This is a genomic window from Lysobacter sp. BMK333-48F3 (assembly GCF_019733395.1).
Classification (GTDB): Bacteria; Pseudomonadota; Gammaproteobacteria; order Xanthomonadales; family Xanthomonadaceae; genus Lysobacter.
The window spans coordinates 4,011,093-4,068,763 of record NZ_JAIHOO010000001.1; the positions used below are offsets into that span (position 1 = coordinate 4,011,093).

Annotated in this window: 44 protein-coding genes (1 of these 44 only partly in view); 28 read left to right on the plus strand and 16 right to left on the minus strand. The window is 69.5% G+C overall.

The window, feature by feature from the left end; translation table 11 throughout:
* The 8 genes from K4L06_RS17400 to K4L06_RS17435 form a co-directional block, all read left to right on the plus strand.
* Window positions 1–626, plus strand: the 3' portion of a protein-coding gene (locus tag K4L06_RS17400) for a family 20 glycosylhydrolase (protein WP_221672593.1). It extends 1,753 nt beyond the left edge of the window; only the last 626 of its 2,379 coding nucleotides appear in the window; its start codon lies beyond the left edge, outside the window; it ends in the stop codon at window positions 624–626.
* Between the two features lie 156 nt (window positions 627–782).
* Window positions 783–3,683, plus strand: a complete 2,901-nt coding sequence (locus tag K4L06_RS17405; protein ID WP_221672594.1) for a TonB-dependent receptor — start codon at window positions 783–785, stop codon at window positions 3,681–3,683.
* 341 nt (window positions 3,684–4,024) lie between these two features.
* Window positions 4,025–6,682 carry a glycoside hydrolase family 2 protein gene (locus K4L06_RS17410; protein ID WP_255595194.1) on the plus strand — a complete coding sequence of 886 codons (2,658 nt, stop codon included), beginning with the start codon at window positions 4,025–4,027 and terminating at the stop codon, window positions 6,680–6,682.
* A 394-nt stretch (window positions 6,683–7,076) separates the two neighbouring features.
* On the plus strand, window positions 7,077–10,046 hold the full coding sequence (locus K4L06_RS17415; protein WP_343225778.1) for a VIT domain-containing protein: 2,970 nt from the start codon (window positions 7,077–7,079) through the stop codon (window positions 10,044–10,046).
* Window positions 10,047–10,176: 130 nt separating this feature from the next.
* A protein-coding gene (gene prfB / locus K4L06_RS17420; RefSeq protein WP_221672595.1) for a peptide chain release factor 2 occupies window positions 10,177–11,305 on the plus strand; the annotation gives its coding sequence in 2 pieces (ribosomal slippage) (window positions 10,177–10,251 and window positions 10,253–11,305; 1,128 coding nt in all).
* Between the two features lie 182 nt (window positions 11,306–11,487).
* Window positions 11,488–13,002: a lysine--tRNA ligase gene (lysS, locus tag K4L06_RS17425; protein ID WP_221672596.1), complete on the plus strand. Its 1,515-nt coding sequence runs from the start codon at window positions 11,488–11,490 to the stop codon at window positions 13,000–13,002.
* 251 nt (window positions 13,003–13,253) lie between these two features.
* A complete protein-coding gene (locus tag K4L06_RS17430) occupies window positions 13,254–14,312 on the plus strand; it encodes a two-component system response regulator (protein ID WP_087960666.1) in 1,059 nt (352 codons plus the stop codon).
* Between the two features lie 3 nt (window positions 14,313–14,315).
* Entirely contained in the window at window positions 14,316–16,484 is a 2,169-nt protein-coding gene (locus K4L06_RS17435) for an ATP-binding protein (protein ID WP_221672597.1), read from the plus strand.
* Between the two features lie 51 nt (window positions 16,485–16,535).
* On the opposite strand, the gene K4L06_RS17440 is transcribed toward K4L06_RS17435, so the two are convergent.
* Both K4L06_RS17440 and K4L06_RS17445 read right to left on the minus strand, forming a co-directional pair.
* The gene (locus K4L06_RS17440) at window positions 16,536–17,474 is read right to left on the minus strand and encodes a crotonase/enoyl-CoA hydratase family protein (RefSeq protein WP_221672598.1); all 939 of its coding nucleotides are present in this window, start codon (window positions 17,472–17,474) and stop codon (window positions 16,536–16,538) included.
* 198 nt (window positions 17,475–17,672) lie between these two features.
* Window positions 17,673–19,349, minus strand: a complete 1,677-nt coding sequence (locus K4L06_RS17445) for a long-chain fatty acid--CoA ligase (protein WP_221672599.1) — start codon at window positions 19,347–19,349, stop codon at window positions 17,673–17,675.
* Between the two features lie 217 nt (window positions 19,350–19,566).
* On the opposite strand from K4L06_RS17445, the gene K4L06_RS17450 reads away from it, so the two are divergent.
* From K4L06_RS17450 to K4L06_RS17475, 6 genes are all read left to right on the plus strand, one after another.
* Window positions 19,567–20,070: a nuclear transport factor 2 family protein gene (locus K4L06_RS17450; protein ID WP_221672600.1), complete on the plus strand. Its 504-nt coding sequence runs from the start codon at window positions 19,567–19,569 to the stop codon at window positions 20,068–20,070.
* A gap of 104 nt (window positions 20,071–20,174) precedes the next feature.
* Window positions 20,175–21,521 (plus strand): SWIM zinc finger family protein, encoded by a 1,347-nt coding sequence (locus K4L06_RS17455; RefSeq protein ID WP_221672601.1) that lies wholly within the window; start codon window positions 20,175–20,177, stop codon window positions 21,519–21,521.
* Entirely contained in the window at window positions 21,518–23,023 is a 1,506-nt protein-coding gene (locus K4L06_RS17460; protein ID WP_221672602.1) for a DUF5691 domain-containing protein, read from the plus strand. Before K4L06_RS17455 ends, K4L06_RS17460 begins: the two co-directional genes overlap by 4 nt.
* A gap of 101 nt (window positions 23,024–23,124) precedes the next feature.
* Window positions 23,125–24,207 carry an AAA family ATPase gene (locus K4L06_RS17465; protein WP_221672603.1) on the plus strand — a complete coding sequence of 361 codons (1,083 nt, stop codon included), beginning with the start codon at window positions 23,125–23,127 and terminating at the stop codon, window positions 24,205–24,207.
* A 7-nt stretch (window positions 24,208–24,214) separates the two neighbouring features.
* Window positions 24,215–26,650 carry a DUF5682 family protein gene (locus K4L06_RS17470; protein WP_221672604.1) on the plus strand — a complete coding sequence of 812 codons (2,436 nt, stop codon included), beginning with the start codon at window positions 24,215–24,217 and terminating at the stop codon, window positions 26,648–26,650.
* Window positions 26,647–27,900: a VWA domain-containing protein gene (locus K4L06_RS17475; protein ID WP_255595195.1), complete on the plus strand. Its 1,254-nt coding sequence runs from the start codon at window positions 26,647–26,649 to the stop codon at window positions 27,898–27,900. Before K4L06_RS17470 ends, K4L06_RS17475 begins: the two co-directional genes overlap by 4 nt.
* A 453-nt stretch (window positions 27,901–28,353) precedes the next feature.
* On the opposite strand, the gene acnA is transcribed toward K4L06_RS17475, so the two are convergent.
* Window positions 28,354–31,140, minus strand: a complete 2,787-nt coding sequence (gene acnA / locus K4L06_RS17480; protein ID WP_221672605.1) for an aconitate hydratase AcnA — start codon at window positions 31,138–31,140, stop codon at window positions 28,354–28,356.
* A 382-nt stretch (window positions 31,141–31,522) separates the two neighbouring features.
* Between acnA and acnB the strand changes: the two genes are divergently transcribed.
* Window positions 31,523–34,120, plus strand: coding sequence for a bifunctional aconitate hydratase 2/2-methylisocitrate dehydratase (gene acnB / locus K4L06_RS17485; RefSeq protein ID WP_221672606.1), 2,598 nt, complete (start codon window positions 31,523–31,525; stop codon window positions 34,118–34,120).
* Between the two features lie 328 nt (window positions 34,121–34,448).
* Window positions 34,449–34,583 (plus strand): hypothetical protein, encoded by a 135-nt coding sequence (locus K4L06_RS22660; protein ID WP_255595198.1) that lies wholly within the window; start codon window positions 34,449–34,451, stop codon window positions 34,581–34,583.
* An 818-nt stretch (window positions 34,584–35,401) separates the two neighbouring features.
* On the opposite strand, the gene hflD is transcribed toward K4L06_RS22660, so the two are convergent.
* The 4 genes from hflD to K4L06_RS17505 are packed head-to-tail and all read right to left on the minus strand — an operon-like array spanning window position 35,402 to window position 38,175.
* Window positions 35,402–36,010, minus strand: coding sequence for a high frequency lysogenization protein HflD (hflD, locus tag K4L06_RS17490; protein WP_221672607.1), 609 nt, complete (start codon window positions 36,008–36,010; stop codon window positions 35,402–35,404).
* Entirely contained in the window at window positions 36,010–37,146 is a 1,137-nt protein-coding gene (mnmA, locus tag K4L06_RS17495) for a tRNA 2-thiouridine(34) synthase MnmA (RefSeq protein ID WP_221672608.1), read from the minus strand. Before mnmA ends, hflD begins: the two co-directional genes overlap by 1 nt.
* Window positions 37,147–37,151: 5 nt before the next feature.
* Window positions 37,152–37,658, minus strand: a complete 507-nt coding sequence (locus K4L06_RS17500; protein WP_221672609.1) for an NUDIX hydrolase — start codon at window positions 37,656–37,658, stop codon at window positions 37,152–37,154.
* 1 nt (window position 37,659) lies between these two features.
* Window positions 37,660–38,175, minus strand: coding sequence for a YbjN domain-containing protein (locus K4L06_RS17505; protein ID WP_255595199.1), 516 nt, complete (start codon window positions 38,173–38,175; stop codon window positions 37,660–37,662).
* Window positions 38,176–38,324: 149 nt separating this feature from the next.
* On the opposite strand from K4L06_RS17505, the gene clpS reads away from it, so the two are divergent.
* The 5 genes from clpS (at window position 38,325) to K4L06_RS17530 (ending at window position 42,072) form a co-directional block, all read left to right on the plus strand.
* Complete coding sequence (clpS, locus tag K4L06_RS17510; protein ID WP_221672610.1) at window positions 38,325–38,645, plus strand: ATP-dependent Clp protease adapter ClpS; 321 nt, start codon at window positions 38,325–38,327, stop codon at window positions 38,643–38,645.
* Between the two features lie 91 nt (window positions 38,646–38,736).
* A complete protein-coding gene (gene clpA, locus K4L06_RS17515) occupies window positions 38,737–41,019 on the plus strand; it encodes an ATP-dependent Clp protease ATP-binding subunit ClpA (protein WP_221672611.1) in 2,283 nt (760 codons plus the stop codon).
* A 309-nt stretch (window positions 41,020–41,328) separates the two neighbouring features.
* The gene (locus K4L06_RS17520) at window positions 41,329–41,523 is read left to right on the plus strand and encodes a hypothetical protein (protein ID WP_221672612.1); all 195 of its coding nucleotides are present in this window, start codon (window positions 41,329–41,331) and stop codon (window positions 41,521–41,523) included.
* Window positions 41,524–41,628: 105 nt separating this feature from the next.
* Window positions 41,629–41,826 (plus strand): hypothetical protein, encoded by a 198-nt coding sequence (locus K4L06_RS17525; protein ID WP_221672613.1) that lies wholly within the window; start codon window positions 41,629–41,631, stop codon window positions 41,824–41,826.
* A 39-nt stretch (window positions 41,827–41,865) separates the two neighbouring features.
* Window positions 41,866–42,072 (plus strand): hypothetical protein, encoded by a 207-nt coding sequence (locus K4L06_RS17530; RefSeq protein WP_221672614.1) that lies wholly within the window; start codon window positions 41,866–41,868, stop codon window positions 42,070–42,072.
* 152 nt (window positions 42,073–42,224) lie between these two features.
* On the opposite strand, the gene K4L06_RS17535 is transcribed toward K4L06_RS17530, so the two are convergent.
* Complete coding sequence (locus K4L06_RS17535; RefSeq protein WP_221672615.1) at window positions 42,225–42,581, minus strand: hypothetical protein; 357 nt, start codon at window positions 42,579–42,581, stop codon at window positions 42,225–42,227.
* Between the two features lie 106 nt (window positions 42,582–42,687).
* Here K4L06_RS17535 and K4L06_RS17540 point away from each other — a divergent pair, with 106 nt between their 5' ends.
* Window positions 42,688–43,035, plus strand: coding sequence for a hypothetical protein (locus K4L06_RS17540; protein WP_221672616.1), 348 nt, complete (start codon window positions 42,688–42,690; stop codon window positions 43,033–43,035).
* 500 nt (window positions 43,036–43,535) lie between these two features.
* On the opposite strand, the gene infA is transcribed toward K4L06_RS17540, so the two are convergent.
* The 4 genes from infA to trxB all read right to left on the minus strand — a co-directional run bounded on the left by infA (window position 43,536) and on the right by trxB (window position 46,888).
* On the minus strand, window positions 43,536–43,754 hold the full coding sequence (gene infA / locus K4L06_RS17545; protein ID WP_031372296.1) for a translation initiation factor IF-1: 219 nt from the start codon (window positions 43,752–43,754) through the stop codon (window positions 43,536–43,538).
* Between the two features lie 148 nt (window positions 43,755–43,902).
* Entirely contained in the window at window positions 43,903–44,667 is a 765-nt protein-coding gene (gene aat, locus K4L06_RS17550) for a leucyl/phenylalanyl-tRNA--protein transferase (RefSeq protein WP_221672617.1), read from the minus strand.
* Window positions 44,664–45,845 carry a GNAT family N-acetyltransferase gene (locus tag K4L06_RS17555; protein ID WP_221672618.1) on the minus strand — a complete coding sequence of 394 codons (1,182 nt, stop codon included), beginning with the start codon at window positions 45,843–45,845 and terminating at the stop codon, window positions 44,664–44,666. Before K4L06_RS17555 ends, aat begins: the two co-directional genes overlap by 4 nt.
* Window positions 45,846–45,934: 89 nt before the next feature.
* Window positions 45,935–46,888 carry a thioredoxin-disulfide reductase gene (gene trxB, locus K4L06_RS17560; RefSeq protein ID WP_221672619.1) on the minus strand — a complete coding sequence of 318 codons (954 nt, stop codon included), beginning with the start codon at window positions 46,886–46,888 and terminating at the stop codon, window positions 45,935–45,937.
* A 400-nt stretch (window positions 46,889–47,288) separates the two neighbouring features.
* Here trxB and K4L06_RS17565 point away from each other — a divergent pair, with 400 nt between their 5' ends.
* Window positions 47,289–48,359, plus strand: a complete 1,071-nt coding sequence (locus K4L06_RS17565) for an alanine dehydrogenase (RefSeq protein ID WP_221672620.1) — start codon at window positions 47,289–47,291, stop codon at window positions 48,357–48,359.
* A 340-nt stretch (window positions 48,360–48,699) separates the two neighbouring features.
* Window positions 48,700–51,063: a DNA translocase FtsK 4TM domain-containing protein gene (locus K4L06_RS17570; protein ID WP_343225779.1), complete on the plus strand. Its 2,364-nt coding sequence runs from the start codon at window positions 48,700–48,702 to the stop codon at window positions 51,061–51,063.
* Between the two features lie 173 nt (window positions 51,064–51,236).
* Here K4L06_RS17570 and K4L06_RS17575 read toward each other — a convergent pair whose 3' ends face one another.
* A complete protein-coding gene (locus tag K4L06_RS17575; protein WP_221672622.1) occupies window positions 51,237–51,461 on the minus strand; it encodes a DUF6289 family protein in 225 nt (74 codons plus the stop codon).
* Window positions 51,462–51,748: 287 nt separating this feature from the next.
* Between K4L06_RS17575 and lolA the strand changes: the two genes are divergently transcribed.
* Window positions 51,749–52,396 carry an outer membrane lipoprotein chaperone LolA gene (gene lolA, locus K4L06_RS17580; protein ID WP_343225780.1) on the plus strand — a complete coding sequence of 216 codons (648 nt, stop codon included), beginning with the start codon at window positions 51,749–51,751 and terminating at the stop codon, window positions 52,394–52,396.
* 37 nt (window positions 52,397–52,433) lie between these two features.
* Here the strand turns inward: lolA and K4L06_RS17585 are convergent, their stop codons facing one another.
* Window positions 52,434–52,922: a GNAT family N-acetyltransferase gene (locus K4L06_RS17585; protein ID WP_221672624.1), complete on the minus strand. Its 489-nt coding sequence runs from the start codon at window positions 52,920–52,922 to the stop codon at window positions 52,434–52,436.
* Between the two features lie 514 nt (window positions 52,923–53,436).
* Between K4L06_RS17585 and K4L06_RS17590 the strand changes: the two genes are divergently transcribed.
* On the plus strand, window positions 53,437–54,429 hold the full coding sequence (locus K4L06_RS17590; RefSeq protein ID WP_221672625.1) for a hypothetical protein: 993 nt from the start codon (window positions 53,437–53,439) through the stop codon (window positions 54,427–54,429).
* 110 nt (window positions 54,430–54,539) lie between these two features.
* On the opposite strand, the gene K4L06_RS17595 is transcribed toward K4L06_RS17590, so the two are convergent.
* Window positions 54,540–55,070, minus strand: coding sequence for a glycosyl hydrolase 108 family protein (locus K4L06_RS17595; RefSeq protein ID WP_221672626.1), 531 nt, complete (start codon window positions 55,068–55,070; stop codon window positions 54,540–54,542).
* Window positions 55,071–55,364: 294 nt separating this feature from the next.
* Between K4L06_RS17595 and K4L06_RS17600 the strand changes: the two genes are divergently transcribed.
* Window positions 55,365–56,705: a replication-associated recombination protein A gene (locus tag K4L06_RS17600; protein ID WP_221673677.1), complete on the plus strand. Its 1,341-nt coding sequence runs from the start codon at window positions 55,365–55,367 to the stop codon at window positions 56,703–56,705.
* A gap of 75 nt (window positions 56,706–56,780) precedes the next feature.
* Window positions 56,781–57,167 (plus strand): fluoride efflux transporter CrcB, encoded by a 387-nt coding sequence (gene crcB / locus K4L06_RS17605; RefSeq protein ID WP_221672627.1) that lies wholly within the window; start codon window positions 56,781–56,783, stop codon window positions 57,165–57,167.
* Between the two features lie 27 nt (window positions 57,168–57,194).
* Here crcB and K4L06_RS17610 read toward each other — a convergent pair whose 3' ends face one another.
* Entirely contained in the window at window positions 57,195–57,482 is a 288-nt protein-coding gene (locus tag K4L06_RS17610; RefSeq protein WP_221672628.1) for a hypothetical protein, read from the minus strand.
* Window positions 57,483–57,671: the final 189 nt, after the last annotated feature.

Here is a 57,671-nt window from a genome sequence, read left to right on the forward strand (position 1 = left end):
CCGGGGCGAAGATCCGCTACACCCTCGACGGCAGCGAGCCGGGCGCGCGATCGGCGCTGATCGACGGGCCGCTCGAGGTCGCGGTCGCGCTCGGCCGCAGCCGCACCCTGCGCACCGTCACCGAACTCGCCGACGGCCGCCGCAGTGGGGTGCACGAGGCGGTGCTGCGTTATCGAGAGTATCTGCCGGCGTCGCCGCTGCCGCAGGCCGCGCGCGCGGGGCTGGCGTATCGGCTGTACCAGGGCAGCTACGCCTCGCTGGACGAATTCGCCCGCGCCGGCGCGCCGGCGAAGCAGGGCGCGGCGAACTCGCTGGACGTCGACGGCTACGGTCTGCAACGCCGCTACGGCCTGAGCTTCGATGGCTATGTCGAAGCGCCGGCGGACGGGGTGTACCGCTTCGCCTTGCAGGGCGACGACCGCTCGGCCTTGTACGTGGATGGAGAACCGGTGATCCGCAACGACAGCTACGACCAGACCCTGATCGGCGAAGTGCCGCTGAAACGCGGCTGGCATCGCCTGCGCCTGGATTGGTACCAGCGCGACGGCGGGCGCAGCCTGCGCCTGCAGTGGGCCGCGCCGGGCGCCGCGCTGCGCGATCTCGATCCGCAAGCCGCGCGGCACTGATTCCGGTTTTTTTTCGACAGAAGTTTAGATCGATCCAAAAACAGGCCGGCGACAGAACCGGGACCGACACGCCACGAACCGCAACTGCACACCGCAACAGACCACACGAACGCAACCTTGGCCGGAGCCCGGCCGCGATTTGGGAGGGGTACGCAGGTGAACCAGAGCAAGCAGTCCAACTTCGAGCAGCCGGCTTTCGCACAGCGCGCCGTGGGCGCCCGACCGCGCCGCGCGCGCCGCCATGCCTTGACCGCGGCGATGCTCGCCGCGCTGTACCTGCCCGGCCTCGCCGCCGCGCAGGAGGCGGCCGCCGCGGGCGAGGAGGTCAAGTCGATCGACAAGATCACCGTGACCGGTTCGCGCATCAAGCGCGCCGAGATCGAAGGCCCGGCGCCGGTGACCGTGATCAGTTCCGACCAGATCAAGCGCGAAGGCTTCGCCACCGTGTACGAGGCGCTGAGCACCCTGACCGAAGTCACCGGTTCGGTCCAGGCCGACGTCAACAAGGGCCCGACCCCCAACGCCAGCCCGCTCAACCTGCGCAACCTCGGCCCCGGCCGCACCCTGCTGCTGATCGACGGCCGCCGCGTCGCCGACTATCCGCTGCCCTACGAGGGCCGCGGCAACTTCGCCAACTTCAACAACATCCCGATGTCCGCGGTCGAGCGGATCGAGGTGCTGGCCAGCGGCGGCTCGGCGATCTACGGCTCCGACGCGATGGCCGGCGTGATCAACATCATCATGAAGAAGAACTTCAACGGCGATGAGGTCCGGATCAAGGGCGGTACGACCAGCCGCGGCGGCGGCGACTCCTTCGACCTGTCCTGGACCGGCGGCCGCACCGGCGAGAAGTGGAGCGCGACCTACGGCGTGCAGTGGAGCGGGCGCGAGACCATCTTCGCCGGCCAGCGCGGCTTCCTCGCCTCCGACCTGGAACCGGCGGCCACGGTCAAGCCGCTGGTCAACGATCCCTGGCCCTGGGTCTGGGGCGTGGAGCTGATCGACAGCGCGGCCAAGCGCCGGGTGACCCCGCCGGCCGGGGCCTGCGACCGCTTCGAAGACCTGCCGCTGCACAACTTCCTCGGCAACGAGGGCAACCCGCCCGAGTTCCCCGGCTACAGCTGCACCCAGGCGCGCGGCAACGCGCTGTGGAGCCTGCGCAACGGCTCCAACAACCTGTCGGCGTTCGGCAACTTCAGCTACGACCTCGACAACGGCATGCAGCTGTGGGCCAGCGGTTCGGTCTGGGACAGCGAAGGCGAGTCGCGCCAGGACGAGGCGCTGCGCTTCGAACTCAACCGCGGCGGCGCGTTCTACGACCAGAATACCGGCCGCAGCTACCAGGCGCGCCGCGCCTTCACCGTGCCGGAGGCCGGCGGCCGCGACCCGTTCCTGTTCTACACCAACGAGCGTTCCTGGGATCTGGCCGGCGGCGTGCGCGGCCGCTTCGGCGAACGCTTCAACTGGGACGTCACCATCGGCCGCACCGAGTACGAAGTCGACTTCAGCTTCCCCGCGGTGGTGCAGAGCGCGGTGGACGAATACTTCCTCGGCCCGCAACTGGGAACCAACGCCGGCTTGCCGGCCTACCGGTTGGACATGAACCGGTTCTGGAACCCGATGGACATCGGCACCTTCCAGAAGCTGACCACCCACGGCCACAGCCGCGCCAAATCGTGGATGAACCAGGCCCAGTTCTCGCTCAGCGGCGAGCTGTTCGACCTGCCGGCCGGCCCGGTCGGTTTCGCCGCGGTGCTCGAAGCCGGTTCGCAGGGCTATCGGCTCAATCCCGACCCGCTGACCTACGGCCCGAACAAGCAGTACGACCAGCCCGGCGGCACCAACCTCGGCGGCGGCGACCGCAAGCGCTACGCGGCCGGGGTGGAATTCAAGCTGCCGCTGTTCTCGACCCTGGACCTGACCACCGCCGGCCGCTTCGACCGCTACGACGACGACAGCCGCAAGGAAAGCAACTTCACCTGGAACGCCGGCCTGGAATGGCGGCCGATCGACAGCCTGCTGGTGCGCGGCGCCTACAACACCACCTTCCGCGCGCCGGACATGCACTACCTGTTCGCGACCAGCGGCACCGGCACCCAGGAAGACGCCGACGTGGCCACCTGCATCGCCCGCGGCCTGGGCCCGAACTGCGGCTCGCAGGCGCTGTACTACCGCCACAACATCAGCCGCACCGGCAACCTCCAGCTCGACAGCGAGACCGGCAAGTCGTGGAGCGCCGGCCTGGTCTGGGACGCGACCGACAATCTGTCGTTCAGCGCCGACTACTGGCGCATGACCATCGACAACCAGGTCCGCGATTTCAACATCGCCGACATCCTGGAGCTGGAAAGCCAGTGCATCAACGGCAAGCCGCGGCGTCCGGAAGACCGCATGCAGGTCAACCCGGGCTCGTCGACCTGCGCCAGCATCCAGTCGCGGGTGACCCGCAGCGCGCCGGGCACCAACGCCGCCGGCGTCGCCGACCCGAACTATCCGCTCGGCCAGGTGCTGTCGGTCAGCAGCGGCCCGATCAACATCGCCTACCGCGAGGTGGCCGGCGTCGACGTGTCCGCGCGCTACAAGCTGCCGGCCACCCGCTGGGGCGATTTCAGCTTCCAGCTCAACTACACCAACCAGCTCAAGAACAACGAGCAGCGCGACCCCGGCGCGCCGATGCAGGAGAACCGCGACAACGACGTGCGCACCTTCGCCCGCGCCAGCGCCAGCTGGAGCCGCGGCCCCTGGAACGCGACCTTGTTCGCCAACCGGGTCGGCCACGTCAACGGCGACAACTACAACCGCTGCGCGCCGATCCTGCCCGGCCAGACCGACACCTCCTGCCGGATGGTCGGCAAGCTCAAGGCGCCGGTGTTCTTCAACCTGACCGCCGGCTACCAGCTGACCGAGCAGGCCCGGGTCAACCTGTACATCGACAACCTGTTCGACGAGGCCGACTACAAGGACCCGTACAAGATGTTCTTCGCCTACGCCAACGAGCGCGTGTTCCCGCGCGTGGGTCGTGAAATCTCGGCCGAATTCGTTTACAAGTTCGACTGATCGCAATGCGGTTCAAGAATCGGACGCAGGGGCCGCCCGGGCCCCTGCGTGCGGCGGTAACCCCGCCGGCGGGCCGCGGCGTCCCTCTCCAGTGGCGCTGCGGAACGACGGCGGACCTCCCGGGCAAGGCGGTGTACCCCCTCGCGGCCACCCTCGGAAAGCGTGCCGCGAGGTCTTGTCCGGACCTCGGAACGGGAGCGCGGGAATGCGCGCTCCCGTTTTTTTCCGGCGCGTCTTCGCCCGGTCGCCGCCACGGCCGCCTCCGTCGCTGCGCCGGCGCGGCCCCGAATTCGCGCGCGGACCGGCTTGTGCCGGCGCGCTTCTTCTCCAACAGGTGAACCATGCCCCAGACCGCAAGGCCTTCGTCCTCCTGGCGCACGCTCGCCGCCATCGCCCTGATGCTGCTGGCGGTCGCCTCCGCCTGGACGGCCCAGGCGGCGCCGCTGGCCAGCCGCGAACTGCACGCCGGCTGGCAGTTCCGCCTGCTGCCCGGCGACCCCGAGGCGGCCGCGCACCGCGACGCCACCGATTGGCATGCCGCGCAGGTGCCCGGCCACGTCCACACCGACCTGCTCGCCGCCGGACTGATCGTCGACCCCTATGTCGGCGCGCCGGAGGCGCAATTGCAGTGGATCGGCCTGGCCGGCTGGGAGTACCGGACCCGTTTCGATCTGGACCGCGCGACGTTGGCGCGCGCGCGCAACGAACTGGTGTTCGACGGCCTGGACACGTTCGCCACCGTCTATCTCAACGGCCGCGAACTGCTGCGCGCCGACAATACCTTCCGCACCTGGCGCGCGCCGGTCGACGGCCGCCTGCGCGAACGCAGCAACGAGCTGCGCATCGTGTTCGCCTCGCCGATCCGCAAGCTGCTGCCGCAGGTGCAGGCGATGCCGAACAAGATCGCCGGCAACTATCCCTCGCCCTACGGCGACGAGCCCAAGGATGCGATGACCGGCAACTTCGCCCGCAAGCCGGGTTATCACTACGGTTGGGACTGGGGCCCGCGCTACGTCAGCGCCGGCATCTGGCGCGGCGTGCGCCTGGAAAGCTGGGATCGCCTGCGCCTGGCCGACCTGCATCTGAACCCGCAACGGATCGGCCGCGACGCGGCCGAGCTGTCGGCCGAGCTGGAGATCGTCGGCGCGCGCGCCGGCGCCGCGACCGTCGAACTGGAGTACGCAGCGCCGGACGGCGCCAGGCAGGTGCTGCGCCACGAAGTCGAGTTCAAGCCCGGCCAGAACCGGGTCTCGATCCCGGTCCGGATCGAGCGGCCGCAGCTGTGGTACCCGGTCGGCTACGGCGCGCAGCCGCTGTACGCGTTCCGCGCCACCGTGCGCGACGGCGATGCAGTGCTGGCCCAGGCCGGCCGCCGCACCGGCCTGCGCACGGTGCAGATCAAGCGCGAAAAGGACGCGCACGGCCAGGGTTTCGCCTTCGTCGTCAACGGCGTGGAAGTGTTCGCCAAGGGCGCCAACGCGATTCCGTTCGACGCGTTCCCGGCGCGGGTGAGCCGCGAGCGCCTGCGCCGCGACCTGCAGTCGGCGCGCGACGCCAACATGAACATGATCCGCAACTGGGGCGGCGGCTATTACGAGTCGGACGACTTCTTCGACATCGCCGACGAACTCGGCCTGATGGTGTGGCAGGACTTCATGTTCGGCGGCGGCATGCCGCCCGGCTACGACGCCGCGTTCCGCGCCAACGTGGTCGCCGAGGCGCGCGACAACGTGCGCCGGCTGCGCAACCATCCCAGCATCGTGCTGTGGTGCGGCAACAACGAGGAAGAGACCGCCTGGAAGGACTGGGGCCACGGCAAGAAGCTGAAAGAGGCCGACCCGGCCTTCGCCCAGACCGTGTGGGACGGCTATGTCGCGCTGTTCGGCAAGGACCTGCGCCAGGTCGTGGCCGAGGAGGGCGCCGGCGTGCCGTACTGGTCCAGTTCGCCCAGCAACGACCTGGCCGAGAAGGCCAACGACTCCAACAACGGCGACAAGCATTACTGGGACGTGTGGGGCGGGCCGGCGCTGCCGGCCACGGCCTATCTCGACGAGACCCCGCGCTTCATGTCCGAGTACGGCCTGCAGGGCTGGCCCTCGCTGCGCACCATCGGCGCGTTCGCCAAGCCGGAAGAGCAGGGCGTCGAGACGCCGGTGATCCGCGCCCACCAGAAATTCCTCGCTGGCGACGGCAATACCCGCCTGCTCAAGTACATCCGCGGCGAATACGGCGAGCCGCGCGACTTCGCCGACTTCGTCTACCTGAGCCAGCAGGTCCAGGCCGAGGGCATCGAACTGGCCGCGCTGCATCACCGCGCCTCGCGGCCGCGCACCATGGGCTCGCTGTACTGGCAGTTGAACGACGTCTGGCCGGGCGCGTCCTGGGCCAGCCTGGATTACTTCGGCCGCTGGAAGCCGCTGCATTTCCACGCCAAGCGCTTCTTCGCCGAACTGACCGTGGCGCCGCTGCGGCGGCCGGCCCAGGCGCGCACCGAACTGAGCCTGATCTCCGACCGGCAGGCGGCCGTGCCGGCGCAATGGCGCCTGCGGGTGATCGATTTCGACGGCAAGGTGCATCGCGACGAGCGCCACCCGGCGAACCTGGCCGCGGCGGCGTCCACCGCGGCCGGCGCCTGGAGCGACCAGGAACTGCTGCGTGGCGCCGATCCCAAGCGCACCGCGGCGGTGTTCGACCTGATCGTCGACGGCCGCAGCGTGTCGCGGCGTGCGGTCTACTTCGGCGAAGCCAAGACCCTGACCTGGCCGGATCCCAAGCTGCGCGCCGAGCTGCGTCGCGAGGGCGCGGGCTACGTGCTGCGCCTGCACGCCGATGCCCTCGCACGCGCAGTGTGGATCGACTTCGGCGATCGCGACGCGACCTTGGCCGACAACGCCCTGACCTTGCTGCCGGGCGAGACCGTCGAGATCGCGTTGACGTCCCCGGCCGGTCTGGACGAACTGCGCCAAGCGCTGCAATTGCGCTCCTTGCATCGCCCTTGAGCCGCAGGCTGCAAGGGTAGGAGCGGCGTCCCAGGGGATTTCCTCTGGTCACAAGCCGCGATCGCGCGCTTGCGGGTGGCGGTGAAAGCAAGAGCTAAAGCCAAAGCCAAAGCCAAAGCAAATCCCCCCTGGCCCCCCTTTTTCAAAGGGGGGAACCGTAGGGCCTGGCATGACTATCGGCGCCCTGCTTGTGTAGGAGCGGCGTGAGCCGCGACCGGAATGCCCGCGCAAGGCGGGACGCGTGCGCAGGCCGATCCGCCGCGCTTGCCACCCCCGCCGGCATCGTCGAAGCTGGCCCCACCGCTGCGGCATCGCCCGCCGGCAAGGAAGCCTCACCCCGTTCGCGCGGTTCGCGCGTTAAGGGATTCGACCCCGCCACAAGGAAGCGCCTCCGGTGAAATTCCCCTTTGCCCCCGCCGTGCTCGCCGGCCTGCTGCTCAGCCTGCCTCTGGGCCTGGTCGGCCTGGTCGGCCTGGCCGACGCGCAGACGCCCGCCGATCTGACCGCTCCGCCCTCGCCGCCGCTGCTGCGCGTCGCCGGGGACTCGCTCGAACGGCCGATCGAACTGGCATCGGCGCAGGTCGACGGCGAGATCGTCGGCGGCCTGGCGCGGACTTCGATCGAGCTGGTGTTCCGCAATCCCAACGCGCGCGTGCTGGAAGGCGAGCTGCAGTTCCCGCTGCAGCCCGGCCAGCAGGTCGCCGGCTTCGCCCTGGATATCGGCGGCGCGATGCGCGACGCGGTGCCGGTGCCGAAGGCGCAGGGTCGGCAGGTGTTCGAGGCGATCGAACGCCGCGGCATCGACCCCGGTCTGCTCGAACAGACCGCCGGCAATCAATTCAAGCTGCGGGTGTATCCGATCCCGGCCGGCGGTACGCGCCGGGTGCGGCTGGACCTGGTCGAATCGCTGCGCCTGGACGGCGAGGGTTGGCTGTACCAGTTGCCGTTGCGCTTCGCCGAAGGCGCCGGCCGCTTCGCCGGCGAACTGCGCACGGCGGCCAAGCCCGAGGCGCTGGGCCTGGCACGCGGGCTGAAGCCGCGCAAGGACGGCCGCGGTTACCGCCTGATCCTGACCGAGCGTCCGCCGGGCGAAGCGCTGAGCCTGCGCCTGCCGCGCGCCGCGCAGGCGCGCAGCTACGTGCAGGACGTCGCCGGCGAACGCTACTTCCTGGCCGAAGTGCCGCTGAGCGGCGCTTCGGCGCCGCGCACGCTGCCGCGAACCGTGGGCCTGCTGTGGGACGCCTCGGCCTCCGGCCGCAAGCGCGACCACGCCGGCGAGCTGGACTTGCTCGACCGCTATTTCCGCGCCGCCGGCAGCGTGCAGGTGCGCCTGATCCGCCTGCGCGACCGTGCCGAAGCGGCGCAGACCTTCGAGGTCCGCGGCGGCGACTGGTCGGCGCTGCGCCGTGAGCTGGACGACACCGTCTACGACGGCGCCACCGATCCGGGCGGCTGGACCGCGCAGGCCGAGGTCGGCGAATACCTGCTTTTCAGCGACGGGTTGTTCAATTACGGCGAGCAGCGCCTGCCCGCACTGGGCCCGCAGCAGCGCCTGTACGCGCTCAACGCCGCCGGCGCCGACGGCGACAACGACCGCTTGCGCGCGCTCGCGCAGGCCCACGGCGGACGCCTGATCGCCTGGAGCCGCGCCGGCGAGATCGAGCGCGCGGCGCGCGAGCTGCTCGAACTGGCGCCGCAGCTGTTGTCGGTGGGCGGCGCCGGCATCGCCGATGCGGTGGCCGAGTCGAGCTTCGCCGACGCCGGCCTGCTGCGCATCGCCGGCCGTCTGCGCGACGCGCCGGCGACGCTGCGCCTGCGGTTGCGCGACGCCGGCGGCGAGCGCGAGCTGGAACTGCCGATCGGCGCCGACGAGGCGGCGATCCCGAACAGCCGCTTCCCGGCGGCGCTGTGGGCGCAGTACTCGATCCGCGCGCTGCAGGCCGACCCCGAACGCCATCGGGCGCAGATCGCCCGGCTCGGCCAGCGCTTCGGCCTGGTCAACGCCGAAACCTCGCTGATCGTGCTGGAAGACGTGGCCGATTACGCGCGCTACCGTATCGAGCCGCCGGCGCCGCTGCGCGAGGAATACCGGCGCCTGCTGTCGGCGCAGGAAGAACAGGTCGCCGGCGAACGCCGCATCCACCTCGACCTGGTCGCGGACAGCTACCAGGAGCGCATCGACTGGTGGCAGCACGATTTCCCCAAGGGCAAGCCGCCGTTGGCGGTCGCCGCGGACGAGCGCCGGCGGGTGGCCGACGTCGCGCCGGCGGCGGCGGTAGCCTACGCGCCGCCGGCGCCGGCGCCGGCGGATTTTGCCCGGGAACCCACGACCCTGGACCGGGTACAGAGGCCCGCCCCGGCCGCCGCGGGAGTAGCGGCCGAAGCGATCGACAAGATCGTCGTCACCGGGCATCGCCTGGAGCAGGACGAGGCGGGATCGGCCGCCGTCCAGCGCCCGGCCCGCATCGCCCTGCAGGCCTGGCAGCCGGATTCGCCCTACGCCCGCCGCCTGCGCAAGGCCGACGCAGGCAGCGCCTACGCGATCTACCTCGACGAACGCGATTCGCAGGCCGACAGCACCGCGTTCTACCTCGACGCCGCCGACGTGCTGTTCGAGAAGGGCCGGCCGGAACTGGCGCTGCGGGTGCTGTCCAACCTGGCCGAGCTGGACCTGGAGAACCGCCACGTGCTGCGCGTGCTCGGCTACCGGCTGATGCAGGCCGGGCAGCCGGCGCTGGCCGCGCAGGTGCTGGAACGGGTGCAGCGGATGGCCGAAGAGGAGCCGCAGAGCTTCCGCGACCTGGGCCTGGCCTACGCCGCCGCCGGCCGGGCCCAGGACGCGGTCGACCAGTTGTACGAGGTCGTCCTGCGCAGCTGGGACGGCCGCTTCGACGGGGTCGAGGAAATCGCCCTGGCCGAACTCAACGCGATCGCCGCCGCCCACCCGGGCCGGGTCGACCTGGGGCGGGTCGATCCGCGCCTGCGCCGCAACCTGCCGCTGGCCTTGCGCGCGGTGCTGAGCTGGGACAGCGACAACAGCGACATGGACCTGTGGGTCACCGACCCGAACGGGGAGAAGTGCTACTACGGCAACGACCTGACCTACCAGGGCGGGCGCATCACCGACGATTTCACCGGCGGCTACGGCCCGGAGGAGTTCGCCCTGCGCCGGGCCAAGCCCGGCAAGTACAAGGTCGAGGCCCAGTTCTACGGCGACCGCCAGCAACTGGTGACCGGGGCGACCACCCTGAGCCTGCGCCTGAGCACCGGCTTCGGCGGCCCCGGCCAGCAGGACCGCCAGGTCACCCTGCGGCTGAAGGACGCCAAGGAGCAGATCCTGGTCGGCGAGTTCGAGGTCCGCTGAACCGCCGCGGCCGGGCGGGCGCCGCGGCGTCCGCCCGGCCCGGAGCGCGGCGGCGCGGGCCGCAGGGCAGGGCGGGGCGGCCGCCGGGCTGCTAGAATCGCCGGTTCATCCGCATCAAGACCACTCGGACATGATCGAACTCAATCCCGTCCGCCAGCGCATCGCCGACCTCAAGGGTCGGCTGGATGCGCTGAGGGGGTATCTTTGACTACGACAGCAAAGTCGAACGTCTGGAAGAAGTAAACCGCGAGCTGGAAAGCCCCGACGTCTGGAACGACGCCGAGCGCGCCCAGGGCCTGGGCCGCGAGCGCGCCTCGCTGGACAAGGTGGTGACCGGCATCCGCAGCCTCACCGACGGCCTGGTCGGCGGCCTGGAGCTGCTGGAACTGGCCGAGATGGAGGACGACGAGTCCACCGCCCTGGCCGTGGTCGACGACGTCGAGCGCTACAGCAAGCAGGTCGAGAAGCTGGAATTCCAGCGCATGTTCTCCGGCCAGATGGATTCCACCAACGCCTTCGTCGACATCCAGGCCGGCGCCGGCGGCACCGAGGCCCAGGACTGGGCCGAAATCCTGCTGCGCATGTACCTGCGCTGGGCCGAATCGCGCGGCTGGAAAGCCGAGCTGATGGAAGTCAGCGGCGGCGACGTCGCCGGGATCAAGTCGGCCACCTTCCGGGTCGAGGGCGACTTCGCCTACGGCTGGCTGAAGACCGAGACCGGCGTGCACCGGCTGGTGCGCAAGTCGCCGTTCGACTCCGACAACCGCCGCCACACCAGCTTCACCTCGGTGTTCGTGTCGCCGGAAGTCGACGACAAGATCGACATCGAGATCAATCCGGCCGACCTCAAGACCGACGTGTACCGGTCTTCCGGCGCGGGCGGCCAGCACGTCAACAAGACCGAGTCGGCGGTGCGCATCACCCACGTGCCCAGCGGCATTGTCGTGGCCTGCCAGACCGAGCGCAGCCAGCACGCCAACCGCGACCGGGCGATGAAGATGCTCGCGGCGAAGTTGTACGAACTGGAAATGCAGAAGCGCAACGCCGAGCGCGACGCGGTCGAAGCGACCAAGTCCGACATCGGCTGGGGCAGCCAGATCCGCAACTACGTGCTCGACCAGAGCCGGATCAAGGACCTGCGCACCGGCATCGAGCGCAGCGATACCCAGAAGGTGCTCGACGGCGACCTCGACGAATTCGTCGAAGCCAGCCTGAAGTCCGGCCTGGAAGTCGGCTCGAAACGTTCCGACGCTGTCTGAGGCGGCTGCCGCCTCGGGAATTCGGGATCGGGGATTAGGGATTGGCCAAAACCTATCCCGCCCGCTCCCGGAATCCCTGCTTCAGGGGATTCGGGATTGGGGATTGGCTAAAGCCGATCCCGCCAACTCCCGGAATCCCTGCTTCGAATCCCCAATCCCGAATCCCGAATCCCAAAACCGCAATGACCGACAACGACCTGCCGCCCATCGACGAGAACCATCTGATCGCCGAGCGCCGCGGCAAACTCAAGGCGCTGCGCGAGGAGGGGATCGCGTTCCCGAACGATTTCCGCCGCGGCGACTTTGTCGGCGACCTGCAGGCGCAGTTCGTTGACGCCGAAGCCTGGTCCCAGGAGGCGCTGGACGCCCGCGGCCAGCGCGTCGCGGTCGCCGGCCGGATCCTGCTCAAGCGGGTGATGGGCAAGGCCAGCTTCGTCCAGATCCAGGACGAGTCCGGCCGCATCCAGTTGTTCCTGCAGGCCAACGCGCTCGGCGAGACCTACGACAAGTTCAAGGGCTGGGACGTGGGCGACATCGTCGCCGCCGAAGGTCCGCTGACCCGGACCAAGACCGGCGAGCTGTCGGTCAAGGCCGAGTCGCTGCGCCTGCTGACCAAGGCCCTGCGTCCGCTGCCGGACAAGTTCCACGGCCTCAGCGACGTCGAACAGCGCTACCGCCAGCGCTACGTCGACCTGATCGTCTCGCCGGACGCGCGCGAAGTGTTCGTCAAGCGCTCCAAGATCATCCGCGCGATGCGCGCCTGGCTCGACGCGCGCCGCTTCCTGGAAGTGGAAACGCCGATGATGCATTACATCCCCGGCGGCGCCGCGGCCAAGCCCTTCGTCACCCACCACAACGCGCTCGACCTGGAGCTGTACCTGCGGGTGGCGCCGGAGCTGTACCTCAAGCGCCTGGTGGTCGGCGGCCTGGAGCGGGTCTACGAGATCAACCGCAATTTCCGCAACGAGGGCGTGTCGACCCGGCACAACCCCGAGTTCACCATGCTCGAGCTGTACGAGGCCTACGCCACCTACACCGAGATCATGGACCTGACCGAGGCGGTGATCCGCCATGCCGCGCAGGACGTGCTCGGCGCGACCCAGGTCGAATGGGACGGCAGCGCCATCGACCTGGGGCCGCGGTTCCGTCGCTGGTCGATGACCGACGCGGTGCTCGAGCACAACCCGGAGATCAAGCGTGAGGAACTGCGCGACCTCGCCGCCATGCGCGCTCACTGCGCGCGACTGAAGATCGGGGTCAAGCCGTCCTACGGCTGGGGCAAGCTGCTGCTGGAGATCTTCGAGAAGACCGTCGAGCACACCCTGATCCAGCCGACCTTCATCACCGACCACCCGGTCGAGGTCAGCCCGCTGGCGCGCGCCAACGACCTGGACCCGGAGCTGACCGACCGCTTCGAGCTGTTCATCGGCGGCAAGGAACTGGCCAACGGCTTCTCCGAGCTCAACGATCCGGAAGACCAGGCCGCGCGCTTCCAGGCCCAGGTCGACCAGAAGGAGGGCGGCGACGACGAGGCCATGCACTACGACGCCGACTACATCCGCGCGCTGGAAGTCGGCCTGCCGCCGACCGGCGGCCTGGGCATCGGCATCGATCGCCTGGTGATGATGCTGACCGGCAGTTCCTCGATCCGCGACGTGCTGCTGTTCCCCTACATGCGCCCGGAAGCCGGCGGCTGAGCCGGCGACCAACGCAAGGCGCAGCCGAAAACGGCCGGCATTCGCTGGCCGTTTTCGTTGTGGGCTTGCGTAGAAAACGTGATGAACCGCGCGCATTGCGACTGCGGACTGCGCGCCGCAGGCTCGCGGCGGTTTCTAATGAGGTGTTCCAGGTTTGCCACTTGGGACCTTAGACGGCTGTCACGGGCAACGCGTCGGAGTATGCTCGCGGATCGGCCGCCACAGGGGGCGGCCCTACTACGGATACCGGTGTGAACGTCGTTATCGTCGATGACCAAACGTCCGCGCGGACCATGCTGCGCCACATCATCGAGGACATAGCGCCCGAGTTGTCGGTGCACGATTTCGGCGAACCCGAGGCCGCGCTCGCCTGGTGCGAAACGCACCAGCCCGACCTGTTGCTGCTCGATTACCGCATGCCCGGGATCGACGGCCTGGAATTCGCGCGCCGTTTCCGCCGCCTGCCGATGCACCGCGACATCCCGATCATCCTGGTCACCGTGGTCGGCGACGAGCCGGTGCGCCAGGCCGCGCTGGAAGCGGGGGTGATCGACTTCCTGGTCAAGCCGGTGCGCCCGCGCGAGCTGCGCGCGCGTTGCCGCAACCTGCTGCAGTTGCGCCAGCAGTCCGAGAACGTCAAGCAGCGCGCGCTGTCGCTGGAGCAGCGCCTGCTGTCGAGCATGCACGAGGTCGAGGAGCGCGAGCGCGAGACCCTGTCGCGGCTGGCGCGCGCGATCGAGTACCGCGACGCCGGCACCAGCGCCTACCTGGAGCGGATGTCGCACATCGCCGGGCTGATCGCCGAGCAGTTGGGCATGTTCGAGGACGAGATCCGGGTCATCGAGATGGCCGCGCCGCTGCACGACATCGGCAAGATCGCCATTCCCGACTCGGTGCTGATGAAGCCCGGCCCGCTGACCGAGGAGGAGACGGCGGTCATGCGCCGTCATCCCAAGATCGGCTACGAACTGCTCAGCGGCAGCCAGAACCGCTTCATCCAGGCCGGCGCCCTGATCGCCCTGCGCCACCACGAGCGCTACGACGGCAGCGGCTACCCCGACGGCCTGGTCGGCGAGCAGATCCCGCTGGAGGCCCGGATCGTGGCCGTGGCCGACGTGTTCGACGCGCTGATTTCGCCCCGTCCTTACAAGAAAGCCTGGGACGTGGAAGAGGCTTTGGAGTATATGTACGCCCAGCGGGGCCGCCTGTTCGACCCGCGGTGCGTGGATGCGCTGATCCGCAGTCGCGCCCGTCTCGACGAAATTTGCGACAGATACTCGGCCAGCTTTCCTCGTCCCGGCTTGGAGTAGCCGATGGCTTCCATCCTGCGCTTGTTGAAGGAGCGCCTGTCCAACCGCCCGGACAGCGAGCACGGGCAGGCCTTGGTCCGCCTGATCATCGCCTGTCTGATCGTGGCCTACCTGCTGGGCCTGCAAGCCTTCCAGCAGGACAGCCGGGCGACCCAGACCATGCTCTGGGTGATGTCCGCCGAATCGGTGGTCGGCCTGGGGCTGCTGGCCGGGATCGTGCGCTGGCCCGGGGTCTCGCACCTGCGGCGCTGGATCGGCATGATCGCCGACTACTCGACCCTGGCGGCGCTGATGTCGCTGGACGCGCCTTCGCTGGCGCCGCTGTACGTGATCGTGCTGTGGGTGACCATCGGCAACGGCCTGCGCTACGGCACCACCTACCTGTACACCTCCGCCAGCCTGGCCGGGGCCTCGTTCCTGGCGGTGATCCTGGCCAACCCCTACTGGCGCGGCCAGCCCTACCTGGCGGTCGGCCTGTGGCTGGGCCTGGTGGCGATCCCGGCCTACCTGTCCTCGCTGCTGCGCAGCCTGCAGAAGGCGACCGAGGACGCGCGCCGGGCCAACGAGGCCAAGAGCCGCTTCCTGGCCAACATGAGCCACGAGCTGCGCACCCCGCTGAACGGCATCATCGGCATGGCCGAGCTGATGCACGGCACCCGCCTGGCGCCGGAACAGCGCGAGTACGCCGACGTCATCCACACCTCGGCCCAGTCGCTGCTGTTGCTGGTCAACGACGTGCTCGACATCTCGGCGATCGAGGCCGGCAAGCTGCAGCGCCGCGACGTCGACTTCAACCTGCAGGAAGTGATGAAGCGCCTGCAGAAGATGCTGCAGCCGCTGGCCGCGGCCAAGGGCCTGACCCTCAAGATCGACGTCGAGCAGGACGTGCCGCTGCGCCTGAACGGCGACAGCGCGCTGCTCACCCAGGTGCTGCTGAACCTGCTGCACAACGCGGTCAAGTTCACCGAGAAGGGCGGGGTGTCGCTGGTAACCCGGATCGCCGACGGCGGCGCGCCGGTCGCGGTGGCCGGCGGCGGGCGCCAGGCGCGGCTGCGCTTCTCGGTGCGCGACACCGGCATCGGCATCCCCAGCGCCGACCAGGAACGGATCTTCCAGGCCTTCGAGCAGGTCGACAACGGCCCGACCCGGCGTTTCGGCGGCACCGGCCTGGGCACCACCATCGCCAAGACCCTGACCCAGCTGCTCGGCGGCCAGATCGGCCTGGAGACCAACCCCGGCGGCGGCAGCCATTTCTGGATCGAGCTGCCGCTGCGCCTGGAAGACGCGGCGCCGGCGGCGCACGAGGCCGCCCCGGCGGACAGCGGCAAGGTGGTCTCGTTCGAAGACCCCTTCATCCGCCACAAGACCCGGGTGCGCGGCCTCAAGGTGCTGATCGCCGACGACCAGTCGGCCAACCGCACCGTGCTGACCCGGATCCTGGAGCGCGCCGGCCACCGGGTGCAGGCGGTCAACGACGGCGAGGAGGCGCTGGACCAACTGGAGACCGGCCAGTTCGAGTTGGCGATCCTGGACATGCACATGCCCGGCCTGAGCGGCCTGGACGTGATCCGCCAGTTGCGCTTCATGCAGGCCGGCAACAGCCGCCGCACGCCGACCATCATCCTCAGCGCGGATGCGACCCTGCAGGCCTCCGAGGCGGCCAGCGAAGCCGGCGCCATGGCCTTCCTGACCAAGCCGATCGTGGTCGGCCGCTTGCTGGAGACCATCGCCGACGTGGTCGACACCCAGCGCCTGCCGGCGGTGCGCGCGATCAGCGACGTCAGCCGCCCGCTGACCAATCCGGCGGTGCTCGCCGAGCTGGCGGAAATGGGGTTGGGCGATCAATTCCTGCGCGACTTCGTCGAGCAGTGCCTGAAGGACGCCGCGGCGTGCCAGACCAATCTCGGCGCGGCCGGCCAGGCCCAGCATTGGGAAGAGTTCCGCGAGGTCGCCCACGCCTACAAGGGCGTCTGCGAAAACCTGGGCGCGCACTCCATAGCCGAGCGCTGCTCGCAGATCATGCGGGCCGGCGACGATGCGCTGGCGCGCGAGCACGGCAAACTCGTCAGCGAACTCGCCGGGCAGTTGGCGGCGGTCGCCGACCTCAGCCGTCAGGAAGTGGCGCGGCTCAGCCGTGGCGCGCGCGGCAAGGACATTCCCGACGTTTCGTGAGCTTGCATCCTGCCACGCAGGACGCGTGGCAGGCTCCCCCCTGCAAGACGATCATGCCAGCGCCAGATTCAGCGCGGCCGAGCCGGCCCGGCGCTGCTGCGCCCGCACCAGACGGTCCATGGTCTTGAGCCCGCGGTCGCTCAGGCGCATCGCCGCGTCGACCCATTCGGTGGTGACCGACAGCAGCTCCTCGAGGCTGACCGGACGGCAGGCCTGGCGCACGGTGTTCATCGCCCGCAGCGCATTGCCCATGCGCTGATTGCGCTTGATCGTGTCGTGCGCCGCCTGCAGCCCGCAGCCGCGCGGCACCACCTGGTCGACCACGCCCATGCGCAGCAGCTCTTCGACCGGATAGACGCGGGCGTTGAGCATCATGTGCTCGGCCTGGGCCGGCGAAACGCGACGGGTCAGGAAGGTGTAGGCGCCCATGCCCGGGAACAGGTCGAACAGCACCTCCGGGAAGCCCATGCCGGTGCCGGCCTCGGCGATGATGGTGTGGCAGCACAGCGCCGCCTCGAAGCCGCCGCCGAGCGCGTCGCCCTGGATCACGGCGATGCTGTGCACGCGGTCTTCGTGCAACTGGTAGAGGTTGAAGGCGACCTCGATGCACAGGCGCGCGTAGTCGAGCAGGCGCTCGCGGTCGTTTTCGCGGATCAGGCGCGAGAACAGCGCCAGGTCGCCGCCGAGATTGAACACGTCGGCTTCCGAGCCGAGGACGAAATGGCGGATCCCGGCGCGCGGGTCGGTTTCCGCGGCCAGTTCGCGGCGGATGCGTTCCTGCACGCGCTTCATGTCGTCGAGCAGGCGGATCGAGAAGCAAGGCGAGTAGACCGCGTCCGCTCCGTGGACGAGTTCGGGCTGGGCGTGCATGTAGCCCCAATCCACGCCGCTGCCGGCGTCGGCCACGTGACGGAACAGGCTGGCGGCTTCGGCGACCGGGAAACGAGCGGAAGCGGCTTCGGCGATGGGGAAACGAGCGGAGATGGACATGGCGGACTCCTGGAGGTCGGTGGCGGGGAAAAAGTCCCGCAATTCGATGCTACACCTCGTTCCTAGTGTGTTCAGACAAGCCCGATGTCGCGTTTTGCCTGCGTTGGCGCGCACAAAAAAGCCCCTGCGAGGCAGGGGCTCCTGAATGCGCGATCGGCGCGGCCGCAGCGCGCTGCGCCGCGGCCGACTCACCGAAACTCACGTCTTGGCGTTGTCGCGCAACTCGCGGCGCAGGATCTTGCCGACGTTGGTCTTGGGCAGCTCGGTGCGGAACTCGACGAACCTGGGGTGCTTGTAGCCGGTGAGGTTGGCGCGCGCGTGGGCCTTGACCTCCTCGGCGGTGAGCGAGGGATCCTTCTTCACGATCACCACCTTCACCGCTTCGCCGGACTTCTCGTCGGGCACGCCGACCGCGGCCACTTCCAGCACGCCCGGCATCATCGCGATCACGTCCTCGACTTCGTTCGGATACACGTTGAAGCCGGACACCAGGATCATGTCCTTCTTGCGGTCGACGACGTAGAAGAAGCCCTGTTCGTCCATCCGCGCCATGTCGCCGGTGTGCAGCCAGCCGTCGGGGTCGATGACCTGGGCGGTGTCCTCGGGACGGTTCCAATAGCCCTTCATCACCTGCGGGCCCTTGATGCACAGCTCGCCGACTTCGCCGACCGGCAGGATGCGGCCTTCCTCGTCCTTGACGCAGGCGTCGGTGGAGGAGATCGGCAAACCGATCGCGCCGTTGTACTCGGCCAGGTCCATCGGATTGATGCAGGCCGCGGGCGAGGTTTCGGTCAGGCCGTAGGCCTCGACCAGGGTCACGCCGGTGACCTGCTTCCAGCGATCGGCGACCGAACGCTGCACCGCCATGCCGCCGCCGAGGGTCAGGTGCAGGCGCGAGAAATCCACCTGGTCGAAACCGGGCGTGTTGAGCAGGCCGTTGAACAGCGTGTTGACGCCGGTGATCGCGGTGAACGGAGTGTTCTTCAGTTCCTTGACGAAACCCGCCATGTCGCGCGGGTTGGTGATCATGTGGTTGAGGCCGCCGAACTTCATGAACACCAGGCCGTTCGCGGTCAGCGCGAAGATGTGGTACAGCGGCAGCGCGGTGATGATGACTTCCTGGCCGAGCTTGACGTTGGCGCCGACCCAGGCCGCGGCCTGCTGCATGTTGGCGACCAGGTTGCGATGGGTCAGCATCGCGCCCTTGGCCACGCCGGTGGTACCGCCGGTGTACTGCAGGAAGGCGATGTCGTCGGGCGAGATCTCCACCTCGGGCAGCTTGTGCATCTGGCCCAGGGTGAGGGTGTCGCGGAAACGCACGGCGCCGGGGATGTCGTAGTCCGGCACCATCTTCTTCACGTACTTCAGCACGAAGTTCATGATCGGGCCCTTGAGCCCGCCGATCATGTCGCCCAAGCCGGTGGTGATGACCTGCTTGACCTGGGTGCCGGCGACGACCTCGGCCACGGTCTTGCCGAAGTTGTCGAGCACGAAGATCACCGATGCGCCGGAGTCGTCGAGCTGGTGCTTGAGCTCGCGCGGGGTGTACATCGGATTGGTGTTGACCACGCTCAGGCCGGCGCGCAGCACGCCGAAGGTGGCGATCGGGTACTGCAGGCAGTTGGGCATCATGATCGCGACGCGATCGCCCTTCTTGAGCTTGAGCTCGCCGAGCAGGTACGCGGCGAATTGCGCGCTGAGCCGATCGATGTCGCCGTAAGTGAGGACCTTGCCGAAATTCGAGAAGGCCGGACGGTCCCGGTATTTATCGATCGCGTTCTGCAGCACCGAGACGATCGACGGGAACTCGTCGACATCGATCTGTGCCGGCACGCCTTGCGGATACTGGGCAAGCCACGGACGTTCCAAACTCATCGCGATCCCCTCTTTAATCGCTTAGATGCGGCGCCGGCGGCTGTGTGCGCCGCCGTACGGTGTTTGATCGATTGGAGCATAGGCTCTACCCCCTGGCAAGGCGCCGCCGCGGCGTCCGCGCGGACGTTGTCGGCGGTAGCGCGGACCTGTCAGGATCGTAGTCGGATACGGCCGGGCGAACGGTCGTGCGATTCTCCGAAAGCCGGATTTCCCCGCCATGCGCAACCGCCATGCCAGCCGCCCGACCGAGTTTCCGCCGGCCCTGCCGGCGCCGGCGTCGATGCGCCGGCGCGCGCTGCTGCGCGGAGTCGCGCTGCTGGCGGTGGCGGCGCTGGCCGGCTGCGCCGAGCGCGCGCCCCCGGAACAGCGCCTGCGCGAATCGATCGGGCGACTGCAGGCGGCGATCGACGCGCGCGACGCCAGCGCGATCGAAACCCAGCTCGCCGACGATTTCGTCGGCCCCGAGGGCATGGACCGTGCCGGCGCGCGGCGCCTGGCGGTGGCCAGTTTCCTGCGCTATCGCAGCACCTGGGTCCGGATCGGCCAGGTCGACATCGAGTTGCAGGAAGGCCACGCGCGGGTGCGGTTCGAGGCCGCGCTCGGCGGCGGCGCCGGCCAGCCCCTGCCGGAGGCCGCGCAGTGGTATTCGGTCAAGACCGGCTGGCGCGAACAGGGCGGCGAATGGCGCATGACCTCGGCGCAGTGGCAGCCGCGATTGTGACCGTCGGCCGGCCTGCGCGGCGACGCCGCGCTCTCGCCGGGTGAGACCGCGCTCGGCTATTCTGCGCGACCGCAAGGACGATCGCCGGCCGGGGACCGGATCGAATGGAATCAGCTTTGACCGCGGAGCAGGCGCTCGCGCTCGCGCCCGACGCTTCTTCCGCGAAGGCCGCCACCGGATTGGCGTCGGCGACGCAATGGGCCAGCCTCGGCGGCGACGCCGAAGCGCTGTGGGGCGAATGCAAGGGCAGCGGCGCCAAGCCCTATCAGGCCCAGGTCGACCTGGCTGCGCTGGTCACCCGTTGCTCCTGCCCTAGCCGCAAGTTCCCCTGCAAGCACGCCCTGGCGCTGTTGCTGATGCATGCGCGCGCCGCGATCCCGGCGGCGCAGCCGCGGCCGAGCTGGGTCGAGGAATGGCTGGCTTCGCGCCGCGACCGCGCGGTCAAGAAAGAACAGACCGCCGCCAAGGCCGCCGCGGCCCAGGCCGCCGACCCGGAAGCCGCCGCCGCGAGCGCGGCCAAGCGCGAGGCGGTGCGCTGGAAACGCATCGAGCAGGGCGGCGCCGAGTTGCAGCGCTGGATCGCCGATCAGTTCTGCCGCGGCCTGGCCTCGTTCGGCCCGGCCCAGCGCGGCGAGTGGCAGGCGATGGCCGCGCGGATGGTCGACGCCCAGGCGCCGGCGCTGGCGGGCCAGTTGCTGGCGGCGACCGAGGCGATGGGCGAGGGCCTGGAAGCGGCCGAACGGGTGATCGAACGCCTCGGCCTGCTGTGGCTGCTGGGCGAGGCGGTGAGCCGGCGCCAGCGCCTGGCGCCGGCGCGCCTGGCCGATGTGCGCACCGCGCTGGGCTGGGTCTACGACAAGGACGACCTGGCCGCCCTGGGCGAAACCGTCGCCGACCGCTGGCAGGTGCAGGGCCAGTGCATCGAAGAGCGCGAGGACCGCCTGTTCGAGCGCCGGGTCTGGCTGCGCGGCGAAACCAGCGGCCGCGACGCGCTGCTGCACGATTACGCCTACGGCGGCCGCGGTTGGGAGCAACAGTGGCTGGACGGCCGCCGGATCGCCGCGACCCTGCGCTTCTTTCCGGGCAGCGTGCCGTTGCGCGCGCTGGTGCTGGAGCAGGGCGCCGGCGAAGCCGCGCCGCGCTGGTCGCAGGACGCGGCCGAGGCGATCGAGCGCGCGTCGCAGGCGTTCGCCGCCAATCCCTGGCTGGGCTATTGGCCGATGAGCCTGGACGCGGCGGTGCCGGTGCGCGATGGCGACGGCTGGCAGGCGCACACGCCGGCCGGCAGCCTGCGCCTGGCGCTGGCCGATGCGGCCGGTTGGCGGTTGCTCGCGCACAGCGGCGGCCGCGGCCTGAAATTGATGGGCGAGTGGGACGGCCGCGCGCTGCGCCCGCTCGCGGCCTGGCGCGAACGCGGCGACGAACTCGCCGGTTGGATGGAGGCGGCATGAGCGCGCAATGGATCAAGCCGGCGCTGATCGGCGTCGACGGCGCCCGTCCGGTCGCGTTCGGCGCGCCGGTCGACGAGTTGCTGCAGGCCTGCGCCGACGACGACGCGGCGGTGCGCTACGCCCGCGGCGCGGCGGCGATGGCCGCGTGCCGGCGCGCGGCGGTGGATACCGTGGCCGCGGCGCCGCTGCCGGCCGGCGCGGCCGACGATGTCTCGGCGCTGGCCGAGGATCAGCCGCTGGCCGCAGCGCTGCGGACGATCTTCCGCGACGGCGGCGAGCGCCTGCAGCACGAAGCCTGCCTGCGCTTGCAGGCGCTGGACCGGCGCTTGCCGCCCAGCGCCGTGGCGGCGGCGCTGGCCGCCGGCCAGCGCTCGACCCGCCTGCGCGGCGCGTTGCTGCCGGTGCTCGGCGAGCGCGGCCGCTGGTTGGCCGGGTTGAACCCGGATTGGGCCTATGCCGGCGGCGGCGATGCCGCGGCGGCGGCGGACGGCGACGACCCGGCCCGGTTGTGGCAGGAGGGCAGTTTCGAACAGCGCCTGCAGCTGTTGCGCACGGTGCGCGCGGGCGATCCCGGCGTCGCGCGCGGGATGCTGCAGCAACAGCTCGGCGAATTGCCGGCGAAGGAGCGCGCCGAGTTCGCCGCGGCGCTCGAGGTCGGCCTGTCGGCGGACGACGAAGCCTTGCTCGCCGGCCTGCTCAAGGACCGCGGCCGCGACGTGCGGCGGATCGCCGCCGGCCTGCTGGCGCGGCTGCCGCAATCGGCGCACGCGCTACGCCTGCTGGCCTGGCTGGCGCCGCTGGTGACCCAGGAGCGCGCCTTGCTGGTCAAGCGCTGGGTCGTGGAGGCGCCGCAGGCGGCCGATCCGGACTGGGCCGGCGCGGCGATCGAGAGCGCGCGCCCGCAGCACGACGCGTTGGGCGAACGCGCCTGGTGGCTGTACCAGCTGACCCGGCAGGCGCCGCTGGCCTGGTGGTGCGCGCACACCGGCATGAGCGCGGCGCAGTGTCTGGCCTGGGCCGAAAAGAGCGACTGGAAGGCGGCGCTGCAGCGCGGCTGGCTGGAGCGGGTAGGGGCGCAGGATCCGGACTGGATCGTGGCCATGCTCGAAGCGCCCGGGCGCGCGTTCCAGGGCGAGCACGCGCGCCTGCTGGCGATGCTGCCGGCGGCCGAGCGCGTGCGCCACTGGCCGCGCAGCTTCGAGCAGCTGTGGCGGCACAACCGCCACGACGAGGTGATCGATTCCTGCGCGCCGGGGCAGAGCCTGCCGGCCGACTACTCGCGAGCGATCGTCGAGGGCCTGTACGAGACGGTCGAGCGCGACCGCCTGCGCCACGACTGGAACCTGCGCCCGGTGATCCAGTCGCTGGTCGAGGTGCTGCATCCGCAGGCGTTGCGCGAATGGCGCGCGCTGCCGCGCAGCGCCGACGAGACCGCGGCGATGAGCGAATGCCTGCTCGCGGTCGAACGCACCGTCGCGCTGCGTCGCCTGCTTCACGCCTGATACGTCCGATAGCCCGATAGCCGATAGCCCGATACGCCCAGCCCGCCGGGTTGGGCCGCTTTCTTCCTTACGCATCACGTACCGAATTCTGGGGAGTTCCGATGAGCACCGCCGTCCTGCGCCAACACGCCGAGCACCAATATGCCGAAGAACTCGAACAACTGGCCAAGGCCGACGACCGCCAGCGCCCGGCCAACTGGAAACTGTCGCCGTGGGCGGTGGTGACCTATCTGATCGGCGGCAAGCTCGACAACGGTTTCGAGATCAGCGCCAAGTACATCGGCAACCGCCGGTTGATGGAGATCGCGGTGGCGACCGTCGCCACCGACCGCGCGCTGTTGCTGTTCGGCGTGCCGGGCACGGCCAAGTCCTGGGTCTCCGAGCACCTCAGCGCGGCGATCAGCGGCGACTCGACGATGCTGATCCAGGGCACCGCCGGCACCAGCGAAGAGCAGATCCGCTACGGCTGGAACTACGCCCAGTTGCTGGCCCACGGCCCGAGCGAGAATGCGCTGGTGCCCAGTCCGCTGATGAACGCGATGAAGCTGGGCAAGATCGCCCGGGTCGAGGAGCTGACCCGCATCCCCGCCGACGTCCAGGACACCCTGATCACCGTGCTCTCGGAAAAGACCCTGCCGGTGCCCGAACTGGGCAGCGAAGTGCAGGCGACCCGCGGCTTCAGCGTGATCGCCACCGCCAACAACCGCGACAAGGGCGTCAACGAACTGTCCAGCGCGCTCAAGCGCCGCTTCAACACGGTGATCCTGCCGGTGCCGTCCAGCGAGCAGGAGGAGATCTCGATCGTGGTCAAGCGCGTGCACGAACTCGGCCGCGCCCTGGAACTGCCGGCCGAGCCGCCGGCGCTGAAGGAAGTGGCGCGGATCGTGCGCATCTTCCGCGAACTGCGCAACGGCCAGACCGAAGACGGCAAGTCCAAGCTCAAGTCGCCCAGCTCGACCCTGTCCACCGCCGAGGCGATCTCGGTGATCAACAACGGCATGGCCCTGGCCGGGCATTTCGGCGACGGCGTGCTGCGTCCGGCCGACATGGCCGCGGGCATGATCGGCGCGGTGATCAAGGACCCGGTGCAGGACCAGGTGGTGTGGACGGAGTATCTGGAAACGGTGGTCAAGGAACGCTCGGACTGGAAGGACCTGTACCGCGCCTTCCGCGAACAGCTCTGAGCCGGCCATGAGCGGTCCGGTCAGCTATTTCGGCATCCGCCACCACGGCCCGGGCTGCGCGCGCAGCCTGCGCCGGAGCCTGGACGCATTGCAGCCGGACTGCGTGCTGATCGAAGGCCCGGCCGGCAGCGAAGCCTTGATCGAGCATCTGCGCGATCCGCAACTGCAGCCGCCGGTGGCGCTGCTGTCCCACGGCGTCGACGATCCGCAACTGGCGGTGTTCCATCCGTTCGCCGAGTTCTCGCCGGAATGGCAGGCGATGCGCTGGGCGGTCGAACACGCCGTGCCGGTGCGTTTCATCGACGTGCCGGCCGGCGCCAGCCTGGCCTGGCAAGCGCAGGAGCGCGCACGCCGCGGCGGTACGGCGGACGCAGCGCCGGGCGAAGGGAACGATGAGGCGGAGAGCGGCACCGAGAACGACGCCGGCCACGAAGCCGTCCACCAAGCCGCGGCGGATCCGGCGCCGGCCGCTCTGGCCGACGATGCGGCCCAGGCCGCGGCTGCGCAGGAGGCCATCGACGCGGCCGCGGACGGTTCGGCCGCGGCGCCGCCCGCCGAGCCCGCCGCGCCGGCCCGGCACCGCGACCCGCTGGACTGGCTGGCCCAGGCCGCCGGCTACGCCGACGGCGAGAGCTGGTGGAACCATATGGTCGAGGAGCGCGGCGACGGCGCCGATCTGTTCGAGGCGATCGGCGCGGCGATGACCGAACTGCGCGAGCAGGCCGGGCTGGACAACGGCTTGGACGCGCGCCAGGAAGCCTTGCGCGAGGCGCACATGCGCGCCGGCGTGCGCGAGGCGGTCAAGCAGGGGCATCAGCGCATCGCCGTGGTCTGCGGCGCCTGGCACGTGCCGGCGCTGGTCGCCAAGACCTCGGCGGCGGCCGACAAGACCCTGCTCAAGGACCTGCCGAAATTGAAGGCGGCGGCGACCTGGGTGCCGTGGACCTATCGCCACCTCAGCAGCGCCAGCGGCTACGGCGCCGGCATCGACGCGCCGGGCTGGTACGAACACCTGTGGCTGCACGGCGACGGCCCGCGCGCGGTGGGCTGGTTCGCGCGGGTGGCGCGAGTGCTGCGCGAACACGGGCTGGACTGCTCCTCGGCGCATCTGATCGAAGCCGCACGCCTGGCCGACACCCTGGCGGCCTTGCGCGAGCGGCCGGCGCCGAGCCTGGAGGAGCTCAACGAAGCCAGCCTGAGCATCCTGTGCAACGGCGACGATGCGCCGATGCGCCTGATCGAGCAGGCGCTGATGATCGGCGAACGCCTGGGCCAGGTGCCCGAGGCGGTGCCGACCGTGCCGCTGCAGCGCGACCTGGAAGCGCAGCGCAAGCGCCTGCGGCTCAAGCCGGAGACCTTGAGCAAGGCGCTGGAACTGGACCTGCGCAACGACACCGACCTGCAGCGCAGCCAGTTGCTGCATCGCCTGCTGCTGCTCGACATCGGCTGGGGCCGGCTCGGCGGCGCCGGCCGCTCCTCGCGCGGCAGCTTCCGCGAAGTCTGGGAGCTGGCCTGGCAACCCGGATTCGAGATCGACCTGGTCGTCGCCAGCCGCTACGGCCAGAGCGTCGAGCAGGCCGCGACCGCGCGCGCGATCGAGCAGGCGCGCCAGGCCGAGCGCCTGCCGGCCTTGTCGGCGTTGATCGATCGGGTGCTGCTGGCGAACCTGGCCCAGGCGGTGGAAGCCGTCGCCGAACAACTGCAGGCGCGCGCAGCCACCGACAGCGATCCCTTGTCCCTGCTCGCGGCGCTGCCGCCGCTGGCCAACGTGCAGCGCTACGGCAACGTGCGCAACACCGACGCGGCCCAGGTGCGCAGCCTGTTCGACGGCATTCTGGCCCGCGCCTGCATCGGCCTGGGCCTGGCGGTGTGCGGCCTGGACGAAGAGGCGGCCGAAGCCGCGCGCGAGGTCGTGCTGGGCGCCGACCGCGCAGTCGAACTGCGCGAAGACCCGGCGCAGACCGAGGCCTGGCGACGCAGCCTGGGCCTGGTCGCGCGCTCGCACAGCGCCGCGCCCTTGCTGCGCGGCCTGTGCACGCGGCTGCTGTTCGACGCCGGCGGCTTCGACGGCGCTTCGGTCGCGGACGAACTCGGGCTCAATCTGTCGCTCGGCGCCGAGCCGCTGCAGGCGGCGCAGTGGCTGGACGGTTTCCTCAACCGCAACGCCGCCGTGCTGCTGCACGACGACGCGGTGTGGTCGCTGATCGACGCTTGGGTGTCCGGGCTCGGCCACGAGCACTTCCTGCGCGTGGTGCCGCTGTTGCGGCGCAGCTTCGCCCGCTTCGAGGCCGCCGACCGGCGCGATCTCGGCCAGCGGGTCGAGCGGCCGCCGGGGCAGGCGCGGGCGACCGCTCCGGCGCCGGCCTGGAACGGCGAGCGCGCCGCGCGCGCCTTGCCGCTGTTGCGCGAACTGTTCGGCCTGGAGGCCGTGGAGATCCGATGAACATGTCGATGGTCACGCCGATGAGCACGCCGATGAGCGCGGACCTGCAAACCCCGGCCGCGACCGCGGCCAGCGACGAGGCGGCGACGCCGAGCAGCCGCGCCGAGCGCTGGCGCATGATCCTGGGCAGCGAGTCGCAGGACAGCTGCGGCGCGCCCGGCGCCGGATTGGCGGCGATGGAGGCCGCGCTGGCGGCGTTGTACGAACCCGCCGGTCCGGGCGGCTTGAGCCGGCGCGGCGGCCGCGGCGGCTCGGCACCGAACGTGGCGCGATGGCTCGGCGACATCCGCAAGTATTTCCCGACCAGCGTGGTCCAGGTCATGCAGCGCGATGCGCTGCAGCGTCTGAACCTGCGCCAGATGCTGCTGGAAAAGGAAATGCTCGAAGGCCTGCAGCCCGACGTGCACATGGTCGCCAACCTGGTCTCGCTGTCGGGGGTGATTCCGGCCGAAACCAAGCAGACCGCGCGCCTGGTGGTGCGCAAGGTGGTCGAAGAGCTGATGCGCAAGCTGGAAGAACCGATGCGTTCGGCGGTGACCGGCGCGCTGGACCGGGCGCGCCGTTCGCGCCGGCCGCGCCATGCCGAGATCGACTGGAACCGCACCATCCGCGCCAATCTCAAGCATTGGCAGGCCAGCCACAACACCCTCGTGCCGCAGCAGCTGATCGGCTACGGCCGCAAGTCGCGCCGGCCGCAGCGCGAGGTGACGCTGTGCATCGACCAGAGCGGCTCGATGGCCGCGTCGGTGGTGTATTCGAGCATCTTCGGCGCGGTGATGGCCTCGCTGCCGGCGGTGGCGACCCGGCTGGTGGTGTTCGACACCGCCGTGGTCGACATGACCGAGCAACTGGACGATCCGGTCGACCTGCTGTTCGGCGTGCAGCTCGGCGGCGGCACCGACATCCACGGCGCGGTCGGTTACTGCCAGAGCCTGATCCGCGAACCGCGCAACAGCATCCTGGTGCTGATCTCCGACCTGTACGAGGGCGGGGTGGAGACGCGCCTGCTGGCGCGGGCGCAGGAACTGGTCGAGGCCGGGGTGCAGTTCATCGTCCTGCTCGCGCTCAGCGACGAAGGCCGCCCGGCCTACGACCAGGCGCTGGCGGCCAAGCTCGCCGCGCTCGGCGTGCCGTCCTTCGCCTGCACTCCCGACGCCTTCCCGGGCTTGATGGCGGCGGCGATCCGCCGCGACGACATCGCCCAGTGGGCCTCGGGCAACGGCCTGGTGCCGACGTCGCCGGCGCGGTGAGGTCGGGCGCGAAACCTCCTCCGGGTAGGAGCGGCGCCCCACGGGATTTCCTCCGGTCATAAGCCGCGACTGCGTGGCCGCGATGACGCCCCCGGTAACCCGAGGATTCTCCGACTGTAGGAGCGGCGTGAGCCGCGACATCCGCAGCGGTGGACGCAAGCGCTGTTGCCGCAGTTCGGATTCGATACGGGTGGCTGCCGCAATAATCGCGATGCCATTGCGGCCCTGCCGATCGACCGGGCTTCGGACAGCCCGCTTTCGTTCACCGTTACGCTTGTCGCGGCTCACGCCGCTCCTACAAGAGCCGGGTAGTCCCTTCTCCCGCTTGCGGGAGAAGGTGCCCCGAAGGGGCGGATGAGGGCGCCGGGCGGCGGCAGGCCCTCACCCCAACCCCTCTCCCGCAAGCGGGATAGGGGCTCGAAACGGCCGGGCTTCCGTCCGGTCAGGAGCCCGTCAGGCCGCCTTCTTCGCCGCCAGCTGGCGCAGCACGTAGTGCAGGATGCCGCCGTGGCGAAAGTACTCGGCTTCCTTCGGCGTCAGCAGCAGCACCTTGACCTCGAAGCGGGTCTCGCGGCCGTCGGCTTTCTTCGCCGTCACCGTCGCGGTCTTGGCCTTGCCGTCGTCCAGCCCGGTCACGCTGACCGTCTCCGAACCGTCCAGGCCGTGGCTCTGCGCGTTCTCGCCGTCCTTGAACTGCAGCGGCAGCACGCCCATGCCGACCAGGTTGGAGCGATGGATGCGCTCGAAGCTTTCGGCGATCACCGCCTTGACCCCGAGCAGGTTGGTGCCCTTGGCGGCCCAGTCGCGCGAAGAGCCGGTGCCGTATTCCTTGCCGGCGAACACCACCAGCGGCACGCCGTCGGCCTTGTACTTCATCGCGGCGTCGTAGATCGCCAGCTTTTCCGGCGCGGCGCCGTTGCCGCCGTAATACAGCGTATTGCCGCCTTCCTCGCCGCCGAACATCAGGTTCTTGATCCGGATGTTGGCGAAGGTGCCGCGCACCATCACGTCGTCGTTGCCGCGGCGACTGCCGTAGCTGTTGAAGTCGACCGGCTGCACGCCGCGGCCGACCAGGTAGCGGCCGGCCGGCGAGTCCTTCTTGATGTTGCCGGCCGGCGAGATGTGGTCGGTGGTGATCGAGTCGCCGAACAGGCCCATGACCCGGGCGCCGTGGACGTCGTCGATGCCGCCGATCTGCATGGTCATGCCGTCGAAGTAGGGCGGATTCTTGATGTAGGTCGAGGCCTCGTCCCAGGCGAAGGATTCGCCGTCCGGCGAGGCGATCTGGTTCCAGCGCGTGTCACCCTTGAACACGTCGGCGTAGTTCTGCGCGAACAGCTCCGGACCCACGGTCGCGGCGATGACGTCGCCGATTTCCTTGTTGCTCGGCCAGATGTCGCGCAGGTACACGTCCTGGCCATCGCTGCCCTTGCCGATCGGCTCCTTAGTCAGGTCGATGTTGACCGTGCCGGCGATCGCATAGGCGACCACCAGCGGCGGCGAGGCCAGGTAGTTGGCCTTCACTTCCGGATGCACCCGGCCTTCGAAGTTGCGGTTGCCCGACAGCACCGAGGCCACCACCAGTTCGTTCTCGGCGATGCCCTTGGAGACTTCGTCGGGCAGCGGGCCGGAGTTGCCGATGCAGGTGGTGCAGCCGTAGCCGACCACGTAGAAGCCCAGCGTCTCCAGGTCGTCGAGCACGCCGGCCTTCTTCAGGTAGTCGGTGACCACCAGCGAGCCCGGTCCGAGCGAGGTCTTGACCCAGGGCTTGGACTTCAGCCCCAGGCGCGCGGCGTTGCGCGCCAGCAGGCCGGCGCCGAGCATCACCGCCGGGTTGGAGGTGTTGGTGCAGGAGGTGATCGCGGCGATCACCACCGAGCCGTCGGACAGCTCGGCGTCCTGGTCCTGGATGCGGATCTTCGACACCGGCTTGGCCGCCAGGTGTTCGGCCTGCGGCTGGGCGCCGCCTTCGCCGTTGAGTTCCTCGATCGCGCAACCCACGCCCTTGGGCTTGCCGCCGTTACCTGTCTTACGGCCCGCGATCAGCGGGCCGAGGTTGTCGTTGAAGTTGCTGTGCACGTTCTCCAGCAACACCCGGTCCTGCGGGCGCTTGGGGCCGGCCAGCGAGGGCTTGACGTCGCCCAGGTCGAGCTCGAGCGTTGCCGAATAGGACGCATGCGGCTGGCCGGGCTCGTGCCACAGGCCCTGCGCCTTGGCATAGGCCTCGACCAGGGCGATCTGGGCCTCGTCGCGGCCGGACAGGCGCAGGTAGTTCACCGCCTCGGCGTCGATCGGGAAGATGCCGCAGGTGGCGCCGTACTCCGGCGCCATGTTGGCGATGGTGGCGCGGTCGGCCAGCGGCAGGTGCTGCAGGCCGTCGCCGTAGAACTCGACGAACTTGCCGACCACGCCGAGCTTGCGCAGCATCTGGGTCACGGTCAGCACCAGGTCGGTCGCGGTGGTGCCTTCCGGCAGCTGGCCGCTGAGCTTGAAGCCGACCACCTGCGGGATCAGCATCGACGAGGGCTGGCCGAGCATCGCCGCCTCGGCCTCGATGCCGCCCACGCCCCAGCCGAGCACGCCGATGCCGTTGATCATCGTGGTGTGGCTGTCGGTGCCGAACACGGTGTCGGGGAAGGCCAACAGGGCGCCGTCGACCTCGCGGCCGACCACCACCCGGGCCAGGTTCTCCAGGTTGACCTGGTGGACGATGCCGGTGTTCGGCGGCACCACCTTGAAGTTCTCGAACGACTTCTGGCCCCAGCGCAGGAAGCTGTAGCGCTCCTTGTTGCGATCGAACTCGATCTTGCCGTTCAGGTCCAGCGCGTCCGGGCGGCCGAACACGTCGACCTGGACCGAGTGGTCGATGACCAGTTCGGAGGGGATCAGCGGATTGATCTGGGACGGATTGCCGCCGAGCTTGCTGACCGCGTCGCGCATCGCCGCCAGGTCGACCACGCAGGGCACGCCGGTGAAGTCCTGCAGCACCACCCGCGCCGGCATGAAGGCGATCTCGGTGTCCGGCTCCTTGGCCGCGTCCCATTGCGCGACCGCCTCGATGTGCTCCTTGCCGACCGTGGCGCCGCCGTCCTCGTGGCGCAGCAGGTTCTCCAGCAGGATCTTCATCGAGTAGGGCAGGTGGCTGATGTCGAAGCGCTCGCCCAGGGCCGGCAGGCTGAAGTAGGTGTAGTCGCGGCCGTTGACGTTCAGTTTGCGGCGAGTGGCGTAGGAGTCGGGCATGTCGTTGGAGCTCCTTGATGCGGCTGGCGTGCGTGGGGGCACGGCACGGTGGCTGGCGAGGCGCCGCTCGACCCTGCGGTCGGGCGTGGCGCCGATTATCGCTTTATCGGGTTCAGGTAGCGTGCAGACAATGGTCTAAGCGGACTACAGCGTTCCGCCGCAAGCGTATGGACGGATCGCGCAAAGCCTTGCCCGGCGGGGCCGGGCGCGATCCGGGCCGCGTTGCCCGCAGGCGCCTTTGAAGGCAAAATATGCGGTTGAGGCCGAGCCCCTGGCGGGCGCCTGAGGCCTCGCCCCCAAGCCGCCACGCAATCCGCCCGGCCCGCCGTGCGGACCACGCAACGGTACGGCGTCTTTCCGCTCCACTCCGACGGGACTCTCCATGCTCTCCAGCTATCGCCAACACGTTGCCGAGCGCGCCGCGCTGGGCATTCCGCCGCTGCCGTTGACCGCCCAGCAGACCGCCGAGGTCATCGAGCTGCTGAAGGCCCCGCCGGCCGGCGAGGAGGAGTTCCTGCTGGATCTCATCACCCACCGTGTCCCGGCCGGCGTCGACGACGCGGCCAAGGTCAAGGCCTCCTACCTGGCCGCGGTCGCCTTCGGCAGCGAGAACAACGCGCTGATCTCGCGCGCCCGCGCCACCGAACTGCTGGGCACCATGCTCGGCGGCTACAACATCCATCCGCTGATCGAACTGCTCGACGACGCCGAGGTCGGCACCGTCGCCGCCGACGCGCTCAAGCACACCCTGCTGATGTTCGACGCCTTCCACGACGTGCAGGAAAAGGCCGAGAAGGGCAACGCCAACGCGAAGGCCGTGCTGCAGAGCTGGGCCGACGCCGAATGGTTCACCAGCAAGCCGGAAGTGCCGGCCAGCATGACCATCACGGTGTTCAAGGTGACCGGCGAAACCAACACCGACGACCTGTCGCCGGCGCCGGACGCGACCACCCGTCCGGACATCCCGCTGCACGCCCTGGCGATGCTCAAGAACGCGCGCGACGGCATCGTGCCGGAAGAAGACGGCAAGCGCGGCCCGGTCGCCTTCATCGAATCGCTCAAGAACCAGGGCCACCTGGTCGCCTACGTCGGCGACGTGGTCGGCACCGGCTCCAGCCGCAAGTCCGCCACCAACTCGGTGCTGTGGTTCACCGGCGAAGACATCCCCTTCATCCCGAACAAGCGCTACGGCGGCGTGTGCCTGGGTTCGAAGATCGCGCCGATCTTCTACAACACCATGGAAGACGCCGGCGCGCTGCCGATCGAACTCGACGTGTCGCAGATGAACATGGGCGACGTGGTCGAGCTGCGCCCGTACGAGGGCAAGGCGCTGAAGAACGGCGAAGTGATCGCCGAATTCGCGCTCAAGTCCGACGTGCTGCTGGACGAAGTCCGCGCCGGCGGCCGCATCCCGCTGATCGTCGGCCGCGGCCTGACCGCCAAGGCGCGCGAGGCCCTGGGCCTGGCCCCGTCGACCCTGTTCCGCCTGCCGCAGAACCCGGCCGACACCGGCAAGGGCTATTCGCTGGCGCAGAAGATGGTCGGCCGCGCCTGCGGCCTGGCCGAAGTCGATGGCGCGCAGCCGGGCATCCGCCCGGGCACCTACTGCGAGCCGAAGATGACCTCGGTGGGTTCGCAGGACACCACCGGCCCGATGACCCGCGACGAGCTCAAGGACCTGGCCTGCCTGGGCTTCTCGGCCGACCTGGTGATGCAGTCGTTCTGCCACACCGCGGCCTACCCGAAGCCGGTCGACGTCAAGACCCACCACGAGCTGCCGGCCTTCATCAGCAACCGCGGCGGCATCGCTCTGCGTCCGGGCGACGGCGTCATCCACTCCTGGCTCAACCGCATGCTGATGCCCGACACCGTCGGCACCGGCGGCGACTCGCACACCCGTTTCCCGGTCGGCATCTCGTTCCCGGCCGGCTCGGGCCTGGTCGCGTTCGCCGCGGCCACCGGCGTCATGCCGCTGGACATGCCCGAATCGGTGCTGGTCCGCTTCAAGGGCCAGATGCAGCCCGGCGTGACCCTGCGCGACCTGGTCAACGCGATCCCGTTGGCCGCGATCAAGCAGGGCCTGCTGACCGTCGCCAAGCAGGGCAAGAAGAACATCTTCTCCGGCCGCATCCTCGAGATCGAAGGCCTGCCGCAGCTGAAGGTCGAACAGGCGTTCGAACTGTCCGACGCCTCGGCCGAGCGCTCGGCCGCCGGCTGCACGGTCAAGCTGGATAAGGAACCGATCATCGAGTACCTGACCAGCAACATCACCCTGCTGAAGTGGATGATCGCCGAAGGCTACGCCGACGCCCGTTCGCTGCAGCGCCGGATCAAGGCGATGGAAGGCTGGCTGGCCAACCCGCAGCTGCTGGAAGGCGACGCCGACGCCGAGTACGCGGCGGTGATCGAGATCGACCTCGACCAGATCGTCGAGCCGATCGTCGCCTGCCCGAACGACCCGGACGACGTGAAGACCCTGTCCGACGTCGCCGGCGCGGTCATCGACGAAGTCTTCATCGGTTCGTGCATGACCAACATCGGCCACTTCCGCGCCGCCGCCAAGCTGCTGGAAGGCAAGCGCGACATCCCGACCCGCCTGTGGGTCGCGCCGCCGACCAAGATGGACGCCTCGGAGCTGACCAAGGAAGGCCATTACGGCACCTTCGGCACCGCCGGCGCGCGCATGGAAATGCCGGGCTGCTCGCTGTGCATGGGCAACCAGGCGCAGGCGCGCGAGGGCGCGACCGTGTTCTCGACCTCGACCCGCAACTTCCCCAACCGTCTGGGCCGCAACACCAACGTGTACCTGGGTTCGGCCGAGCTGGCCGCGATCTGCTCGCGTCTGGGCCGGATCCCGACCCGCGAGGAGTACATGGCGGACATCGGCGTGATCAACGCCAACGGCGACAAGATCTACCGCTACATGAACTTCGACCAGATCGAAGACTACAAGCAGGTCGCCGACACCGTCGCCGCCTGATTCCGGCTGCGATGCGCGACGAAAAACCCCGGCCTCGGCCGGGGTTTTTCTTTGTCCGGCGCCCGTGCCGGGTGCTAGCGCTTCTTTTCCTGGCCCCGCCGGCGATGAGTTGGCGGACGCTCGCCTCCGTTGTGTCATCGGCGGCTTCGGGACTCTGCGGGGAGACTCGGTGAGGCGCGGCAGCGTCGCCGTTACGGCAGCACCGCCGTCATCGAGCCAAGGGTGCGAAGAGATGTCGCGGCTGTGGCCGTCCGCCGTTGCGCAGCGCGTGACTGTCAATGAAGGGATCGCCGCGACCGCGACTTGCCGGCCGCGAAAGGACAAGGACATGAAAACGACGCACAAACCGGCGCGCTCCGACCGAGTCGAACAAGCCATGCGCTGGACCCTGGCCCTGGCCCTGATCGCGGCCGTGATCTGGGCCTGGGGTCATGGCGGCGCCGGCGCCCCGTTCGCAGGCTGAGCGCCTCGGCCGTCGCAAGGAGTAGGAACGGCGTCCCACAGGGATTTCCTCCGGTCACAAGCCGCGACCGCGCTGCAGCGAAGGCCGGCGCCGGGCCTCATCGATAGCGACGATCCAGCCCCCTGTAGGAGCGGCGTAAGCCGCGACCGCCTAAGCGACGAACGCAAGCATTCGCTCCGCAGACCGGAGCGGCGCGGTTTTTGTCGGAGCGGCACGGGTTTTTTGTCCGAGCGGAACCGATAGGCCGGGCTTCGGCGACATCGCTTGCGCCCACCGCTGCGGTGGGCGCGGCTTGCGCCGCTCCTACAAGAAGGGGCGCCGGCGCGGATGAGCGACGTCGTAACAGGGTAGGAACGGCGTCCCACGGGGATTTCCTCCGGTCACAAGCCGCGACCGCGCCACAGCGAAGGCCGCGATAGCGACAACCCCGCCCCCTGTAGGAGCGGCGTAAGCCGCGACCGCCGCAGCGACGAACGCAAGCGTTCGCTCCGCAGACCGGAGCGGCACGGTTTTTTTGTCGGAGTGGAGCCGATTGGCCGGTCTTCGGCGACATCGCTTGCGACCACCGCTGCGGTTGTCGCGGCTCACGCCGCTCCTACAAGGGGGAGCCGACTCCGACGAGCGGCGTCATAACAGGGTAGGAGCGGCGCAAGCCGCGACTGCGCCGCGACGAAGGCCGATGCCGGCCTCATCGATAGCGACGACCCAGCTCCTGTAGGAGCGGCGTCAGCCGCGACAACCGCAGCGGTGCAAGCGAGCGTAGAGCCCGCAGACCGGAATCGGTCAGGCGCGGCCAGTCCGGATCGGCCCGCCGCCGCTCAATCCAGCCGCGCCTCGATCGCCTCGAGCATGGCGCGGCGGCGCAGCAGGAAGTCCCAGTAGCTGCCGCCGAGCTGGCGCCACAGCACCGCCGAACGCACTGCGGCGAGCAGGGTGGCGCGCACTTCGGCGACCACGCCGGTCTGGCCGAGGTAGTGCGGGTTGCCTTGCACCAGCACGCGCGGGCGCAGGTGGCTCAGGGTCTCGGCGTACAGGGCGCCGAGCGCGGCGATCACCTCGGGGTGGCTGCTGCCCAAGCGATAGGCTTCGCCGGCCTGGGCGTGGATCCCGCGCAGCACCTTGTCGGCGACGGCGCGGTCGCGGGCGAAGCGGCGTTCCAGTTGCAGCACCGCCAGCGCCAGCCGCGGCAGGTGCTCGTCGGCGGGGCGGTTGACGAAGTAGTCCTGCAGCAGCATCAGCCCGGGGCGCAGATTGGCCGCGCCGCCGAACACCGCCGCCGGCGAGGACGCGTCGATGCGGAACACCGAATCCAGCGCGGTCGACAGCACCGCGGCGTTGGCCTGGCCGGTGTCGGCGATGCGCCGTACCTGGGCCAGGGCCTGGGCGAGGCCGGCGAGGGCGAGGACGCGTTCGGAAAGATCGGCCATTACGGGGTCGGATCCTGGTTCGAATGAGGGGAGGTCGGGCCGCAGGCCGGGGCGTCGGTGGCGGCGATCACCGCGCCGCCGAGGCAGGTCTCGCCGTCGTAGAGCACCAGCGACTGGCCCGGGGTCACCGCGCGCTGCGGTTCGGCGAAGCGCACCCGCAGGCGGCCATCGTCGAGCACTTCGACCTCGCAGGCCTGGTCGGGCTGGCGGTAGCGGGTCTGCGCAGTGCAGGCGAAACGCCGCGCCGGCGGCGCGCCGTCGATCCAGTGCGCGGTCTCCGACCACAGGGTCTGCGAGCGCAGCCAGGGGCTGTCGCTGCCCTGGTCGACATAGAGCACGTTGCCGGCGACGTCCTTGCCGACCACGTACCACGGCGCCGGCTCGAAGCCGCGCACGCCGCCGATGTTCAGGCCCTCGCGCTGGCCGAGGGTGAAATAGAACACCCCCGGATGGCGACCGACCGTGCGCCCGTCCGGGCTGCGGATCTCGCCCTCGCGCGCCGGCAGGTAACGCGACAGGAACTCGCGGAAGTCGCGCTCGCCGATGAAGCAGATCCCGGTCGAGTCCTTCTTGGCCGCGGTCGGCAGGCCGGCGGCGCGGGCCATCTCGCGCACGTCGCGCTTGAGCAGGTCGCCGAGCGGGAAGCGGGTCGCGGCCAGCTGGGCCTGGCCGAGCTGGTGCAGGAAATAGCTCTGGTCCTTGCTGCGGTCGACTGCCCGCAGCAGGCGGTAGCGGTCGCCGTCGCGCTCGACCCGGGCGTAGTGGCCGGTGGCGATGAACTCCGCCCCCAGCTCGCGCGCGGCGTCGAGGAAATGCTTGAACTTGATCTCGCGGTTGCACAACACGTCCGGATTGGGCGTGCGCCCGGCCGCATATTCGGCCAGGAAGTGCTCGAACACTCCGGCCCAGTACTCGCCGGAGAAATCGCGGAAATGGATCGGCAGGCCGAGCCGGCCGGACACCGCGACCGCATCGCGGCGGTCGTCTTCGGCGCGGCAGTCGCCGCTGCCGTCGTCGGCCCAGTTCTGCATGAACAACCCGGCCACCGGCTCGCCGGCGTCGCGCAGGCGCAGCGCCGCGACCGAGGAATCGACCCCGCCCGACATGCCTACGATGGTGCGCACCGACCCGCCCATGACGATCAGACCGCTGCGTCGCCCACGCCGGGCACGGCCAGGTGCTGCAGCAGGTCCAGCGAGTGCCGGCGCCCGCCGAGGAAGTCGGCCGCGACCCGCCAGACCAAGGGGCTGCGGTGCTGGTCCGCACGCGCCTGCAGCTCGGCCGGACTCATCCACAGCGCCTGCACGATGCCCTCGTCGAGGGCGCGGTCGGGGTGGTGGCGGACCGGTTCGGCGGCGAAGGCGAAGCGCAGGTAATGGCGGCCGCCGCTGCCGTCGGCCTGCAACGGTGCTTTCCACTGGTAGGCGCCGACGAAGGCGGTCAGGCGCACGTCCCAGCCGGTTTCCTCCAGGGTTTCGCGCAGCGCCGCCTCGATCAGGCTTTCGTCGGGCTCCAGGTGGCCCGCCGGTTGGTTCAGCACCAGCCGGCCGCCGACCGATTCCTCGACCATCAGCAGGCGGCCGCCGTCGACCACGACCGTGGCGACGGTGACGTCGGGTTGCCAGAAGCGGCCTTGGCGGTAGCTCACGTCAGAATTCGTCCTGGCCGGGGGAGAGTTCGGCTTCCATCTCGTCGGCGGCGCGGACCACGTAATCGATCGCGTCGTCGAGGTCCTCGCGGCTGGCGGCCGCGTCGAGCTTGACCACGAACACCGCCACCGAGTCCTGCTTGACCCAGCCGCCCATCTTGCTGAGCTGGCTGTCCTCGAGCAGGCGGTTGGCGACGTCGGCCGGGAACTGCTTGGCCGAGGTGCGGTAGGCCGGCGACCAGACCTCGCGCACCTGCAGCTTGCCGTAGCGCTCGGTGCGCGACAGCACGTAGGCCATCTGGCTGCGGTCGCCGTCCAGGCCGAAGGTCAGCACATAGTCGCCGTCCTCGTCGACCTGGTACTTGTAGCCCAACTGGTCGAGCTGCTCGCGGATCCGCGCATCGGCCTGGGCCGCCGGCTGGGCGGTCTGCGCCGGTTCGGCCGCCGGCGCGGCCAACGCCAGGGCCGGCAGCAGGGACAGGGTCAGGGCGCAGAACAGTCGGCCGGTGCGGGGCATGAGGATCCTTGAGTCGCGGCGCCGGCGCTCAGCGACCGGCCTGCCGCCCGAGATGGCGGCATATCGGCATTTTGCAATGCGGCCGCGGATGCGTCCATGACGCGGCGCGGGCGCATGGTCCGGACGCGACAGGGGTCTATAATCGGACGATGGCCAAACAGACCGAACACGAACATAGTCATGGCGTTCTGGTGGAGCCGGGAAAACCCGAGCTGGCCCGGCCGCCGCTGTACTCCGTCATGCTGCTCAACGACGACTACACCCCGATGGACTTCGTGGTCGAAGTCCTGATGCGGTTCTTCCCCATGAACGTCGAAAAAGCCACCCAGATCATGCTCCACGTCCATACCCGCGGGCGGGGCGTTTGCGGCGTCTTCACGCGCGAAGTGGCGGAGTCCAAGGTTGCACAAGTGAACGAATTTTCAAGGATGCATCAGCACCCCTTGCTGTGCACGATGGAAAAGGCCTAAAAGGGGGCTGTAAGGGTCCCGTTGGGGCGGGGCATGGAAAAGCCGGCGAGCGCCCCCACGTAGCGTGCATACGTTCTGGAGGCTTCGCCCCATGTTCAGCAAGGATCTCGAATACAGCATCGGCCAGTGCTACAAGCGCGCCCGCGAGGCGCGCCACGAGTACATGACGGTCGAACACCTGCTGCTCGCACTGCTCGACAACCCCTCCGCCGAGGCCGTGCTCAAGGCCACCGGCGCCGACTTCGCCCGCCTGCGCACCGACCTGGAGCAGGCCATCGCGACCTCGGTCCAGGTGTTGCCGGACGACGTCGACCGCGACACCCAGCCGACCCTGGGCTTCCAGCGCGTGCTGCAGCGCGCGGTCTACCACGTCCAGTCCTCGGGCAAGAAGGAAGTCACCGGCGCCAACGTGCTGGTCGCAATCTTCGGCGAGAAGGACTCGCACGCGGTCTACTTCCTCAACCAGCAGGACGTGGCCCGGCTCGACGTGGTCAATTACCTGTCCCACGGCATCGTCAAGCACAGCGCCGAGGACGGCCCGGGCCACCACGAGGAAAGCGAGTCCAAGCCGGCCGAAGGCGGCGAGGGCGAGGGCAAGTCCGACGCCCTGGCCGAGTTCGCCAGCAACCTCAACCAGCTCGCCCGCGAAGGCAAGATCGACCCGCTGGTCGGCCGCGCCGACGAGGTCGAGCGCACCATCCAGGTGCTGTGCCGCCGGCGCAAGAACAACCCGCTCTACGTCGGCGAGGCCGGCGTGGGCAAGACCGCGATCGCCGAAGGCCTGGCCAAGCGCATCGTCGACGGCGAGGTGCCGGAGGTGCTGCGCAACGCCACCATCTTCGCCCTCGACCTGGGCGCGCTGGTCGCCGGCACCAAGTACCGGGGCGACTTCGAGAAGCGGCTCAAGGCGGTGCTGGCCCAGCTCAAGCGCCAACCCGAGGCGATCCTGTTCGTCGACGAGATCCACACCATCATCGGCGCCGGCTCGGCCAGCGGCGGGACCATGGACGCCAGCAACCTGATCAAGCCGGCGCTGTCCTCCGGCGAGCTGCGCTGCATCGGTTCGACCACCTTCCAGGAATACCGCGGCATCTTCGAGAAGGACCGAGCCCTGGCGCGGCGCTTCCAGAAGATCGACATCGTCGAGCCGACCGTCGGCGAGACCTACCAGATCCTGCAGGGGCTCAAGCCCAAGTACGAGTCGCACCACGGCGTGACCTACGCCGACGAGGCGCTGCAGGCCGCGGTCGACCTGTCGGTCAAGCACATCGGCGACCGCCTGCTGCCGGACAAGGCCATCGACGTCATCGACGAGGCCGGCGCGCGCCAGCGGCTGCTGCCGGAAGGCGTGCGCAAGCAGCTGATCGACATCGAGGAGATCGAGATGATCGTGGCCAAGATGGCGCGCATCCCGACCAAGCAGGTCTCGGCCAGCGACAAGGACGTGCTCAAGAACCTCGAGCGCAACCTCAAGATGGTGATCTTCGGCCAGGATCCGGCGATCGAGACCCTGGCCTCGGCGATCAAGCTGGCGCGTTCGGGCCTGGGCAATCCGGACAAGCCGATCGGCAACTTCCTGTTCGCCGGCCCGACCGGCGTCGGCAAGACCGAGGTCACCAAGCAGCTGGCGCTGCAACTGGGCATCGAGCTGGTGCGCTTCGACATGTCCGAATACATGGAGCCGCATTCGGTCAGCCGCCTGATCGGCGCGCCCCCGGGCTACGTCGGTTTCGACCAGGGCGGCCTGCTGACCGAGAAGATCGTCAAGACCCCGCACTGCGTGCTGCTGCTGGACGAAGTCGAGAAGGCGCATCCGGACATCTTCAACATCCTGTTGCAGGTCATGGACCGCGGCACGCTGACCGACACCAACGGCCGCGAAGCCAACTTCAAGAACGTGATCCTGGTGATGACCACCAACGCCGGCGCGGCCCAGGCGGCGCGGCGCTCGATCGGCTTCACCAAGCAGGACCATTCGACCGACGCGATGGAGACCATCCGCAAGAGCTTCAGCCCGGAATTCCGCAACCGCCTGGATGCGGTGGTGCAGTTCCAGGCGCTGGCCTTCGAACACATCCTGCGCGTGGTCGACAAGTTCCTGATCGAACTGGAAGCGCAGTTGCACGAGAAGAACGTCACCTTGACCGCGACCCCGACCGCGCGCGACTGGCTGGCCCAGCACGGCTTCGACCCGCTGATGGGCGCGCGGCCGATGGCGCGGGTGATCCAGGACAAGGTCAAGCGGCCGCTCGCCGACGAACTGCTGTTCGGCAAGCTGGTCGACGGCGGCCGGGTCACCATCGACGTGCAGGACGACGAACTGGTCGTGCGTACCCAGGCCGAGCCGGAGCGGCTGTTGCCGGTCTCGGTCTGAGCCGGGGCCGCTTTGCCGTGTTTGGCGGTTAGCGCCCGCCGCGGCGCGGCCGCCGTCCCTGAAACCGTCCCTTGCGGCCGCCGTGTGCGGCCGCAAGCGTTTGCGCGCCAAGGATTCGCCGCCGCTGCCGCGCGCCGCCCGCGCGCCCGTCGCAGCCGGACGCCGGTCGCGGCTTCGGCGCGGGCACCTGTCCAAATGCGCAGTAGGCCGTAAATCGGCCGCTCCGGCGGTGCTAGCGTCGCCGCTGGTCCGCAAGCACGCGGACCGACGGTCCACGGCGGATCGTCCACTCTGATCGGGAGTCGGTCTATGAGAGTGTCCATGCTGTCCCGGGCGGCGCTGGCCGCCTTCGTGTTCGCCTGCAGCGCGGCGACGGCGTTCTCCGCCGAAAACCCCTGCCAAACCTGCTATGCGACCTACGACCGCTGCCAACGGCTCGGTCTGGAGAACTGCGAAGCCAGGCTCGACCTGTGCCTGCGCCGCAATAACTGTCCGTTGCAGTAAACGCCACCGTCGGTCCGCGTCCGGCGCGTCCGCAGGGATGTGCCTGCCGGTCGCGCCGTGCGCAGGACGACGCCATCGCAAGACTCACAAGGAAGGAGCCATCGCATGTCGTTTCGCAAGTTGTCGCTGACCGCCGTCGCCGCGTTCGTGTTCGCCACTTCGGCGGTCGCCGCGACCCGCATCCCGGTTTCGCCGTGCCAGGTCTGCCGCGCCGCCTACCAGCAGTGCATGCTCGACCCGACCCTGGAATGCGAATCGGAATTCAGCCGCTGCCTGATCCAGGCCGGCTGTCCGCTCGAATAAGTCCGCCTCGTCCAACGCACGATAGAGAGGGAGTTCGCCATGAAGCTACGCCGTGTGACTCTGGCCGCCGTCGCGGCCTTCGTATTCTCCAGCGCCGCGACCCTGAGCGCGGTCGCCGCCGATCCTTGCGACACCTGCTGGCAGCGCTACAACCGCTGCATCGAAGTCGGCTCCGACCCGGGCTATTGCGAATACCGGGTGACCCAGTGTCTGGCCGCGGCCGGTTGCCCGGCGCCGCCGTTCTGAGGGGCGGGGATTCGGGATTGGCGATTCGGGATCGGCGGAGCGGGTGCGGTTGATCCCGGTTTGCCGGTGCGCTGCGCTTCGAACCCCGGATACGGAAAAGGCGGCCCTTCGGCCGCCTTTTCTTCATGCGCTGCGATCGACCGCTCGGCCGATCAGCGACGGCGGCGGTAGCGGTCGTAGGTTTCCTGGTCGATCTTGTCGACCGCGCCGACCGCGCAGGTGTCGCGCTGGGTCTTGACCACGCTGCCGCTCGGGCACAGGCGGTTGGCCTGCTGCTCGCTGGAGATCTCCATCTTGTTGGTGATGCTGAGGTCGGCGCAGGTCTGGCGGAAGCCCACCCGGTAGTAGTCGTCGGCGTTCTTGACCACGACGAACTGGGCGCCGGCGCGGGCGATCTGCGATTCGCTGCCCAGGTCGATGCAGGCATCGAGCTTCTGTTGCGCCGCATTGGCCGCGGTGGCGGACAGACAGAGCAGGCTGGTCAGGGCGATCTTGCGGAACAGCGACATGGGGGCATCCTCGTTTGTGCCGGCTCGTTATTGAGCTTGTGGCGAAGTTTGATCGAACACGACGCGGGCGAAATCTGGAGGAAGTCGTTATGACCTTCGTCACTGCATGACCTTCGGCCTAAACGTTTCGCCTGCTGCGTGCATCTGGGTTCCATTGATGCGGCGAGCGCGCGATCGGTTGCAGCGCTTGGCGGACTTGTTTAGTCGGTTCGCGGCGGACGCGCTCGCCGCTGCGACGAACCGCGGCGAGCGGGCGACGAAACCCGGCTTCGCGCCGCCGAGCCGGCGTGGCGGGCGGCATCATGCGCGCGATGTATGGCGCGATGTTTACCGCGGCGCGGCGGCAAGCGAGGCGTCGCTGCCGGCGTCGCATTCGAGCGCTGCCGAATGCTGTGTGCGATGGGGCGCGGCGATGGCGGGCGAGCGGTGTGGTTTCGCCGAATGCGCGGCGTGAGTTCGAACGGCTGCGCGTCGTTCGCGGCTGGCCGCGGGTTCGGGGCGTCGTCGTCGCTTCAGGGCGGTCCCGCCCGGTGGCGCGACATCGGTTGCGACTCCATCGCCGCGCGGGCCACAAGCGCCCGTCGCCAAAGGCGGCATTCGATACGAGGGCGGGATGGGGTGTGGCAGGCCGGTGGGCGGGGCTGCGGAGACTGCGCTTGCTAACACCGCTGCGGTGGGTCGCGACTCGCGGTGGGAGGACATCCCGTGGACATCCCGTGGGGTGCCGCTCCTGCCCCGGAAGGGCGGCTTCGGTCGGCGGCGTAGTTTGTGCAGTCGCTGCCCGCTTCCTGTCGCGGCTGACGCCGCTCCTACAAGGGGCGCGCAGCGGTCCGGGAGGAGGGCGCAAGCCGCGGCCGCGGCGGCAGGGCCGCTCGGCGGCCGTTGCGCCACGCGCTGATCGAGCGGGCACGAAAAAGGCGGCCCATGGCCGCCTTTTTCAATGACTTACCGCAATTACTTCATGCGGTAGGTGATGCGACCCTTGGTCAGGTCGTAAGGCGTCATCTCGACCTTGACCTTGTCGCCGGTCAGGATCCGGATGTAGTTCTTGCGCATGCGACCCGAGATATGGGCGATGATTTCGTGCCCGTTTTCGAGACGCACGCGGAACATGGTGTTCGGAAGGGTTTCCGCCACCGTGCCCTCGAATTCGATCACGTCGTCTTTTGCCATGTGTTTCCCGAAAGGATCGCTGCAGTCGCGAAGGGTGGGCGCCAAGCGCCCGCGAAGCCGCGCATTCTGCCATGCCGGAGCCGCGAGAGCAAAAATCCGTTAATCGCAGCGCCGGACGCGACCGGCCCGGTCGGCGGCGACCGCCCGATCAGGCCTCGGCGTCCGGCGCCGCGGACGCCGCGCCGGCCAGCCGCGCCGCCGGCCATTCGCCGAAGCGATCGCTCCAGGAGCCGGGCGTTTCGTCGATCGCGCACAACTGCGCGACTCGTTGCAGGAACTGCGTCCGCGGCATGGATTCGGCGCCCAGGCCGAGCAGGTGCGGGTTCTCGACCTGGCCGTCGAGCAGCGGCCAGCCCCATTCGTGCAGGCGCCGGGCCAGCGCAGCCAACGCGACCTTGGAGCCGCCGCTGCGCGCGCTGAACATGCTCTCGCCGAAGAACATGCGCCCGATCGCGACCCCGTAGATGCCGCCGACCAGGGTCTCGCCGGCGTAGACCTCGACCGAATGGGCGTGGCCCAGCCGGTGCAGGCGCAGGTAGGCGGCCTCCATCTCGGCGGTGATCCAGGTCCCGTCCTGGCCGCGCCGCGGCGACCGCGCGCAGGCCGCGATCACCTCGGCGAAGGCGGTGTCGGCGCGCACCGTCCAGTCGCAGCGGCGCAGGCCGCGGCGGAACTTGCCGCCCAGGCGCACGCCGTCGGTGCGGAACACGGTGCGCGGGTCCGGGCACCACCACAGCAGCGGATAGCCGTCCGAGGGCCAGGGGAAGATGCCGTGGCGGTAGGCGTTGAGCAGCCGCTGCGGGCTCAGGTCGCCGCCGACCGCGAGCAGGCCGTCGGGCTCGTCCAGGGCGCGTTCGGCCGGCGGAAACGGCGCCAGCGGGTCGGGCGAGAGCAGGGCCGGCAGGCGCTTCACCGCGTCGGCTCCGCGCCGTCGACCTGCTTGAACGGCGAATGCGCGGCCAGGGTCGCGGCATAGCGGCGCACCGAGGCGGCTTCGTCGCGGCACCACTCGCGCAGGGCTCGGCCGAAGCCCGGGTGGGCCAGCCAGTGGCGGCTGCGCACCTCGGTCGGCAGGAAGCCGCGGGCGATCTTGTGCTCGCCCTGGGCGCCGGGCTCGAACCGGTGCAGCCCCTCGCGCAGGCAATAGTCGATGCCCTGGTAGTAGCAGGTCTCGAAATGCAGGCCGGGCAGGTTCAGCTCGGCGCCCCAGTAGCGTCCGTACAAGGTGTCGCCGCCGCGCAGGCACAGCGCGCCGGCGATCGCGGCGCCGTCGCGCTGGGCGAGGAAGATCACCAGCGCCTGCGGCAGCTCGCGCGCCAGGTGGCGCAGGAACTCCAGGGTCAGCGCCGGGTGGTTGCCGTACTCGGCGAAGGTGTTGCGGTAGAAGCGGTGCATCGTCGCCAGGTCGTCGTCGCTGGCGCTGTGGCCGTCGACCACCCGGTAGGTCACCCCGGCGCGGGCGACCTTGGCCCGTTCCTGGCGGATGTTCTTGCGGTGCTTGTGGTCGAACGCGGCGAGGAAGCCGTCGAAGTCGCGCCAGCGCCGGCCCTGCGCGTCGGCCGGGTTGTGCCAGTGGTACTGCACGTCGATGCGCTGCAGCCAGTCGCCGTCGCCGGCGAAGCTGGCGTCCTCGTCGTCGCGATGGAAGTTGACGTGCACCGAGGACAGGCCCTGGCGCTCGCACAACTGCGCCAGCGCGGCCGGCAGCAGGCGCCGGTCGGCCTCGTCGCGGGCCAGCAGGCGCGGTCCGGTGACCGGCGAGTACGGCACCGCCGCCAGCCACTTGGGGAAGTAGTCCAGCCCGTGCTGGGCGTAGGCCTGGGCCCAGGCGTGGTCGAACACGAATTCGCCGTGCGAATTCTGCTTCAGATAGGCCGGCACCGCCGCGACCAGTTCCTCGTCGCGCCACAAGGTCAGATGGTGCGGGGTCCAGCCCCAGTCCGGGCGCAGGCAGCCGTGCCGCTCGAGCCCGTGCAGGAAGGCATGGGCGAGGAAGGGATTGCGGCCGTCGTGCAGCGCATCCCACTGCGCCGGCGCGATCGTCGCCAGCGAGTCGAGCAGGCGCGCGGTGGTGGCGCCGGCGGCGTTCATGGCGCCGCCGCCGCGACGGGTCCGCGCGCGGGCGGACCGGAAGGGCGGGCGGGAGCGGCTGCGTCGCCGCCGTCGGTCCCGCCCATCGCTCAGGCGTCCTTGTCGAGGAACTTCTCGGCGTCCAGCGCGGCCATGCAGCCGAAGCCGGCCGAGGTGATCGCCTGGCGGTAGACCTGGTCGGCGACGTCGCCGGCGGCGAACACGCCCTCGACCGAGGTCTGGGTGGAGTTGCCGTCCAGGCCGGTCTGGATCACCAGATAGCCGTTCTTCATGTCCAGCTGGCCGTCGAACAGCGAGGTGTTCGGGGTGTGGCCGATGGCGACGAACAGGCCGTGGATGGCCAGTTCGCGGGTCGAACCGTCCTGCACCGACTTGACCCGCACTCCGGTCACGCCGGCGTCGTTGCCGAGCACTTCGTCGACGGTGTGGTGCCACACCGGCTCGATCTTGCCGGCCTGGATCTTGGCCTGCAGTTTGTCCTGCATGATCTTCTCCGCGCGCAGGGTGTCGCGGCGGTGGACCAGATAGACCTTGCGGGCGATGTTGGACAGATACAGCGCTTCTTCGACCGCGGTGTTGCCGCCGCCGATCACCGCCACGTCCTGGTCCTTGTAGAAGAAGCCGTCGCAGGTCGCGCAGGCCGACACGCCGCGGCCCTTGTATTCCTCTTCCGAGGGCAGGCCGAGGTACTTGGCGGTGGCGCCGGTGGCCAGAATCAGCGCGTCGGCGGTGTAGTCGCCGTTGTCGCCCTTGAGCCGGAACGGGCGCTTGGACAGGTCGGCGGTGTGGATGTGGTCGAACACGACCTCGGTGTCGAAGCGTTCGGCATGCGCCTGCATGCGCGCCATCAGGTCCGGGCCCATCAGGCCGTGCGCGTCGCCGGGCCAGTTGTCGACCTCGGTGGTGGTCATCAGTTGGCCGCCCATCTGCAGGCCCGTGATCACCAGCGGCTTCAGGTTCGCGCGAGCGGCGTACACGGCGGCGGTCCAGCCGGCCGGGCCGGAACCGAGGATGACGACGCGGGAGTGCTTCGAAGGGGTCATGTATATAATCGCGGGCAGTTGGGAGCGCGCTCTGCGCAAAAAGAAACTTCGTTACTCCGGCCATACGCCGGCGTGTTGAAGATTCCGGGGCAGGGCATAGCTTGGAGGCGCGGTCACGGCAAAACAAGGCGTACCGCGCGGACGCATCGTTGCGGCCCGCGCGAATCGCCCGATGCCGGATAACGCGCCGCCCGCAACCGGTGTATCCAGACGCCGCACGGACGCAGCATCGACGCACCGGACGGCCGGGCCGCCCCCTGACTCGCCTTCACGATCGGCCACCGCGATCCGCAAGACCGTTGTTTAGCGCACCACCCACCACACACCGCTCGAACTAACTACAACAGGGCTTGGGGCGCCGCGCATGCGGCGTTTTTTCTGGGCCGCACTGGAGACTGCAATGCGTATCGGCGTACCGAAGGAAACCAAGACTCTCGAAGGGCGCGTCGCGCTCGTTCCCGCCGCCGCGGGCGACCTGGTCAAGCGTGGCCACGAGGTCTGGCTGGAAAAGGACGCGGGCATCAAAAGCGGCTTCAAGGACGAGGACTACACGCGCCTGGGCGTGAAGATCGCGCCGGACGCCGCCGCGCTGTACGAAAAGGGCGAGATGATCGTCAAGGTCAAGGAGCCGATCGCCGGCGACCTGCAGCACCTGCGCAAGGACCACCTGCTGTTCTGCTACCTGCACCTGGCCGCCGAGCCGGTGCTGACCAAGCAGCTGCTGGACATCGGCCTGACCGGCGTCGCCTTCGAGACCGTCGAACTGCCCAACGGCGATCTGCCGCTGCTGGCGCCGATGTCGATCATCGCCGGCAAGATCGGCGTGCAGGTCGGCACCCACCTGCTGCACCAGCCGATGAGCGGCAAGGGCAAGCTGCTCGGCGGCCTGCCGTCGACCGAGCGCGGCAAGGTGGTGGTGTTCGGCGCCGGCCAGGCCGGCGGCGCGTCGGCGGCGCTGGCCGCGGCCGGCGGCTCCAACGTCACCGTGTTCGAAATGCGCCAGGACCGCATGGACCAGATGATGCGCCTGGGCAACAACGTCACCGCGCTGTACCCCTACGTCGACGTGGTCGCGCGCGAAGTGGCCTCGGCCGACCTGGTGATCGGCGCGGTGCTGGTCACCGGCGCCCGCGCCCCGCACGTGCTGACCCGCGAGATGCTCAAGGGCATGGAAGACGGCAGCGTGGTGGTCGACATCTCGATCGACCAAGGCGGCTGCTTCGAGACCTCGCGTCCGACCACCTGGAAGGAACCGACCTACGTCGAAGAGGGCGTGACCCACTTCTGCGTGACCAACATGCCCGGCGCCGTGCCGCAGACCTCCTCGCAGGCGATCTGCGCGGCGATCCTGCCGTGGGTCAACAAGCTGGCCGCCGGCAACGAATGGCGCAACAACCCGGCCCTGGTGCGCGGCATCAACGTCGAGGGCGGCAAGCTGATCCATCCGGCGCTGCAGGGCATGGCGCTTTAAAGCCGGGAATGGGGAATGGAGAATCGGGAATCGGCTCGGTCGGGCCGGTTCCGGTTTCTGGCGCAGGGGCGGTGCGGGCGGAGCGGGGCTCCGTCACGTGGCCGCCCCTTTGTCGTTGGTGGGCGGGGTTGGGGACTAGGGATTGGGTTTGGGAGGGGCGGCGGGGGCGTCTCAGCTCATCGGATCCGCTCCCGGTAGCCTGTTGCAGGTGATACCGTTCGGAGGCGGGGCCGGGGCGGTCGAGGTCGCTGCCCCTCGCTCCCGGCCCGTGTTCACTCGTTTCCAGCTCTTTCCTGTATATTCAAAGACTAACGATAGCAACCTAAGGCAGCACATCACGGTGGCGTCCGCACCCACAGCCGCTCGCAAGAAGGCCAAGCCAACCGAAGAGGTCAAGAGCGCGCCGTCGCCGAAGCGGCAGCGCCTGATGCGCGATATCGCGCTGATCCTGATCGCGCCTTTGCTGCTGTATCTGCTGGCCAGCCTGCTGACGTTCTCGCCGCAGGATCCGGGCTGGTCGCATTCGGGTTCGATCACCGCGCCGCTGCACAACCTCGGCGGCCGGGTCGGCGCCTGGATCGCCGACGTGCTGTTGTACCTGTGCGGCTATGTCGCCTTCCTGTTGCCGCTGATGCTCGGCGCGATCGCCTGGATCGCCCTGTTCGGCATGGACAGCGACGGCGACGGCGAGGCCGACCTCGGTCCGGCGCTGCGCCTGATCGGCATCGTCGGTTTCCTGGTTTCGGCCACCGGCCTGCTGCAGCTGCGCTTCGGCCCGGCCGAAGACTTCTCCGCCGGCAGCGGCGGCATCCTCGGCCAGTTGGTCGGACGTTCGCTGTACTCCGGCTTCGGGCCGGTCGGCGGCAACCTGTTCCTGCTCGCCCTGTTGCTGATTTCGGTGACCCTGGCCACCGGCATCTCCTGGTTCGCGGTGATGGACAAGATCGGCCAGTGGGTGATGGCCGCCGGCCCGAGCCTGAGCAAGCTGTTCCGCCGCGGCAGCCAGCAGGCGACCGAGTGGCGCCAGACCCAGGTCATGCGCGAGGAGCGCGAAGAGGCGCGCAAGGTCGATACCGAGCTGCGCGCCAAGCGCGAGAAGGTCAAGATCGAGCCGCCGCCGGCGCCGGTGGTGGAAAAGAGCGAGCGCGCCAAGCGCGAAACCCAGATTCCGCTGTTCCACACCAGCGACGGCAGCGGTGTGCCGCCGCTGGCCCTGCTCGACGATCCCAAGCCGCAGCCCAAGGGCTACAGCGAAGAGACCCTGGAAACCCTGTCGCGGCAGATCGAGTTCAAGCTCAAGGACTTCCGCATCGACGCCCAGGTGGTCGGCGCCTACCCGGGCCCGGTGATCACCCGTTTCGAAGTGCAGCCGGCGCCGGGGGTCAAGGTCAGCCAGATCTCCTCGCTGGACAAGGACATCGCCCGCGGCCTGTCGGTGAAGTCGGTGCGCGTGGTCGACGTGATCCCGGGCAAGTCGGTGATCGGCCTGGAGACGCCGAACACCAGCCGCGAGATGATCTTCCTGTCCGAGCTGCTGCGCTCGAAGGAATACGACAAGTCCGGCAGCGTGCTGACCCTGGCCCTGGGCAAGGACATCGCCGGCCGGCCGACGGTGGCCGACCTGGCGCGCATGCCGCATCTGCTGGTCGCCGGCACCACCGGTTCGGGCAAGTCGGTCGCGGTCAACGCGATGGTGCTGAGCCTGCTGTACAAGGCCTCCGCGAAGGACCTGCGGATGCTGATGATCGACCCGAAGATGCTCGAGCTCTCGGTCTACGAGGGCATCCCGCACCTGCTGGCGCCGGTCGTCACCGACATGAAGGAAGCCGCCAACGGCCTGCGCTGGTGCGTGGCCGAAATGGAGCGCCGCTACAAGCTGATGTCGGCGGTCGGCGTGCGCAATCTGGCCGGCTTCAACAAGAAGGTAAAGGACGCGCAGGACGCCGGCCAGCCGCTGATGGACCCGCTATTCAAGCCCAACGCCGAGCTCGGCGAGGCGCCGCGGCCGTTGGAGACGCTGCCGTTCATCGTCATCTTCATCGACGAATTCGCCGACATGATGATGATCGTCGGCAAGAAGGTCGAAGAGCTGATCGCGCGCCTGGCGCAGAAGGCGCGCGCGGCCGGCATCCATCTGATCCTGGCTACCCAGCGGCCCTCGGTCGACGTCATCACCGGCCTGATCAAGGCCAACATCCCGACCCGCATCGCCTTCCAGGTGTCGAGCAAGATCGACTCGCGCACCATCCTCGACCAGTCCGGCGCCGAGACCCTGCTCGGCCACGGCGACATGCTCTACCTGCCGCCGGGCACGGCCATGCCCGAGCGCGTGCACGGCGCCTTCGTCTCCGACGAGGAAGTGCATCGGGTGGTCGAGCACCTCAAGCAGATCGGCGGCGGCCCGGACTACATCGAGGGCGTGCTGGACGAGGTCCAGACCATGGGCGACGGCACCGTGGTCGGCGCCACCGGCCTGCCGGAAACCAACAGCGGCGGCGGCGACGAGTCCGACCCGCTGTACGACGAGGCGGTGCGGATCGTCACCGAGACCCGCCGCGCCTCGATTTCCGGCGTGCAGCGCCGGCTCAAGATCGGCTACAACCGCGCCGCGCGCCTGATCGAGGCGATGGAAGCGGCCGGGGTGGTGTCGCCGCCGGAGCACAACGGCGACCGCAGCGTGCTGGCGCCGCCGCCGCCGAAGTAAGCGCGCAGCGGGCGAGGGCGGCGCTTCGGCCGCCGCGCCGCGCGATCCCAGGCGATTCGGTCCGACGGTTCGGCCCCGATCGCTCGACGGCCGCAAAGCAAGGCGCCTGCCGTCCGAAGACGGCAGGCGCAGGGGCCCAAGCGGGTTGGGCCTAGGCGGTTTAGATCGAACGATTACTGACAGCGGCGGCGGGTGACTTCCAGCTCGCCGCTGAGGGTGCCCCAGGTCGTGCGACGGCCGTCGCAGCTCCAATGGACGTAGCCGACCAACTGGCCGCTGGTGTTGTAGTACTCCTCGAACTGCTCCGAACCCAGCGGCGGCGCATTGGCGGCGCTGGTGCCGGCGACGAGGGTGCCGGCGATGACGAGGGCGGCGGCCAACAGGGCTTTCTTGCTCATGGAAACTCCTTGTGATGTTGGTTGGCCCCGACGGACGGGGGGCGGATACCGGCTTCGTGCCGGCAAGGCGCAAGGTTCGCGACGCGCACGAACCGGGGCGGGCGATGCGGCTGCCCGTCGCGGAACCCGGGGGAGACTCGGCCGGTCGGCGCGAACGTTACGACTGTCACAGACTGTACCGGCTAGCGGGCATGGCAAAATGTGTTCTGAACCGCGGTTTGCTTGTCACGAGCCCGTTCAGACATCGCCACGCACACTGCCGCCATATCGTTTCCAGGAGTACACCCGTGCCTGCCTTCCTTCGCCGCAACGCCGTCGCGGCCACGCTGTCCACGCTGCTGCTGTCCACCGCGATGTTCGCCGGCGCGGCGGTGGCCGGCGGGCGCGAGGACCTGGGCGTCTTCACCCGCGGGCTCAAGGGCCTGGACGGGCAGTTCGCGCAGAAGGTCTACGACCCCAACGGCAAGCTCAAGGAAAGCTCCACCGGCCAGGTCGCGCTGTCGGCGCCGCGGCTGTTCCGCTGGGAGTACGCCAAGCCCTATCCGCAGCTGATCGTCGCCGACGGCAAGAAGGTCTGGGTGTACGAACCGGACCTGCAGCAGGCCACGGTGCGTCCGCAAGGCGTGGAAGAGCAGAACAGCCCGCTGGCCGCGCTGATCGACCCGAGCAAGCTCGATGCCATGTTCGTGGTCAAGGAGGCCGGCAACGCCGACGGCCTGAACTGGCTGTCGTTGCAGCCCAAGCAGCAGGAAGCCAGCTTCCGCAGCGCCAAGCTCGGCTTCAGCGGCGGCAGTCTGGCGAAGATGGAAATCGTCGACGCGCTGGGGCAGAAGACCGAGATCAGCTTCAGTGGCTGGAAGCGCAACCCCAGCTTCCCGGCCGGCACCTTCAAGTACGCGCCGGCCAAGGGCGTGGACGTGATCGGCGAAGGCTGAGCCTTCGCCGCGCGGCACGACTGCCGCGGCGCGCGCCTTATAGCGCTTTCTCGTAGCGGATCGTGGTCAGCCCGCTGTTCCATTCCGTGTCCGGATAGCGCGCGCTCTCGCGGTAGCCCAGGGCCAGGTACAGGGCCTGGCTGGCGCGGTTGAAGGTGTCGGTCTCCAGGCTCGCCTCGGTCAGGCCTTCGCCGCGCATCGCCGTTTCCAAGGCCCGCATCAGCGCCCGCGCCACGCCGCGGCGGCGGGCCTGCGCGCCGACGTGCAGCGAATCGACGAAAGCGTCGCTGCGGCCGGCGAAGCCGACCACGGCGCCGTCGAGTTCGGCGACCAACAACTGCAGCAGTTGCGCGTCGACATAGCGTTCGGCCACGCGCTCGCGCCGGTAGTCGGCGATCGCTTCGGCGGTGAGTTGCGGGCGCCAGGTGTCGGCGAAAGTTTCCGCCAGCAGGGCCAGCACCGCGGCGCGGTCGTCGGCGCGGGCGGGGCGGATCTGCGGCGCAGTGGAGATCGGTGCGGCGGACATCGGCGAGAAGCTGGCGAAAGGATCGGGTAGAGAGGATCGCGCTGAGAGCGGCGGGCCGAGAGGGGCGTGCCGAGAGGATCGGGCGACGGACAGCGCGCATTGTCGGCGCCGCGCCGCGGACCGGCAACGCGCGCGGCGAAGCCCACGCATCGAAGCCGGCTCGTCGAAGCCAGCGCATCGAAGCACCGTCCCGCCGCAAGCGGAGGCGGGTGCCGGCGTCGCCGAGGACCGCGGCGCACCGATGTCGCGAAGCGTGACCAAGATCGGTTCGCGCTGGGCTGCGGGACGGGGTTTGCGAGCGGCGTCGCAATGCAGCGGGTCGTCCGTCGCCCGGTTTGCGGACTTCCAGCGCACTGCGGGCGGCGCAGCGCGGCCGCGCTCGCCCGCGCGATGCGGGCCGACCCGGGCGGCGTGACATGATCGCCGCGCTTCGCCGCGGCGAAGCCGGCGCAGGCGCGACGCTGGCCGCATGCGCGCGCTCCCCACGCCAGCGCCCAGCCAGGAGCACCACCGCATGAAGCGCCTCATCGAATGTCTTTCGCTGTCGATCGTCTTGCTGCTGCCGGCCGTCGCCGCGGCTCAGTTCTACGAGAAGGACAACGGCGTCATCCGCGTCCGGCTCAACGAAAAAGTCCCGCCGCTCATCGGCCATTCGCCGATGATCACCAGCTTGTGGATCGCCGGCCGCCAGGCGGTGCCGAACGACAACGTCGGCGCCGGCTTCCAGATGACCACTCGCAGCTACAAGGGCAACGAGTACAACCCGACCCAGGGCGGCGATTGCACCGGCCGGCCCTCGCTGCTGACCGGCGTGATCCCGGACTGGAACGGCGCCCAGCTCGGCACGCCGGCCAGCCGCGGCATCCTGCTCGGCATCGACCCCTTGCTCTACGATGAGCCGGGCCTGTCCGGCTCCTGCAGTGGCGGCAAGCCGAATCCGGCGCCCTACGACATGGCCTTTGGCGTCACCCTCGGCGACGGCATCGCCATGCCGCGCGAAGCGATGATCGTGGACATGTCGATCCGCAAGGATCACCCGGACGCGGACCATCTGTTCAAGGCGTTGTCCGAACTGCCGGTCGCTTACGTCGACGCCGATTTCCTGCGTTACGCCTACTACAGCGTCGACGGCGTGCATTTCCAGCGCTTGAACGTCGATTCCAGCCACGATCTCAAGCAATGGCCCTGGAACGTCAACCACCACCGCAGCGGCCATGCCATCGCGCTGTGCGATCGCCCCGACATGGTCGAGCAGCCCAGCCAGGGCACCTGCATGGCGTTCTATTCGCACGAACCGACGCTGCTCACCGCCAGCCGCCGCCAGGGCGCGCCGTCCGAACTGGGGTTGATGACGACGCTGGGCGACGACGACTTCGGGACCCAGATCGTCGACACCCAGTGGCACACCGCGCGCCGGCTGGTCGCGGTGGGGCACCTGACCAGCGTCGCGGCGGTGATCGCCTACGCCGAGCAACATATCCCGGCCTCGTCGTGGGGACAGTGGTGATCGCGCGGTTCGGCTAAGCCGGAGTGCGCGGCGGAACGGGCGCGGCGATGTGGGCTTCGGCCCGCATCGCCCGTCGTTCGACGCTGCGCGTGCGCCGAGCGCGCTGGGGCTCAACCCGGCGCCTGCGCCGGGAACCAGTGCGCCCGCGCCAGCCAACCGGCCAGGAAGCGCTGCAACAGCGGATGGGCCTGGGCCAGTTGGCAGTAGTAGGCGATCCGCCCCGCGCGATAACGCGCATACAGCTGGGGCTGGTCGGCCTTGAGCAGGGCCGCCAGGGTTTCCGGACCGAAGCGGCCGTCGACGCACAGCGGCGGGCCGAGCAATTGCTGCAGCAGGACGATCGCGTGGAAGCCGGCGTTGACGTAGAAGTCGAACACGATGTCGGCCAGGTACTGCAGCGCGATCGCGTCGCCATGCAGCGGATCCCAGTACAGGGTCTTGTAGAGCGTGCCGGCCTGCGCCTGAGTGAGTGCGCGCAGGTCGTTCAGGGTCGGGGCGATGCCGAGCAGGGTCTGGGAATGCGCCTCGAACGTGCTCAGGGTGATGCCCATGTTGGTGGCGCCGCCCGGGTCGTAGGGATTGTCGACATAGCCGCCTTCGAAACGCAGCAGCTGCGGGAGGTAGGTCTGGAAGTAGGCCATGGAGGCTGCCGGTTGCGCCGCGGGCGGATACCGGTGACAACGCAGCAACCGTGGGCTTGTGACCGCGGCCAGGGCGAGGGCGGCTGCAGCTCCCGACGGGGATTTGCGAAATCGAGCCGGATCAACGCCTTGCGCGCGATGCCGATCCGGCGGCGGCGCTAACTTGCTATCGTGTCGGCCGATACGACACCGGATCCGTCCTGGCCCGTGGCCCGCCGCAACCCCGCTTCCTCCGAGGACCAACGCGACCTGCTCAGCGTCGACCGCGACGGCCTGCGCCCGCTGGCCGAGCGCATGCGCCCGCGCAGCCTGGACGAGATGGTCGGCCAGCGCCGCCTGCTGGCGCCGGGCTCGGCGCTGCGCCGCGCGGTCGAGTCCGGGCGGGTCCATTCGATGATCCTGTGGGGCCCGCCGGGCTGCGGCAAGACCACCCTGGCCCTGCTGTTGGCGCGTTACGCCGACGCCGAGTTCCGCGCCATCTCGGCGGTGCTGTCGGGCTTGCCCGAAGTGCGCCAGGTGCTGGCCGAAGCCGCGCATCGTTTCGCCGAAGGCCGGCGCACGGTGCTGTTCGTCGACGAGGTGCATCGCTTCAACAAGACCCAGCAGGACGCGTTCCTGCCGCACATCGAACGCGGCACGATCATCTTCGTCGGCGCGACCACCGAAAACCCTTCGTTCGAACTCAACTCGGCGTTGCTGTCGCGCTGCCGGGTGCACGTGATGGAGGCGGTGTCGCCGGAAGACGTGCGCGCGGCCCTGCGCCGGGCCCTGGACGACGCCGAGCGCGGCCTCGGCGCGCAGCCGGTCCGGGTCGAGGACGAATTGCTGCTGCAGATCGCCACCGCCGCCGACGGCGACGTGCGCCGCGCCCTGACCCTGCTCGAGATCGCCGCCGAGCTGGCCCAGGACGAGGGCGGCGCGATCACCGCCGCGACCCTGGCCCAGGTGCTGGCCGACCGCACCCGTCGCTTCGACAAGGGCGGCGAGCAGTTCTACGACCAGATCTCGGCGCTGCACAAATCGGTGCGCAGCTCCAACCCCGACGCCGCCCTGTACTGGTTCGCGCGCATGATCGACGGCGGCTGCGACCCGCATTACCTGGCCCGGCGCCTGACCCGGATGGCGGTCGAAGACATCGGCCTCGCCGATCCGCGCGCGCTGCAGATGGCGGTCGACGCCTGGGACACCTACGACCGCCTGGGCAGCCCGGAAGGCGACCTGGTCTTGGCCCAGGTGGTGATCTATCTGGCCAGCACCGCCAAATCCAACGCCGGCTACGCCGCCTACAACCAGGCCAAGCGCGACGTCGCCGAGCACGGCACCCAGGACGTGCCGCTGCACCTGCGCAACGCGCCGACCAAGCTGATGAAGCAACTGGGCTACGCGCAGGGCTACCAGTACGACCACGACGCCGAGGGCGGCATCGCCCTGGACCAGACCGGCTTCCCGGATGCGATGGGCGAACAGGTCTATTACCGGCCGGTGGCGCGCGGGCTGGAGATCAAGCTGGGCGAGAAACTCGAACGGCTGCGCCGCCTGCGCGCGCAGGCGCGCGGCGAGGCGCCGCCGGATCTCGGCGAGGCAGGCTCGGGCGAGGCGGGCTCGGGCGAGGGCAGCGCGGACGGGGCCGGCTAGGGTCTATCCTGCGCGTCTTGCAGCTGCGGCCGGGCCGCGTAGAGGTCGGCACGGCCGACCGGGAGGCGGCGATCCATGTGGGGTTCTTTCATCGCCATCGGCCTGGGCGCGGCGCTCGGCGCCTGGGCGCGCTGGGGCCTGAGCCTGTGGCTCAATCCGCTGCACGCGCAGCTGCCGCTGGGCACCCTGGCGGCCAATCTGGTCGGCGGCTACGGCATCGGCCTGGCCCTGGCCTGGTTCGCCCAGACCCCGGCGCTGGCGCCGGAATGGCGGCTGTTCGCGATCACCGGCCTGCTCGGCGGCCTGACCACCTTCTCGACCTTTTCCGGCGAAGTCGTGCAGCAGCTCGAGCGCCAGCAGTTCGGCTGGGCCCTGGGCACGGCGGCGCTGCACCTGCTCGGTTCGCTGGCGATGACCGCCGCCGGCCTGGCCAGCGTGCGGGCCTGGGCGCGGCTGGGCTGAATCCGCTCGCCGGAGGCGCCGGGCCGGCTACTCCGGCGGCGGGACGATCGGCCGCCGCGACATCCGCAGGACCTCGTCGCTGGGCGCCGAGGACTTGTTGGCCAGGACCTGCTGCAACGACTCGACCTCGGCCCAGACCATGTGCTGCAGGGCCTGCAGCAGGGTGGTGCCGGCGTTGGACAGAGCCAGCCGGCCGTCCTGGCTCAGCGCCAGTCCGTCCTCGATCAGGGCGTGTTTCATATGGCTGGTTTCCGGTTGCACGCCGCGCTGCAACCCGACCAGGACGCTCAGCAGAGCGTGTTCTCGCAACGACACTTTGAACAAAGCCTTTCCCCTCTTGCCCGGCACGTCCGTCTTGTGTGCCGGCAATCACGATATGGGAGGCGATGTGATGACAGCTTTGACTGGCACCCATGCAGGCGAAAATTGGCATCGCGCCGGGGCGGGCGTATGGCCGACCGGCCGGCACCGTTGTCAATGTCACCTCGATGGCGCATCTTCGCC

Bases quoted from the DNA above. Each gene is read 5' to 3' on its own strand.
- K4L06_RS17455 (WP_221672601.1), top strand. From the start codon at position 20,175: ATGGAATCAGCTTTGACCGCGGAGCAGGCGCTCGCGCTCGCGCCCGAC.
- K4L06_RS17540 (WP_221672616.1), top strand. From the start codon at position 42,688: ATGACCTTCGGCCTAAACGTTTCGCCTGCTGCGTGCATCTGGGTTCCA.
- K4L06_RS17410 (WP_255595194.1), top strand. From the start codon at position 4,025: ATGCCCCAGACCGCAAGGCCTTCGTCCTCCTGGCGCACGCTCGCCGCC.
- lysS (WP_221672596.1), top strand. From the start codon at position 11,488: ATGACCGACAACGACCTGCCGCCCATCGACGAGAACCATCTGATCGCC.
- K4L06_RS17595 (WP_221672626.1), bottom strand. From the start codon at position 55,070: ATGGCCTACTTCCAGACCTACCTCCCGCAGCTGCTGCGTTTCGAAGGC.
- acnA (WP_221672605.1), bottom strand. From the start codon at position 31,140: ATGCCCGACTCCTACGCCACTCGCCGCAAACTGAACGTCAACGGCCGC.
- K4L06_RS17525 (WP_221672613.1), top strand. From the start codon at position 41,629: ATGTCGTTTCGCAAGTTGTCGCTGACCGCCGTCGCCGCGTTCGTGTTC.
- K4L06_RS17565 (WP_221672620.1), top strand. From the start codon at position 47,289: ATGCGTATCGGCGTACCGAAGGAAACCAAGACTCTCGAAGGGCGCGTC.
- clpA (WP_221672611.1), top strand. From the start codon at position 38,737: ATGTTCAGCAAGGATCTCGAATACAGCATCGGCCAGTGCTACAAGCGC.
- K4L06_RS17600 (WP_221673677.1), top strand. From the start codon at position 55,365: ATGCGCCCGCGCAGCCTGGACGAGATGGTCGGCCAGCGCCGCCTGCTG.
- K4L06_RS17505 (WP_255595199.1), bottom strand. From the start codon at position 38,175: ATGCCCCGCACCGGCCGACTGTTCTGCGCCCTGACCCTGTCCCTGCTG.
- trxB (WP_221672619.1), bottom strand. From the start codon at position 46,888: ATGACCCCTTCGAAGCACTCCCGCGTCGTCATCCTCGGTTCCGGCCCG.
- K4L06_RS17435 (WP_221672597.1), top strand. From the start codon at position 14,316: ATGGCTTCCATCCTGCGCTTGTTGAAGGAGCGCCTGTCCAACCGCCCG.
- K4L06_RS17475 (WP_255595195.1), top strand. From the start codon at position 26,647: ATGAACATGTCGATGGTCACGCCGATGAGCACGCCGATGAGCGCGGAC.
- K4L06_RS17460 (WP_221672602.1), top strand. From the start codon at position 21,518: ATGAGCGCGCAATGGATCAAGCCGGCGCTGATCGGCGTCGACGGCGCC.
- K4L06_RS17445 (WP_221672599.1), bottom strand. From the start codon at position 19,349: ATGAGTTTGGAACGTCCGTGGCTTGCCCAGTATCCGCAAGGCGTGCCG.
- K4L06_RS17470 (WP_221672604.1), top strand. From the start codon at position 24,215: ATGAGCGGTCCGGTCAGCTATTTCGGCATCCGCCACCACGGCCCGGGC.
- K4L06_RS17450 (WP_221672600.1), top strand. From the start codon at position 19,567: ATGCGCAACCGCCATGCCAGCCGCCCGACCGAGTTTCCGCCGGCCCTG.
- crcB (WP_221672627.1), top strand. From the start codon at position 56,781: ATGTGGGGTTCTTTCATCGCCATCGGCCTGGGCGCGGCGCTCGGCGCC.
- K4L06_RS17440 (WP_221672598.1), bottom strand. From the start codon at position 17,474: ATGTCCATCTCCGCTCGTTTCCCCATCGCCGAAGCCGCTTCCGCTCGT.
- K4L06_RS17585 (WP_221672624.1), bottom strand. From the start codon at position 52,922: ATGTCCGCCGCACCGATCTCCACTGCGCCGCAGATCCGCCCCGCCCGC.
- K4L06_RS17535 (WP_221672615.1), bottom strand. From the start codon at position 42,581: ATGTCGCTGTTCCGCAAGATCGCCCTGACCAGCCTGCTCTGTCTGTCC.
- acnB (WP_221672606.1), top strand. From the start codon at position 31,523: ATGCTCTCCAGCTATCGCCAACACGTTGCCGAGCGCGCCGCGCTGGGC.
- hflD (WP_221672607.1), bottom strand. From the start codon at position 36,010: ATGGCCGATCTTTCCGAACGCGTCCTCGCCCTCGCCGGCCTCGCCCAG.
- K4L06_RS17465 (WP_221672603.1), top strand. From the start codon at position 23,125: ATGAGCACCGCCGTCCTGCGCCAACACGCCGAGCACCAATATGCCGAA.
- K4L06_RS17520 (WP_221672612.1), top strand. From the start codon at position 41,329: ATGAGAGTGTCCATGCTGTCCCGGGCGGCGCTGGCCGCCTTCGTGTTC.
- clpS (WP_221672610.1), top strand. From the start codon at position 38,325: ATGGCCAAACAGACCGAACACGAACATAGTCATGGCGTTCTGGTGGAG.
- K4L06_RS22660 (WP_255595198.1), top strand. From the start codon at position 34,449: ATGAAAACGACGCACAAACCGGCGCGCTCCGACCGAGTCGAACAAGCC.
- mnmA (WP_221672608.1), bottom strand. From the start codon at position 37,146: ATGGGCGGGTCGGTGCGCACCATCGTAGGCATGTCGGGCGGGGTCGAT.
- K4L06_RS17590 (WP_221672625.1), top strand. From the start codon at position 53,437: ATGAAGCGCCTCATCGAATGTCTTTCGCTGTCGATCGTCTTGCTGCTG.
- K4L06_RS17575 (WP_221672622.1), bottom strand. From the start codon at position 51,461: ATGAGCAAGAAAGCCCTGTTGGCCGCCGCCCTCGTCATCGCCGGCACC.
- K4L06_RS17530 (WP_221672614.1), top strand. From the start codon at position 41,866: ATGAAGCTACGCCGTGTGACTCTGGCCGCCGTCGCGGCCTTCGTATTC.
- infA (WP_031372296.1), bottom strand. From the start codon at position 43,754: ATGGCAAAAGACGACGTGATCGAATTCGAGGGCACGGTGGCGGAAACC.
- K4L06_RS17555 (WP_221672618.1), bottom strand. From the start codon at position 45,845: ATGAACGCCGCCGGCGCCACCACCGCGCGCCTGCTCGACTCGCTGGCG.